Here is a 57,671-nt window from a genome sequence, read left to right as displayed (position 1 = left end):
TTTCATGATGAATGGGTACCCCAAGCTGGCGTCCCACCACCGGGATGACGAGACCAATACCGTCATTCGCCTGGTCGCCAACATTTTTGTGGTCATGACGTCGCTGGTCTTTGGTCTGATGATCAATTCTGCCAAAAACACCTACGAGTCCATAGATGCGAACTTCCATGGCTATGCAACCAGTCTGATTATTTTTGACCGGACGCTACGAGGCTATGGAGAGGCGACACAAGACACGCGCAACCGTCTGATCACCTATCTCGAGCGCGCTATCGAGACTCCGTATCGAGGTGATGAGGCCTTGCAGCATCGCGACAGCGAAGCGGCTAAATACCTGGATGACATAGGCAAGTCGTTGACCGGCATAAAGCCACCGGATCGCTTCCATGAAACGATGCTTCAGGATATTCGTCAGCAATATCATTCGATCATCGAGCAACGCTGGAGGATCGTCGAGCAGTCAGAGGGGGCGATTCCGGGCCCTTTGATTGGGATGCTGGTTGCCTGGTTGACACTCATCTTCGCCAGTTTCGGATACCGCGCTCCCCGGAACTCGATGGTGATTGGAATGTTCATTGTCTCGTCATTGCTCATCGCGGCCTCTGTTTACCTCGTTCTGGACATGGATGTGCCATTTCACGGCCCTATCCAGATATCCGATGAGCCCCTGCGCAGGGCGCTCGCCGAAATGCAGCTCTAAGCGGCTCGTTGGGCATTCGCATTTTGAGTGGCAGCTTTCGGCCACTCGTTACTACTCTGGCCCGGATGCCAATGCTCCAGCCGTTGCAGGTGGTGCGGCAGGAAGTAGCTGATCAGCGTCCCCAGCGTTTTAACGGTAATGGAACAACGACCCTGTAACTTCTCAATAAATCGAAATACGCTATCGTTGCTCGACTATTCAAGAAGGAACGCGGGTACATGGCCGACTCTTGTACGACTGAACGAAACAGTGCCTGGTCGGTGTTTCTGATCTTTCTGCGGCTCGGATTGACTTCATTCGGTGGTCCCATTGCTCACTTGGGCTACTTCCACCATGAGTTCGTCAGCCGGCGGCAATGGCTGACCGAGCGCAGCTATGCCGATTTGGTCGCGTTGTGTCAGTTTCTGCCAGGACCGGCGAGCAGTCAGGTCGGCATCGCTTTGGGCCTGTCCCGCGCAGGATATCGCGGTGCGCTCGCTGCTTGGGCCGGGTTCACGTTGCCGTCGGCGATGCTGATGATTTTGTTTGCACTGGGCCTTTCCCGTTATGGCGCTGTTCTTTCGCCCGGCGCGCTGCATGGCCTCAAAATCGTGGCTGTTGCGGTGGTTGCTCAAGCCGTGTGGGGAATGGCTCGAAACCTGTGCACGGACGTACCGCGAATTACCCTCATGGTGATTGCCGCGTGCGTCGCGCTGCTTGTGCCGTCTGCCTGGGGGCAGTTCAGCGTGATTGTCGTGGCTGGATGGGTGGGGCTGATGCTGTTCAAACCCGCGCAACGTGTCGAGCACGACGTGCTGTCTTTACCGGTCAGCCGCAGAGCCGGGGTGATGTGGCTGGCCTTGTTTCTTCTGTTGTTGGTGGGGCTACCGTTGTTGGCCGAACGGGTAACCGATCAAAGCCTTGCAATGGTCGATGCTTTCTACCGTTCCGGCTCCCTGGTATTCGGCGGCGGCCACGTGGTTCTGCCTCTTCTGCAAGCAGAAGTAGTGCCCTCCGGTTGGGTCAACAACGAAACATTCCTCGCAGGATACGGTGCTGCGCAGGCTGTGCCGGGCCCATTGTTTACGTTCGCCGCGTTTCTCGGCGCCTCCATGAGCGTCCCACCTTCAGGTTGGGCGGGCGCCATGATCTGTTTGCTGGCGATCTTTGCCCCAGCGTTTTTGTTGGTCGTCGGCGCCTTGCCTTTCTGGGAACATTTACGTAGCAGCGTGCGTGCACAAGCCGCTTTGGCCGGGGTGAACGCGGCCGTCGTTGGCCTATTGCTGGCCGCGCTTTATCAACCTGTGTGGACCAGCGCGATTCTGAAGCCGCAAGACTTCGGCCTCGCACTGGTTGCCCTGATGGCGCTGATGGTGTGGAAGTTGCCGGCGTGGCTGGTTGTAATCGGCACGGGGGTGGCGGGGTGGGTGTTGAGTGTCTTGGTATGAATCAGGTCACCTGCCAAGTAAACGGTGCATCCCTCAAAGCCGATCTCAACGCATAAAAATTTTGAACCGCTCTTGGGCTCGCTCACCTAATGATTAGCTTGTGAATAATCACACAGGCATTGTGCCAATATCGGCACCCTCCGAGAGGTGATCAACGTGGCTAAAGACGAGAAGAAAAGCAAAGGTGACGCTTCGAAAGCCAGCAAGGACTTGAAAGACAAAAAGTCATCACCGGCAAAAAAATCAGCGGCGGCTTCGACGCTTTCCAAATCCTCCGACAAGAAGGACAAAAAGAAAGACGTCGAACCCAAGAAGTCTGCAAAGAAGGCTGATAGCAAGCCAGAAAAGGCCAAGAAATCAGAGAAGTCTGATAAGCCTGCAAAGAAGAAAAAGTGACACCTGCCATCTGCTAGGGCTTTACGCCCTAGCTTTCCTCAAGCCGATGGCTTCACTTCAGGCCAGCTCCTCAACCCTGTGCACATCACCCAAGGAATCACGCTGCATCGACTGCAGGTTTTTCTCGATGGTTTCGCACAGCGCTTCCATCTGAATCTGGTGTTCACTGAGACGAAACGGGCTCTGTAGATCGGTGCCGATACGTTCGATGGCCAGTAGCATGAAGCCCACCACGGTCGAGGCGAGCGGGGTGTACCAGCCCAGGGATTCCACCAGCCCCACTGGCACGATCAGGCAGAACAGCGAAATAAACAGCCGTGGGAAATACACATAAGGGTACGGCAGCGGCGTATTGGCGATCCGCTCCATCCCGCCCTGGCTGTTGGACAGATCGACCATGGTCGATTCCAGCCGCGCAAGGCGAATGCTGTCCAGTCGCCCGGCCTTGTATTCTTTCGCCAGCAGGGCGGCGGAACCGGTGAGGATGTCGTTGGCGAAGTTATTGGTGGTGCCGCTGCGGGCGAACTCGTCGGCAGGGATAAACGCGCGAATTTCTTCGGGGCAAGGCTCGCCTTGAAGATGCGCCGCGAGGCAATTCACATAGGCCACATGACGGCGCAGCAGGGTTGATTTGACCGGATTCACCTCACTGCCGGTGTCGTCCAGCAGCGTCAGCACTTGCCGGGCGTAGCTGCGGGAACTGTTGATCATCATGCCCCACAGCGTTCGTGCCTCCCACCAACGGTTATAGGCACTGCTGTTGCGAAAACTGATCAACACCACCAATGCTGAACCGAGCAATGTCAGGGGCATCAGCGGCAGGTTTATCTTGGCGTTGAGAAACAACATGAAATCTACTGTGACGGCGATATCCCAGAGCAATAGCCAAAACAGGGCCCAGCCGACATAGCCCATGGTTTTGATGATCAGACGGTATTTTTTGATGATGGCAGCTTTCAAACGGAAACCTCGAGGCGAGCGGTAAGCATTTACGCCCTAGCTCGGACGGTGTTTTCGGGGTAAAGGTTCGCTGATTGAAATACCTGTCGTCCATTCGTCCAGAACGCGGCACTCCTCAGAGCGGATCGCTTCTGAACTTCAAGCACGGACTTCCCGCGCCCCGGTTGGAGAGCCAGCATGGAAATTGATGAAAACGCGCCAGGCAACAAGTCTCAGCAGGAAGTGACTCGCACCACAGACAACGAGACCGGACACGATCCGCGGCGCGATGAACCTGAGGTCCCGTTGCCAGCAGACGACGAAGCGCCGCTCGAGGAAGACATGAGCGATGTGGATGCGAATAACTCGGTATCAAGCGAGCATCCTTGATCAACATAATCGAGCCATAAAAAAACCGGCATTCCGCCGGTTTTTTTTGGTCTGCAATCGACCAATCAGAGCGCAGCTTTCACCTGCAAGCCAAACACCAGCGCATTGTCGATGTCTTGGCCGGAAAAAGCGCCCGGCTCGATGATGTACTGCATGTTCGGCCGCAAGGTCAGCCAGGGCGTGGCCTGATAACCGTAACCGAGTTCGATCAACTGTTCAGCGCTGTCCAGGTTCGGGAACGCTGTGCCGTTGTTCAGTGCGGCGTCTTGTTGCACATCGCGACTGCGCGGGTTGGGCACAGCGCGGCCGTACCCGAGGGCGACGGTGTCACGCGGCCGGCCTTCGAACGGTTTGTACAGAACCACGCCCGTGCCATACCACTTGCTGAACGGCGAGGCGGCGGTGCTGGCTGCCGAATATTGGCCGAAGGCGTGCAGGCTGCGACCTTCGGACGCCTGCGAGCGCCACACCGCCTGATCGACCAGCAAGTAATGACCACCGCGACCGGACAATTCCTTGTCGCTGTCGATGCGTTTTACATCGGAGCTGTCGTAGTAGTAACCAACCTTGTATTCACCCGGCAAGTCACCTGCGCGCTTGTACACCAACTCGATCGGCACCACGGTGCCCGTCGTGTGTTTCGGGCCAAGATGCCAGGCACGGCTGGCGTTACCGTTGCTTTCGGGGTCGACATTGAATGCGGCCACACGCAGCTGCCACGATGGCGACAGGTCGTATTTCACCCGTATTCCCAACCGGGCGTTGGGGTAGTTGGTCCAGCCGCTGCCGCCGGACATGTTCAGCGGGTGGCCGCAGAAACCGGCGTTCATGAAGTTGCAGAGAATGCCACTGTCCAGCCCGCCGAGGTCGTTACCCATGGCCATGTAGCCGAGTTTGACGTTCAGCGCCGGGGTAAACAGTGAGCGTTCGTAGCTCAACTCGGTCAGGCGGGTGTAGAGGCCACCGTAGTTTTCCTGAATTGGCAGACGGTTGCCGACCAGATCTTCAGAGGCACTGTTGCCGCGACGGTCGTTGATGGTCAGTTGGACCTTGCCGGCGTTGTCCACGCCGTACAGTTTGCTCAGGTCGAACTGCACACCCAACTTGATGTTCTGCGAGTAACGCGCCGAACGATGCAGCCCACCGTCGGCGTTGTAGGCCGTCTCGCCGCTGTAATCGCCGGTGAACTTGATGCCGTCTTCGTCCATCTGGTGGCGCAGGCCGCCCCAATCGCCAGTCAGGGTGTTGCGGGTCAAGAGGTTCGAACCGGTATCGGCGAAGGCGGGCAGGGCGGTGCTGCAGGTCAGCCCCAACAGCACGCCGTTAAGCCAGCCGATATGAGAAAAACGAAACATGGAAATCTTCCTGGTGAAATCTTCAGCGATAGGCATAAAGCGGCGCGGCACCCGAAGGTGCCGCGCACAAGTGCAATGAAGTGGCTCGCAGATGTTTACGGCAGCGCGTAAGCCATCACGTAGTCGCCACGATCGGTCGACTGACGAGCACCACCGGCGGTGACAACGATGAACTGCTTGCCGGTCTTCGGCGAAACGTAAGTCATCGGACCGCCCTGGCTGCCCACAGGCAGACGCGCCTTCCAGATTTCTTCACCGTTGCCACTGTTGAAGGCGCGCAGGTAGAAGTCCTGAGTACCGGCGATAAAGATCAGGCCACCTTGAGTCGACAGCGTGCCGCCGAGGGTTGGCAGACCGACCTTGATCGGCAGGTGCATGCGGATACCCAACGGGCCCGTGTCTTCAACAGTGCCGACCGGCACTTGCCAGGCAACTTTCTGGGTTTTCATATCGATGGCGGTCAGCGTACCGAACGGCGGCGCCTGGCAAGGAATACCGGCGACCGACAGGAAGCGGTTTTTGTTCACCGCGTAAGGCGTGCCCTTGAGCGGTACGGCGCCCATGCCGGTGTTCAGTGATTCGCCACCGGAAGCGGCCTGAGCCTTGTTCTGCGACGGGATCATCTGAATCCACAGACCCAGGCGCATGTCGTTGACGAAGATGAAGCCATGCACCGGATCGGTGGAGATGCTGCCCCAGTTCATGCCGCCCAGCGAACCCGGGAAGCTCAGTGACTTGTCGGTGCCCGGCGCGGTGTACAAACCGTCATAACGCATCGACTTGAAATCGATACGGCACAACAGTTGGTCGTACGGCGTCGCGCCCCACATGTCCGATTCGGTCAGGTGCTTCGCACCGATCTGCGGCATGCCTACCGATTTTGGCTGGGTTGGCGAGTACGGCTCGTTAGGGATGTTGGCCGCTTTGACCGGCACTTCTTCAACATCGGTCAGTGGTTTGCCGGTGGCGCGATCCAACACATAAATCTGACCAGCCTTGGTACCGATGACCAGCGCCGGAATAGTTTTGCCGTCCTTGGTGAAGTCGATCAGGCTCGGCTGCATCGGCAAGTCGAAGTCCCAGAGATCGTTGTGAACGGTCTGGAACACCCACTTTTCTTCACCACTGTTGGCGTCCAGCGCGAGGATCGATGCACCGTAGGTGTGATCCAGTTTGCTGCGCTCGACACCGTAGATGTCGGTGGAAGAACTGCCCATCGGCAGGAATACGGTGTTGGTCGCCGCGTCGTAAGACATCGGCGCCCAGCTGTTCGGCGTGCTGCGCACATAGGTGCTGCCTTCGGCTGGTGCGTTGCGATCCTGCGGGTTGCCCGGATCGAATGCCCAGCGCATGGCGCCCGTCATCACATCGAAACCACGGATCACGCCGCCCGGCATGTCGGTTTGCACGTTGTCGGCCACTCGACCGCCAACGACGACGGTGGTCCCGGCCATCAGCGGTGCGGAGGACAGCTGATAGTAGCTATCCGGGACATTGCCCAGACCGGCCTTCAGATCAACCTGGCCGTTGTTGCCAAAACCCCGGCAGAACTCGCCGGTGTCGGCATCCACGGCAATCAGGCGTGCGTCGATGGTGTTGGTCAGCAAACGGCGCTGGCAGTGGGCAGGGAGGGCGGCGGCTGTGTCCTGAGCGACCGGCGAGTTTTCTGGCTTGGCGACTGCCGCCGTGGCGTCGAAGTAAGCCATGCCACGGCAACGCTGCCAGACTTTCGACTGGGCGTTGATCGAGTTTTTCCAGATTTCCTTGCCAGTGTCGGCATCCAGCGCGATCAGGTTGTTGTGCGGGGTGCAGATGAACACCTTGTTGCCGACCTGCAGCGGGGTGAGCTGATCTTCGGCACCGTTGCCATCGCTCTCGGCGACGTCACCGGTGTGGTAAGTCCATGCGACCTGCAATTTGTCGACGTTGGTACGGTTGATCTGATCGAGCGCGGCGAAGCGGCTGCCGCCTTCGGTATTGCCGTAGTGAGCCCAGTCTTTCTGTGCTTTTTCTGGCTCGACGGGGGTGAGCCCAGGACCAGTGCCGGTCGCTGCGACGGTAGGGTGGGCGACGAACATGTTGCCGGCGGCAACGGCCAGTGCAACCGCCAATACGGCGGCAACGCCATAAGCGCCACGACCAGGCACGCCACCGTTGGCACGCGTCAGCAGGGGGTAGACCAACGTAACGGCCAGGCCGACCGCGCCGAACATGAACAGACGCGAGAACAACGGCCAAAACACCAGGCCCACGTCGCTGACCGCCCAGATAGCGGTTGCGAGCAGGAACGCTGCGAACAACCAGGCACCGGCCGGCTTGTAGCGCGCGATAAGAACACCGGCGATGGCCATCGCCAGACCGCCGACCAGGAAGTACCACGAACCACCGAGGCCGACCAACTTCACGCCCCCGGCCGCCAGCGCCAGACCGAGCAGGGCGATGATCACACCCAGCCCGATCAGAATGAATTTTGATACGCCAGAGACGCGTTGACTTTGCTTCACGTTGAGAGCCCCGTTGAAATGAGGCGCCCATTATATAGTTAGGTAACTACCTAGTTAAAACACAATTTCACGCTTCAAGCGTAGTTCGTCCTTGAATCAAGCGCTCCATCGGAAGGTTCGGACCTCGTTAAGCGTTTGTTCCGTTTGGCCAAATGCTGTCGACAGGCGCAGAATCGGCGGTGAGCGCCGCCCGTCGCAGGCGCGCCATGAAAATTGCAATTATTCCTTTCGACCGCGTTTCAGATCATTGTGGAATGCCTGCACCGGTGCCGATCCTGGCGCAGGCGTGGGGTGTTCCAACTTGGAAAAATCAGGAGGATCAATGTCACAACCTGTTGCGTCTGCAAGGCCGACTCAACCGTCAAACCGACGCTGGATGGGCATGATGTTTTGGCTGGTACTGGCAGGAGTGGCGGTGCTGTTGCTGGTCAGCGGCTACGGTGCTTTGGTGAATGCCAACCGCGATAACTTGCAACTCGCCGTACTGGGCGGACTTTCCGGATTTGGTGCAACCGCACTGGGCGCCGTAGCGGCCATTGCGCTGCGCGACATCGCCGCTCGCACGCAGGACATCATGCTCGGCTTCGCCGCCGGCATGATGCTCGCCGCCAGTTCGTTTTCATTGATTCTTCCCGGTATCGAAGCTGCTCGGGAGCTTAGCGGCAGCCCATTGCTGGCTGCCGGCATCGTCGTGCTGGGATTGGGCCTGGGGGTGGCGTTGATGATCGGACTCGACCGATTCGTCCCTCACGAACATACCGAGAGTGGACGGCGCGGGCCTCAAGTCGAGCGCATCAATCGGGTCTGGTTGTTCGTCTTGGCGATTACCTTGCACAACTTGCCGGAAGGCATGGCCATCGGCGTCAGTTTCGCCAATGGCGACATGCAGGTCGGCCTGCCCCTGACAACAGCCATTGCCATTCAGGACATTCCCGAAGGCCTGGCGGTGGCTCTGGCCTTGCGGGTGACCGGTATTTCAGCGCTGCGCGCGGCGATGATTGCCATCGCATCGGGCTTGATGGAGCCGATCGGCGCGGTCGTCGGTCTGGGCATTTCCAGCAGCTTTGCCCTCGGTTATCCGATTGCGCTGGGACTTGCCGCTGGCGCGATGATTTTCGTGGTGTCCCATGAAGTGATTCCCGAAACGCACCGCAATGGCCACGAAACACCGGCGACGCTGGGTCTGATGCTCGGGTTCGGCGTGATGATGTTTCTCGACACGGCGCTGGGCTAATCGCTCATCGTCTTGTCAAAACGATGGTCAACAAAGGAGGGCATGTGTCCACATTCCACATCGAGGCCGTGGCCCGGTCAGAAATGGCCGAGGTCATCGACTTTGTCATGCAGGCTCGCGCTGAGCTTTTTCCGAAGCTGAGCGCCACAGGAATCCCGCCAGATCTGGCGAATTTTGAAGAGACTTACATAAGTGGCGCCGGACGTTTTCTGCTCGCCCGTCATGAGGGTCGCATCGTCGCCACGATCGGCTATCTACCCTATGACGATCGCTTCGAACACCTCGACTATCAGCAACTCGAGGTCGTGGAAGTGGTGCGGCTGTTTGTCGTTCCCGAGTTCAGACGCTCAGGATTGGCCAGTGAGCTTTACCAAGAACTGAAGTCGTCAGCCGAACGTGCAGGGGTTCATGTGATCTATCTGCACACGCACCCCTTCTTGCCGGGCGCGATCAATTTCTGGCTCAAGCGTGGCTTTGAGGTGATTGCTGTGGATGCCGACCCGGTTTGGCAGACGACTCATATGGATTGCCGGATTCAAAACTGACCCATCAGGAAGAGCGCAATCGCAGGATCTGCGCGCCGTCGAACGGATCAGTCAGGTAGTGCGCGTGGACACCAAACGTTTCCAGCAGGCGTTGCGCAGTCAGCACTTCAAGGGGTTTGCCGAGGGCGACGAGTCGGCCCTTTTCCAGTACGGCCAAACGATCACAAGTCAGTGCCTGATTGAGGTCGTGCAGGGCAATCACCGTGGTCACCGGCAACGCTTGAACCACATGCAAAATAGACAGTTGATGCTGGATATCCAGGTGGTTGGTGGGTTCGTCCAGCAACAGAATTTGCGGGCGCTGGGCGAGGGCGCGAGCGATGTGCACACGCTGGCGCTCGCCACCGGAAAGGCTGCGCCAGGAGCGATTGCGCAGATGCGCCGCGTCAACATCGCGCAAGGCCTGATCGACGATGCCGTCGTCCTCGGCAGACCACGGACTGAGCGCCGACAGCCATGGCGTTCGACCCAGCGCTACTGCGTCAAACACGCTGATCGCGTCGAGGGTGTCCGCCTGTTGCTCAACCACTGCCAGCGTTTGCGCGACGGTTCGGCGCGATAGCGTCTTCAAGCGCTGGCCGTGGAGATGGATGTCGCCACGACTGGGCGCGCGTACGCCGCAGAGTAATTTCAGCAAAGTGGATTTGCCGGAACCGTTGGGGCCGACAAGGCCAAGGGTTTCGCCGCGGCGGATGTCCAGATCGATCTCGTGCAGCAACCGTGCATCGCGGATATCAAAGCCGAGGCCGCAGCACTGCAGTACCGATTCGCCGACAGCTGGGGACAGCGTATTCATCGGGCATTCCTCCGGCCGATCAGGATCAGCGCGAACACCGGCGCACCGACCAGCGCGGTAATCACGCCGACCGGGATCACCTGGCCTTTAATGAGCGTGCGCGACAGCACATCAGCAGCAATCAGAAACACCGCGCCACCCAGTGCACTCGCTGGCAGCAGACGCGTGTGTCGAGTGCCGAGCAACAGCCTTACAGCATGGGGAATGACCAGACCCACGAAACCGATCGAGCCGACAATCGATACCATCACAGCCGTCACCAATGCGGCACAACTGATCAACAGTAATTGCACGCGACGCACCGGAATCCCGAGCGAGGCAGCTGAATCTACACCGAAGGTAAACGCGTCCAGCGCACGCCGATGCCACAGGCACACAACGAGCCCGATGACCGCCACCGGCACCGCCAGCCACACCGATGGCCAGCGCACGCCGCTGAGATTGCCGAGCATCCAGAACATGATGCCGCGAGCCTGTTCGGAACTGGCCGACTTGGTGATCAGAAATGCCGTGAGCGCATTGAACAGCTGCGAGCCGGCGATCCCCGCCAAAATGATCTGGCCGGTATTACCCGGTGAGCCAGCGGCGCGGCCGAGCAAAACCACCACGGCGAACGCCACAACAGCGCCGCCGAACGCGCCAACTGACATGGAAATCGCCCCCGCGCCGAAACCGAGCAACGCGACCATCACCGCGCCCGTCGAAGCACCAGCGGAAATGCCCAGCAGATACGGATCGGCCAACGGGTTGCGCAGCAGCGATTGCAGAATCACCCCGCAAGTCGCCAGGCCAGCGCCGCAAGCGGCAGCCACCAGCGCGCGAGTCAGGCGATAGTTCCAGACGATGCCTTCGTCGATCGGATCAAGAACATACCCGGCCGCCCACAGTTTGTTGGCCAGCACCTGAAACACCACGATGGGATCAATGGTTGTCTCACCAATGGCCACACCCGCAATCACCGCTAAAAGCAGGATCGTCAGTGCAAGCAAAGTGCGTATCAACGTCGCGGTCATTTGGACAGGTCGTATCCGTTGATGGCGCTCGCCAGTGCGGCGATACCGTCGAATGTGCGCATGCTGGCCTGCATGGCCATGGCGTCGAGAATAATGATGCGGTTGTTTTTCACCGCGTCCATGTTGCGGGTCACGGGATCGTTGCGCAGGAATTCCAGCTTCTTCAGGTAGTCATCAGCCGGGAAGCGCCGGCGATCCATGCGTGCGATGACCAGGAACGTCGGGTTGGCTTTGGCGATGGTTTCCCAGCCGACGGTTGGCCATTCCTCATCGGACTCCACGACGTTGCGCACGCCCAGCGTGTTGAGCATGAAGTCTGGAACGCCTTTGTGCCCGGCGACGTACGGGTCGATATCCAGACTGGCACTGGAAAACCAGACCAACGCGCTGATGTCTTTCGAGTTCTTTCCACTCGCCATGGCAATGGACTTGGCGAGGCTTGCCTTGAGGTCTGTGTTCAGCTGCTGCGCACGCGCCTGGACATCAAACATCTCACCGAACTGGGTGATGCTTTTATAGATGCTGTCGATGCGAAACGGCGCCAGACGCGTGCCGTCGGAACCGACCAGATTGTCCTTGGCCTCGCAGTCAGACGGCATCAGATAAGTCGGAATCTTCAGTTCGTGAAACTGTTCGCGGGTGCCGACCGCGCCTTGTGGCCCGACCATCCATTCCAGTTCGACAGCCACCAGTTGCGGGCGCTTGGCAATCACCGATTCGAAACTTGGTTCGTTATCGGCCAAGCGCTCGATGTTGTCGTTTTTCGCCTTGTACTGCGGCAGCACATCGTTGAACCACAGCGATGTGCCGACCATTTTGTCAGCCAGCCCGAGCGCAAAAAGCATTTCCGTGCCGGCCTGGCCGATGGTCACCGCACGGGCAGGAGCCTGCGCGAAGGTCAGCGTGCTGCCGCAGTTTTCAATCGTCAGGGGGTACTGCGTCGGTACAGCATGGGCTAGGGCGCCAACACCCAGGCCAACGACGAGGGCGACAAAACGAGGCAACAGCATGATGCAATCTCCATTTGAACCGTACACGGAGCCAGGGTGCAGGTTCTGGAAACACATCGCTCACGCTGCCTTAAAAGCAGTGCCAGGCCGATCACCGAAGTGACGCGCGCAAAAGGATGTCCTTCCCGGACACCCCGCCGGTTAGTGATTGTTGCTTGGCCGGCAGGTCTCCTGACTGATGCGTCGTCGCCTGCGTCAGCCTTCCCGGGAGCAATCCCAGTGGCAGTTCGGACTAAGGCTCAGCATCTACAGTTGCGGGGGCAGTTCCGTTTGATGCGTTGGGCGCATCACGGATTCCCTATTAATCCCAATTGGAAACCGGCGGGCGGCATGGTATCCGATCGTGGCGGTTGAGGCGAACGGGCGTGCTCGTTTAAGGGGTCGGGCGGCGTCAGCAGGAGGGCTGGTGAGGACAACAGACCATTAAAGTACTTTTATGCGCAGCACCTTTTTCTCCCACTATTCAGTTACTGCAACGATTTAGCGCAACTTGTATCCTTGCGTTACACGAGGACGAATGGCCCCAGCTATTGCCCTGACCCAATAGTCACGGGAACGGAAAACCGGACTTTTCTGAAGGTAATGACGTGAAGCGTGATTCGCACCTGGTTGTGCTTTTGCTGTTCGTGATCGGTTGCTCTCTGGCGTCATTGACGGTCTGGAAAGTATTGGCCTCGCGAGATCGAGCACTGGAGGAAGTGGATGTCCACGGCTTGAACCTGACCCAGGCGCTTTCTACCTACTCCGAGGGGATTGTTCGCCAGAGCTCGCTGCTTTTACTCGGGCTTGTCGAGCGCCTGGAAATCGAAGGTAGCGGCCCCGCGCAGATTCAGCGGCTGAGTGCATTGATCATCCGCCAGGAATCGTTGATGCCACAGCTCAGTGGTATCACGATTTACGACAATCAGGGACGCTGGCTGATGTCCTCCAACCGACCGATTCCGGCCGGGGCGAATAGCAGCGATCGGGCCTATTTCATTCATCATCGCGACGATCCCAGCCGTGAGACCTTTATCGGTCCGCCTATCCAGAGCCGCTCCAATCAGGAATGGGTGATCACCCTCAGCCGCCGCTTCAATGATGCGCGCGGAGAGTTTGCCGGAGTGGTGGCGGTCACGTTGGGCGTCGAAAACTTTCTTCGGTTGTTCGGAAAGATCGACGTGGGGCAGGAGGGCGCCATCGGGTTGTCCTACACCGATGGTACGTTGCTGGTTCGTTATCCATTCCGCGAGCAGGACATGGGTCGCAACTTTTCCCAATCGCCCATCTATGCCAAGTATCTGGTGGATCGATCAGTCGGCACCGCGTCGTTTACATCCAGCCTGGATGGTGTGGAGCGGCTCTACGCTTTCCGCAAGAGTGACCGGCTGCCGCTGATAACAACGGTGGCACTCGGCAAGCGCGAAGCCCTCGCCGCGTGGCGCACGGAGGCATTGTTGTCGGCGGTGGTGGTAACCGGGCTGCTGGGGCTCACGGGCCTCATCGGCTGGTTCCTGATTGTGGATATCCGTCGGCGTACCAGGGCAGAAGATCAGTTGCGAGGAACCCAGCAGCAGTTGCTCTCAACCAATCGGCAACTGGAGTTGCTGGCGATGAAAGATGCCCTGACCGGTCTGGCCAATCGACGCTGCTTTGATCAAAGCCTCGCCATGGAAGCCCGGCGCGCACGACGTGACGGTACGACGTTGGCGTTGCTGATGATCGATATCGACCACTTCAAGCTGTTCAATGACTCACTCGGGCATGTTGCCGGAGACGCCTGTCTGCAAACCGTTGGCAGAATCCTGGACGAATGTGTGCGGCGTCCGTCGGACCTGGTGGCCCGATATGGCGGTGAAGAGATGGCCGTGATCATGCCTGACACCGACAGCGACGGCGCCGCAATAGTGGCGCAACTGATCATCGACCGCTTGCAGCAAGCAAACATCCCCCACACCGCCAGCCCGCTCGGACGCGTCAGTGTCAGCATCGGGATTGCGACCGCCACGGTGTCGGAACTGGATCACCTGCAAGGTTTGATCGAGGTGGCCGATCAGGCGTTGTACACCGCTAAGGCACGGGGTCGAAATCAGTATGTGAGGGGTGGGCTGTAAGTGTCATTTGCTGCAGATGCCAGGAATCGTTGTGCTTGCGATGAAGCTTTGGAACCGTGACGACGAAGGTAGTACCGCTTTGCGAATCCGAAGTGACCTCGATGACGCCGCCGTGCGATGTAACGATCTCTGAAGCAATAAACAACCCCAGTCCCAAGCCTTCACTTGGGTCATGGTCGATGATCGAGTGCTGAGAAAAACGGCCCATCGGGTTGAAGATGAACGGCATCACATCATCTGGAATGGGCTCACCGCTGTTATGCACGGTGAAAATCACATACTCCTCATCGGTATCCAGAGTAACGGTCACTGGCCGTTGGTTATCGCCATGCTGCACGGCATTGCCGATCAGGTTGGAAAGAACCTGCTCCATCCGTGCGCCATCGAATTCACCATGACAGGATCTTTTTGGCTCGAAGAGGATCGCGGCACTCGGGTAGAACGCCCGCAGTTCATCAACGATGCGCTCGCACAAGGGCAACAAATCCAGGCGCTCTGTTTTAACAGGTATGCCGGGGCCCATCTGGCAACGTGTCAAATCCAGCAGGTCACCGACAATCTGACTGGCGCGCTTGACGCTGGTGTAAATTTGCGTGGAAATCTTCGTGGCCTTGGTGCCGATGTCTTCTGAGCGCCGCAACATGTCGGCGCCGAGCAAGATCGCGCCCAGCGGGGTTCTCAGATCATGGCCAAGGATGCCCAGAAATAGATTCCGTGACGCTTCAACGGCTCGCGAATAGCTTGCAATTGACTCGGCGAGGGCTTGGTCGATTGCCTCATGAAATCTCGTCATGTCATCGATGTCGAGTGGCGTGCCGGCCTTGATCTGTTTAGACCACTGGTTGAGTACGCTGGCTCTGAGCGCGCGATATTCGGAGACCATCTGATCGATCGTGAAGCCTGCCATGAGCCGCGTGACCGCGTGGGTTTCAGCGGGTGTTTCCAGATCGTTGGACGGGGCATTGCCATGCGCCTTCGCCAGTTGTTCTTTTGCAGTCTGTTTAGTCCGTAGATCGAGCACTATGGCGTCGAGCATCTGTTCGGCATGATCACGCAGGGCTTCTGTGTCCAGCGGTGCACCGGGCGTCTCAATCGTTCGCGCAAAATCGTCCCAGTCCTGCAGAATCGGCTCGAGGTTGGCGGTGATGAAGTCGGACAGTCGCATTTGCATGGATCCTGGTCAGGAGGGCGAGTTCCAGACAGGAGTGACGGGGAAGCCGCAACGTGAAGTAGAACACGGATTTGCTGTTTTGCTGCGCTGTCCTATGAAACGCTGCGCCCTGAACGCTGATTGCGTTATGCGTATAAGGGCGCTCGCCTTACAACTTCCTGCGACCAGCATTCACTTTGCCGCTAGTGCTTCTCTACGCCCGGCACGTCCATGTTTATTTTGCGCCAGGCGCCTTCGGAGAAACTGTAAACCGAGAAGGCGATCAACCCCAACGCCATCACCATCAGAATCAAACCGCCAAAAGGCATACTTTGCAGAGCATCAAGGGCTTCCTTCATGCCCGGGGGATTCGTGGCTTTGTAAAGAGAGCCGCTGATCGCCATTAGCACTGCAATCTCGATAAACACCACGCCTCGTGCAATCAGTCCGAATCGCGACACCGGGCGGATATAGCGCATAACGTCTTCGTCAGCTTCAAAGTACTTCTCGAACGACGCTTTCCAGCCTTTGATGATGTGCGCAATGCCGACACCAAACGGAACTAGCGCAACAAGGTAGATCAGCAGGTTCGAATGCTCGAACGACAAAAGATGCGCTAACAAATCCTTCGTCTTGCCATCCCCGGCGTTACCCGAGCTTCCAGCACCACTGACGAGCAGGCCCAATGCAAAAAACGCCAGCGCGCCATTGACCAGACCTCCCGCGAACAAACCTGCACGAATGACGAGCCCCTTGAATTCGGTACCGTGATGATCAACGTCGCGAATAGCTTGCAGCACGCGCCACGCCGCGAAGGCGAGTAGACCTGCCACCACCAGTCCAATCAAAACATACCCAAATGGCTGGCTCAGCAGTGCCTCGAGGCTTTTATGACTGTCTTTTGGTTTCGTAGCGTCTTGAGCCGCCAGCAGCGCGAATATCCCAATGATCAGATACATAACGCCCCGAGCGGCGTAACCGCAACGCGCGAGCAGAACAAGGGTGTGTTGGGCGAGCATTTAAATGTTTCCGAGCAGAGAAGTTGTATACGAGCAGACCCGCCGCGGCTGCAGGGGTTCGATAAAGCGCTGTGCGGCGACCTGAAGGGTTGTGAGTCGTTACTGGCAATGGGCAACACCCAGCTTTTTGCATTGTCACCATGCGTGGATGCATTGGTTACGCAAGTTGAGTTGTCTGGAAGGATCGATCTTCAACACGGCCATTCAAGTAGTGTTGATAAATACAAATGCGAATACGTATCAAATGCTGAAAATGTCAGATATTATTTCCCGCGAATTATTGGCACGTATGCCGTCCCATTTGGCTATTTCCTCAAGGTCTCCTCGATGCGTCGTACTCTGCTTTCCATCTGCGTGCTTCAGGCGTTTTCCGCTTCCTCCTGGGCGGAGCAGGCGACATCCGATACAACCATTCTGGAGTTGGAGGCGACCGACATCGTCGGTACTGCGCAGTACGAAGCCGCCCAAGGGCCGGTGAAGGGCTACCGAGCAACGCGCTCTGCCAGCGCAACACGAACCGACACGTCGATTCACGAGACCCCGCAGTCAATGAGCGTGGTGACCAAAGACGCTGTCGAAGACATCGGCGCTACCCGGCTTCAGGACGCGCTTGATTACGCCGGAGGAGTAGGGCGGGCCAATAACTTCGGAGGCCAGGGACTGACTACTTTCACGGTGCGTGGATTTACCACGGGCGAGTTCTATCGCAACGGTTTCCCGATCAACCGTGGTTATCCGAACATGCCCGATGCGAACACCATCGAGCGTCTTGAAGTACTGCGAGGCCCCGCTACTACTCTCTATGGCCGAGGTGATCCAGGTGGCACGTTCAACGTGGTCTCCAAACAGCCTTTGATGGAGCGCACCGTGACCCTGGGCAGCCAACTCGATGATCAGGGAATGAAGCGTGGCACGCTGGATGCTTCCGGCCCGATCGACGAAGAAGGCCGACTGGCCTATCGCTTGAATGTGGTGGGTGAGGGCGGTGATACCTTCCGCGATCATGTTGAAACCGAGCGCTATGGCGTGACGCCGGTTATTTCCTGGCAGGCCAACGACGATACCAAGGTGATCTTCGAGGGTGATTTCATGCGCAATAATCACCCGCTGGATCGTGGTGTCACGCGTTATCCGAATCAGATCGGTACCGCGTCTCGCGATACCTTCTTTGGCGAAAAAGATGTTGGCAAATTGCACAACGACAACAACATGGCGCAGCTGCGTTTCGAACATCTACTGAGCGATACCTGGACGTTGGGCGGTGGTTTCCAATGGCTCGATGGGACACTGCAGGGCAACGCCATTGAAGCGAATGGCGTCGCTGCCGACGGGCGCACGCTGGGGCGTAACTTCAACTATCGCAAACTGGAGTGGACGGACAAGGATACCCAACTGAACCTCACCGGACATTTCTCAACCGGGGGCTTCGATCACACGCTGTTGACCGGAATCGAGTACGAGGATTACGACTACAAGTCCATCATCCAGCGTTCCAGTGGCGCGGTAGGTGCCTACCCGATTGATATCTTCAATCCGGTATATGGTCAGGCGCGTCCCGCCCTGACCCGTACGCCGACCCACGACAAGGAAAATCTCAAGACCTACGCCGCCTTCATCCAGGATCAAGTGGCATTGACCGAGCGCCTGAAAGTTCTGGCGGGCGCCCGTTTCGAACGTTTCGAGCATGACTACGAAACCTATGTACCGGGCGGCAAAAGCTGGGAGGCAAGCGACAATGCGGTGACTCCGCGTCTTGGCTTACTTTATGACCTTACCGATACCGTCGCGGTGTATGCCAATACCGCGCGCTCATTCAAACCCAATACGGGAGCAAGTCGGCAGGGCGGCGGTTTTGAACCGGAAAAGGGTAAGTCTTATGAGATGGGGATCAAATGGGAGGCGCTGGATCGCCAGTTAAGCGTCGACGCAGCGATCTACCAGATTGAAAAACGAAACGTCCTCACCACCGATCCCGTGGACTCTACTTTCAGCGTGGCCGCTGGAGAGGTGTGCAGCCGTGGCTTTGATCTCAACGTCGCTGGCAACGTAACCCCAGAGTGGCGGGTGATTGGCGGTTATGCCTATGTGGACGCTGAAGTCACCAAGGACAATGTAATCCAGTCGGGCACACGACTGATGAACATTCCGAAGAACAGCTTCAGCCTGCTCAACGTTTATGAATTTCAGGATGGCAATCTGAAGGGATTGGGTTTGGGTATGGGCGGCAAGTACGTTGACGAACGTGCCGGTCAGACTGCTAACACGGCGTTTTCAATGGGCAGTTACACCGTTGTCGATTTGCTCAGCTTCTACAAGATCAACGACAAGGTCAGGCTTAATCTTGATGTGAAGAATGTTTTCGACCGCGACTATGAAGAAGGCGCCTTCGGCAATGTCTACGCATACCCTGGTGAACCGCGAACCGTTCAAGTGGGTGTTTCTTACACCTTGTAGATGATCCGGACGCACCGACGACCTGACGCTAAGCAAATAGACACGCTCGCTCTGCTTTTCTGACAATTTCCCAACCAGCACCAGCAGATAGGGCTGGTTGTCTCTGTCAGCGGGGTGTCTTTGCTCGGCGTACGAAAACGCCTTGCGACTCGGCCCAGCACTGCTACGGTGAATGGCAGTGTGGAGTTCCGTCGCAGAGAGGTCCCCCGTGGATAACCGCAAGCAGGTAAGTGCCGACGAATCCGCGGCAGTTCAGCTTTTCCGTTGGCTGGAGTACCCCGACGACGACTTCCCGTACTACAACGGCAAGCCCATGGGCCTTTCAGGCAAACAATGGCTGCTGTTAATGCTTGGGGTGGTGGCCGGGTTCCTGGTGCTAATAGCGCCGTTGCCATTGTTTGCAGGAAGCGTTGGGCAATTCATTCCCGCAATCCTGTTCTTCGCCATCCCGCTGGCGGTGCTGGCATGGGTCACGCGGCAACATGGCTGGGCATTGTTCCGCAGGGTCACGATCCGCGACATCAAGTGGATGATACTGTTCGCGCTGCTCAACATCGTGGTGACCATGGTCATCGGCCTGGTGGTCATGAAGACCATAGGCATGCACTCGAACCCGGTTTTCGCCGGGCTGGCGACGCAAACATCCGTCGAGCACTTGCTCTTCTTTCTCAAGACGCTGCCGCAGCTATTGGGCGAGGAGGTGCTGACGATTTTGCCATTCCTCGCAATCATGACGTTCCTGTTTGCGCGGCTACACTGGTCACGCAAGGGGGCGATCATCGGTGCCTGGCTCTTGTCGGCCCTGCTATTCGGCGCGGCGCACTTGCCGACCTACGATTGGAACATGGTGCAGGCGTTCGTTGTCATCGGCAGCGCGCGGCTGATTCTGCTGCTGCCCTACATCATGACGAAGAACATCTGGGTCTCCACGGGCGCTCATATACTCAACGACTGGACGCTTTTCATTATCGCCCTGTTGGTTGCGCTACCCTCTGGGCATTAAGGCGTCGCTGAATTGCGCGATCGGCAGGGCGAAGCCCTGTTGGGATGCCGATCGCGCAAGCAGAAGGCGCTTGGCTAGAACTCAGAGTTTGCCTTCAGATCCGGTATAACTTGCACCTTGGACTTTGCCACTGGCATCAGACAGGCACGACCAAGGAGCGTCCGCGTCAGGTACCTTGATCGTCACGCCAACTCCCGCTTCGGCGGTCATGACGTCGGTCACCGAAAGTTTGCTGACGGCCACACCGGTTTTCTTCGCCACCTCGGCCAGGCAGGCTTTCTCTGCCTTGCTGGTGGCAGATGTGCCACTGGCGCTACCGGCAGCACTCGAAGCGCCCGATGTCGCTGGCTTGCACACCCCATTGGCCCCGCCTTTACCGGTATAGGATACGTCCCATGACTCATCTGGATTGCGCGTGAGAGAAATCGTCACGCCAGAGCCTTTGGCTTCATAGGCGTTGTTATTGAATTTCTTCAGTTTGGCCTCCTTGCCATTGATGTACACCGGCCCGCCCTGATCCGCATGCACGGCGATATTGGTCGGGCAGTCGTAGTTAAGTAGCGGAATATCAGCACTGGCTACGGTGGCAAACAGTAAAGTGGTGGCTCCCAGCAAAAACCTGTTCATATTCATGCGACATTCTCCTTCTGTTTGAGAGTGGTTGTACGTACTGCACGAGCGTCATGGTCATACGACAGCACGCGCAGCGCCGAGGCCGGGCGAAACGACTTGTCACCGCCTCGACGACAGTGCTTCGGCAGTATAGGTCGTGGTGGCCAGTTTGAACGGCCAATCGCCCTTGCTCGGATCTGATTGTCGGGTAGTCAGACAGTTGCTCTCATCCACCCGTTCATACGAGTTCCAGCACACGGTTCAAGCCTCTGCCAAGGCACCATTATCTGGACGCACGCGGCCGGGTATCTAAATAACCTCATCCACTGCCTGCTCAAGCATATTGATCGTACGCTCGATATTCTGCAGTTTCTCGAGGCCGAACAGCCCGATGCGGAAGGTCTGGAAGTCGGCCGGTTCGTCGCATTGCAACGGCACGCCGGCAGCGATTTGCAGGCCATGGTGGGCAAATTTCTTGCCGTTCTTGATGTCGGCATCATCGGTGTAGCTGACCACGACGCCAGGGGCCTGAAAGCCGGCAGCCGCCACGCTTTTGAAGCCTTTACCGGTCAACAGGGCCCGAGCCCGATCACCCAGCGCCTGTTGCTCGTCGCGAACTTTGTCGAAACCGTAGGCTTGCGTCTCTTTCATCACGTCGTTGAACCGCGCGAGGGCATCGCTGGGCATGGTCGCATGGTAGGCATGTCCGCCCTGTTCGTAGGCTTGCATGATCTGCAGCCACTTTTTCAGGTCGCAGGCAAAGCTGCTGCTTTGCGTCTGTTCGATGCGCTCGAGAGCCCGAGCGCTGAGCATTACCAGGGCGCAGCAAGGGGAGGCGCTCCAGCCTTTCTGCGGTGCGCTGATCAGCAGGTCGACGGCGCATTTGTGCATATCCACCCAAATCGTGCCTGAAGCGATGCAGTCCAGCACGAACAGGCCGCCCACCGCATGCACGGCGTCGCCGACTGCCCGCAAGTACTCGTCGGGCAGGAAGATCCCGGATGAAGTTTCAACATGGGGCGCGAAGACTACTTGCGGCTTCTGCGCCGCAATGGCTGCCAGCACTTCGTCCAGAGGCGGCGGGGCATAGGCCGCTTGGTGACCCGTTTCCACTGGCCGGGCTTTGAGTACCGTAGTGGCGGCCGGAATGTTGCCCATCTCAAGGATCTGGCTCCAGCGATAGCTGAACCAGCCGTTGCGAATCACCAGACATTGCTGGCCGGTGGCGAACTGCCGCGCCACCGCCTCCATGCCGAATGTGCCGCTGCCCGGAACCACCGCAACAGCCTCGGCGTTGTAGACCTGTTTAAGGGTTGCGGAAATGTTCTTCATCACCCCTTGAAAGGACTGCGACATGTGGTTTAGCGAGCGGTCGGTGTAGACCACTGAGTACTCGACCAGCCCCTCGGGATCGACACTGGGGTAGAGCTTGGACATAAGGTGACTCCTTGGGCACAGAGGTGAACATCAATGCCAAGGAGTGTAGGCAAAAGGCGCTAATGGGCTCATCGAATTACGCAAATGAGCTTAGCGTGCTTCACATTGCGGCGAAGGCTCGCCGCTCAGCGCGTCAACCATCGGCGGGTGATCCTGCACCGCCTGACGCAGATCTTCGGTCACCCGCAACTCCGCACCTGTCGGCGAGAAGGTCGCCGCCGCCGCGAAAGGCGCGGGATTGGCCGGAACCGGGCGTTTGCCACGTCGCCACAGGAAGAAGGTGACCATGCACAGATTGACCAGCGCAAATACCCAGAACAAGCCATTGGCACCGAACGAATTCATCACCGGCGAGATCATCATCGGACTGATCGCCGAGCCCAGCGAGTTGATCAGCAGCAAGCCCTGAATCATCGGCACCAACGCTTCGGCGGGGGCGCGGTCGGCGGCGTGGCTGACGGCAACCGGGTAAAGTGCGAACACGCCGCCGCCGAGCAGAAACAACATCGCGGCGAGCATGGTCGAGGACAACGGCAGTACGACGATCACCAGCGACAATGCGCTGCACGCCACGGTCAGAAGGGTCAGCACCTGCAAGCGGTCCTTGCGGTCGGACCAGCGTCCGACCGGGTATTGCAGGAGCATCGCACCGAGGATGGTCCAGGCCATCATGCTACCGACTTCGCCGACATTCAGGCCGCTGCGTTGCAGGTACAGCGGCAGCAAGGTGTAAATCGCCGCGATGGTGATACCCGAGCCGAAACAACCGACCAGCCCGGTCGGCGTCACGCCCAACAATTGCCGTGGCTTGAGTGGCTCCACTTGATCGAGCAGAGGCGAGACTCGCGGCAGGATCACGATCGGCAGCACCGACAACGAGGCGAGCATGCCAGCGACCATGAACGGTGCGCTGTCGCTCAATCCGGTAATTCTCCCCAGCGTTGCCTGGCCCAGCACGCCGGCGCCGTACAAGACGATCATGTACAACGCGAGCAAGCGCCCGCGAATCTTCGCGTCACCCGCCAGCAGCAGCCAGCTCTCGATCACCAGAAACACGCCGACCGTGGCCCAGCCATTGATCAGGCGCAGGGCAAACCAGCCCCACGTGTCATAGAACAACCCTTGCAGCAGGATGGTCACCGCGATCAGCGAGGCAAAGCTACCGTAGGCGCGGATATGACCGATGCGCAAAATCAAACGGTCATTGAACACGGCGCCCAGGGTCAAACCAATGAAGTACGCCGAAGAGACGATACCGATCATCGTGGTCGAGGCACCGGCAGCGTCCAGTCGAAGAGTGGTCAGCGATGACATGAAACCGTTGCCCAGCGCAACAATAAACAGCCCAAGCAAGGGCGCCAGCGCCATGGCCAGCAAACGCGCAGACATAAAAACCTCTAGAAAACGAACAGCAGAACGTGCGCCTCTGCGCATGCGATTGCCAAGCCGAAGTGTGTGGGGTGCAAGTGCTCGCCGAACGGGAGGGGCGATTGAGTCCGAGGTGGGGCCAGCCCGTCAGGTATGCCTCGGGCGCCAAATCTGGCGACTGCAAGAGCGCGCGGATTCTAAGGCTTGTGCAGAATTTTCCAATGCCTGTTTGCTGCGGCAGTTGGACGCAGGCCAATCAAGACTGAGACACGACGACAGGTCATCGTTTTGCATTGCACAAATGTAACAAAGCCTCACACCTGGCTTTGCCCTCAGCCTTGACGACTGTCTTGCGATACGTCAGCAAAACGATGCCCGTGACCACACTCATCGCGGCTCAACGGCGTCCGGTGCGTGTACTCACATCCACCCACACGGCCAGCACCAGAATGCTGCCCTTGACGATCATCTGCCAATAGCTGTCGACGTCGAGCATGGACATGCCGTTGTCCAGACTGGTGATGACCAGCGCGCCGAGGAGGGCACCGTAGACTGTCCCCGAACCGCCGCGCATGGAGGTGCCGCCGATGAAGCAGGCGGCGATGGCGTCGAGTTCACCCATGCTGCCGGCCGAAGGTGAACCGGCGGCCAGGCGCGCGGTGTTGACCACGCCGGCGAGGGCGCACATCACGCCCATGATCCCGAAAATCCACAGTTTCACGGCCTGCACATTGATACCGGACAGGCGCGTCGCTTCCATATTGCTGCCCACGGCATAGACGCGGCGGCCGAAAACGGTCTGACTGGTCACATAGCTGAATACACCCAGCAAAACCAGCAGCAACAAAACCGGCACTGGAATGCCGTCATAGCTGTTTAGCGTCTGCACGAAGCCGGCGAGTACGGCACCGATTACCAACACGCGGATGACGTCACGAACCAATGAGTGCGCCGCCAAGCCATGAAGGGCGCGATTGCGCCGTTGTTTCCAGGTCAGGAACACGGTCAGCGCAAACAACAGAACTCCCAGGCCGGTGCCGATCGCGTGGGGCAAGTAACCCTGGCCAATGTAAACCAGCTCCGGCGACACCGGCGCAATGGTCGTGCCGCCGGTAATCCCCAGTAGAATCCCGCGAAAAGCCAGCATGCCGCCCAGGCCGACGATGAACGAGGGAATGCGCAAGTAAGCTGCCATGTAGCCGTTGGCGAGGCCGATCATCAGGCCACACAGGGCGACCAGGCTCAGGTTGGCCAGTAGCGGAATGTGGTAGACCACATCGAGAATCGCCGCGAGGCCACCGAGCAGGCCCAGCAATGAACCGACCGACAAATCGATCTCGCCGCTGATGATCACCAGCACCATGCCGCAGGCGAGAATGCCGGTAATCGACATTTGCCGTAGCAGATTGGAGAGGTTGCGCGGAGTCAGGAATCCACCCTCGGTCTGCCAGCTGAAGAACAGCCAGATCAACACCACGGCAAACACCAGCGCGAGCATTTTGTAGCGGGTGAACAGTTGTTTGACCTGATTCATTTACGCGGATTTCCGATCGTTATTGTTATGGCTGCCAGGCTGGCTGAGGGCGGCGGCGAGCACCTGCTCCTGGGTGAGTTCATGGTTGATGAAGTCGCCACGCAACTGACCTTCGCCGATCACCAGCACGCGATCGGAAACGCCGAGCACTTCGGCCAGCTCCGACGAGACCATGATGATCGACACGCCTGCGGCCGCCAGCGCGCACATCAACTTGTAGATTTCGTATTTGGCACCGACGTCCACGCCTCGGGTCGGCTCATCGAGAATCAGCACCCGGGGTTGGGTGAGTAGCATCTTCGCCAGAACGGCTTTTTGTTGATTGCCACCCGACAGGCTGGTGATCGGCAGATTCGGGCTGGCGGTCTTGAGGTGCAGGCGGGCGATTTCATGATCAATGCTGCCCAACTCGGCTTCGGCATCGATACGGGTGAGTTTCGAGTAGTTGTCCAGCACGGCGAGGGTGATGTTCTGGCCGACGCCCAGGTCCGGAATGATCCCCTGGCGCTTGCGGTCCTCCGGCACCAGGCAGAGGCCGGCACGAATCGATTTGAGCGGTGTACGCGTATCGATGGGTTGACCGTCGAGCCAGACTTCGCCCTCATGACGACCCGGGTAAGCGCCGAATAGCGCGGTCACCAGTTCGGTACGGCCGGCGCCGACCAGCCCGGCGATGCCGAGGATCTCGCCACGCTTGAGGACGAACGAGATATCGTCGACCCGTTTGCGCTTGGGGTTGTCGACGTCGTAGCAGGTGATGTGGCGGGCTTCGAAAATCACCTCGCCAATATCGTGCGGTTCGCAGGGGTAGAGGTTGCTCATTTCCCGGCCGACCATTTGGGTGATGATCTGTGGAATGTCCATGTCGGCCATGGCGGTGGTGGCGATATGTTTGCCGTCGCGGATCACTGAAATGGTGTCGCACACGGCAGCCACTTCATCGAGCTTGTGCGAGATATAGACGCAGGCAACCCCCTTGGCTTTGAGGTCGCGGATGATGTCCAGCAGCACCTCGATTTCCGAGCGGCTCAAGGCTGATGAAGGTTCGTCGAGGATCAGCAGGCGGGCCTTTTTGTTCAGGGCTTTGGCGATTTCCACCAGTTGCTGATAGCCACCGCCATACTGCGATACCGGCAGCGCTACGTTCATGTCGGGCACTTTCAACTCGCGCATCAAAACTTCAGCGCGGTGAATCATCGCCGGGTAGTTCATCCGCCCGCCAGGCAGCGTCAGTTCATGGCCCATGAAAATGTTTTCGGCCACCGACAGGTCGGGCACCAGTGTCAGTTCCTGGTGAATGATGACGATTCCGGCTGCTTCCGTCTCGCTGATCGATTGCGCCGTGAGCGGTTGCCCGTCCCAGAGGATTTCACCGTCCCAGGTGCCGTGGGGATAGACCGCCGAAAGGATCTTCATCAGTGTGGACTTGCCGGCGCCATTCTCGCCGCACAGGCCTACGCATTCCCCCGGTTTGACCTTGATGTCGATACCGTTGAGCGCTTTGACACCGCCGAAGGTTTTGACGATGCCGTTCATTTGCAGCAAATAGTCGGACATAACGAGGGCTCGTATTCCAAAAGGCTCAGACACTTAACTCTGTGGGAGCGTGCCTGCTCGCGAAGGCGCCTTTTCAGACAGAGCTTTATTGACTCACACTCCGCCTTCGCGAGCAGGCTCGCTCCCACAAGGTTTAACCAGAGATTTGCGATCCGGTCACTTCCCGGCAATTTGCGCCTTGGTGTAGAAGCCGTCCTGTTCCAGCAAATCGATGTTGTCCTTGGTCAACGACGTTGGCGTGAGCAGGATGGTGTCGACTTTTTTGCTGCCGTTGTCGTACTGCGAGCTGTAGGTGGGTTTCTCGTTGCGCGCCAGTTGCACCGAGAGCTTGGCCGCTTCGGTGGCGATGAGTTTGAGCGGCTTGTACACGGTCATGGTTTGGGTGCCGGCGATCACTCGCTTGACCGCTGCAAGGTCGGCGTCCTGCCCGGAAATCGGCACTTTGCCCGCCATTTGCTGCGCAGCCAGGGCCTGGATGGCGCCGCCCGCCGTGGCGTCGTTGGAGGCGACGATGCCGTCGATTTTGTTGTCGTTGCGGGTCAGGGCGTTTTCAACAATGCTCAGCGCTTCGGTCGGGTTCCATTCCTTCACCCACTGTTGGCCGACAATCTTGATATCACCCTTGTCGATGGCCGGTTGCAGGACTTTCATCTGGCCTTCACGCAGGATTTTTGCGTTGTTGTCGGTGGGCGCCCCACCGAGCAAAAAGTAATTGCCCTTGGGCGCCGCTTTCAGCACGCCGCTGGCCTGCATCTCGCCGACCTTTTCGTTATCGAAGGAAATGTAGGCGTCGACATCGGCATTGAGGATCAGACGATCATAGGACACGACTTTGATCCCGGCTTTCTTCGCTTCGGCCACCGCGTTGGTCAGCACCGTGGCGTTGAACGGCACAATGACAATGACATCGACGCCACGGGAAATGAGGTTTTCGATTTGCGAAATCTGCTTTTGCTCGTTGGCATCAGCCGACTGTACGAAGACCTTGGCATCCATTTTTTCTGCCGCCGCGACGAAATAGTCACGGTCACGCGACCAGCGTTCCAATCGCAGGTCATCAATGGAGAAGCCGATTTTGGGGTGGGTAGCGTCAGCCATCACCGGCAGTGACAGCAGCGCCAGGGCGGTGGCCAACAGCGTGCGTTTTACGTTCTTCATGTGGGGCGTCCTTTTATTTTTGTTGGAAAGACACGGCCTGACGATGAGTTATCGGGCTGGTAAAACTGTAGAGAATCCGCAAGCGCCGCAGGCACAGATTTGTCGTTGAAATGTCACCGCGCGGCGCGCCCGCAGACTCTGTGGTTGATCAGCGATAGATAAACCGGTTGACGATGTTCTCGAGCATTTCCTGGCGACCGCTCACGGCTTGCGGGTTCAACTCGTTGGTGAACGCATGCTCGGCCAAGGACTCAAGATTGAAGTCACCCGCCATCACCGCCTGCCCGAACGGCTGCTTCCAGCCGGCGTAGCGTTGATCCTTGAGCCGTTGTAGTTCGTCGTTCTGCACCATGGCCGCTGCGCGTTCCAGGGACAGGGCAAGCACATCCATGGCACCGACATGACCATGGAACAGATCGACCTGATCGAGGCTTTGCCGGCGAACCTTGGAGTCGAAGTTGAATCCGCCATTCGTGAACCCGCCGGCCTTGAGGATTTCGTAGGTGGCCAAGGTCATTTCTTCGACGCTGTTGGGGAATTGATCGGTGTCCCAGCCGTTCTGCGGATCACCCCGGTTGGCATCGATGCTGCCGAAAATCCCCAGCGAGACGGCTGTCGCAATCTCGTGATGAAAACTATGGCCGGCCAGGGTGGCGTGGTTGGCCTCGATGTTGACCTTGATTTCGTGCTCCAGCCCGAACTGCTGGAGGAAGCCGAACACGGTGGCGCTGTCGTAATCGTATTGGTGCTTGGTCGGTTCCTGCGGCTTGGGTTCGATCAGCAGGTCACCAGTGAAACCGATCTTGTGCTTGTGCTCGACCACCATGCGCATGAAGCGGCCCAGTTGTTCGCGTTCACGTTTCAGGTCAGTGTTGAGCAGGGTTTCGTAGCCTTCGCGACCGCCCCACAACACGTAGTTGGCGCCTTTGAGGCGATGGGTCGCGTTCATGGCGCTGAACACCTGGGCAGCAGCGCAGGCGAACACTTCGGGGTCTGGGTTGCTTGCGGCACCCGCGGCAAAGCGTGGGTTACTGAAGCAGTTGGCGGTGCCCCACAGCAGTTTGATCCCGCTTTCTTCCTGATGCCGCTCCAGGTGATCAATCATTTGCGCGAAGTAGTTGCGGTACTCCTTCAACGACTGGCCTTCCGGGGCGACATCCGTGTCATGGAAGCAGTAATAGTCGATACCCAGTTTGGTGAAGAATTCGAAGGCGGCTGCCGCCTTGCCAATGGCCAGTTCCATCGGATCGCCGGCGTGTTGCCATGGGCGCTTGAACGTCCCCGCGCCGAACACATCGGAACCCGGCCAGACAAACGTGTGCCAGTAACAGGCGGCCATGCGCAGGTGTTCGCGCATGGGTTTGCCGAGGATGAGTTTGTCGGCGTCGTAATGACGAAAGGAGAGGGGGGACTCGCTGTCCGGACCTTCGTAGCGAATCGGCTCGACATCGGGGAAATACTGCATTGACCTTGTCCTTGTTGTTCTTGGCGGTGTCTCGATACTAACAACGGCCCAGTGCCCGCTGATTATGAAAAACACCAACACGGGGTGCGATTTTGCGTATTGAGGTTCGTCGCCCACGCGCCTAGTCTGTCTGCATCGCCTCCGGAGCAAGGGGCTCAGAACAAGCATAAAAACAATGAAAACCGTACCGCCTGTTCACCGTATCGCCCTGTTGTTCAACGGCAGCAAGATCTACGACCGTGGCATCATCAGCGGCATCGGCAACTACCTGAGCAGCACTCGCGCTTCATGGGATCTTTTTCTGGAAGAGGATTTTCTCTGTCGCTTGAAAGGGATCGAGCGCTGGCAGGGTGACGGCATCATTGCCGACTTCGACGATCCGCTGATTGGCGAAGCGCTGGCCGACATCCAGTTGCCGGTGGTAGCGGTGGGGGGCTCGTATGAGGACAAACGTGCCTATCCGAAAGCGATTCCGTATGTCGCCACCGATAACAACGCGTTGATGACGCTGGCCTACAACCATTTGATTGAGGCGGGACTGCAGCGTTTCGCCTGCTTCAGCCTGCCTGAAGCGCAGGCCAATCGTTGGGCTCAGGAGCGGGAAAAAGCCTTTCGCAGACTGATGCAGCGCGACGGCCTGCACGCCGAAATCTATCGCGGTATGGGCACGAGTGCGCCGCTCTGGGACAGCGCCGTCGAACAGCTGATTGCCTGGCTGCAAGGCCTGCCCAAGCCCATCGGCATCATCGCCGTCAGCGACGCTCGTGCCCGCCAGTTGCTGCAGGCCTGCCTGACCGCCGGCATTGCCGTGCCAGAGCAGGTGGCTTTGATCGGCATCGACAACGACCCGCTCACCCGCAGCCTGACTCGAGTACCGTTGAGCTCGGTCATCCAGGGCACCGAAACCATGGGCCGTACCGCCGCGCAATTACTCCACCAGATGCTGCACGGCCTGCCGTCCACCGGCACGCAGATTCTGATTCCTCCCGATGCGGTCAATGTGCAGGTGTCGAGCTTGCACCAACCCTTGGGCAATCCGTACGTCATGCAAGCGCTGCTGTTCATCCGCCAATACGCTTGCCAGGGCATCAAAACGGCGCAGGTAGCGGCTTATGTCGGTGTATCGCGCTCGTCACTAGAAGCGCACTTCCGCGCTGAACGAGGCTGCAGCGTGCATGACGAGATCCTGCGTTTCAAACTGGCGGCGGCCACCAGCGGGCTGAAAAATACCGACTCGGTGATTGCCGACGTTGCACGCAGTTGTGGCTTCAAGTCGGCGCAGTATCTGCACACGGTGTTCCGACGGGAGTTTGGCTGTACGCCTCGTGAGTATCAGCAAGGGGCAGGGGTGAGCTAATGGAATACCCGCAAATGAGGTTACAGTGGTCATCAATGTCTCAGTTGTTGTGTGAACAATGAATCGTCCGCTGTTCGTTTCTCTGGATGGGCCCAAGGGCACCGGCAAAACCACACTGTTGGAAGCCATTACGCAGGTACTGCGCGCGGGCAATCAGAAAGTCATCCGGCTTTGCGAGAGAAAAAGCGATCCTTTCAGGGGTGAAACCATGGCCCTGGTTAACAATCTCGCCCGAAATCCCTCCACGGATCTGGAGTGGGCTGTATGCCAGGGTTTTGCTGAAAGTCGTAGCTGGATTTCCCGTCACGTACTGACGAAACAGCCGCCAGACAGCATCATCCTGATTGATCGCTGGTATCCATCTGACGCCGCGTTTCGGCAAACAGTCCCGTTTTCCGACATTCTCCAGTTGAACATGGATCGAGACGTACAAGTGCCAGACCTGCATGTCGGCGTCGTTACCGACCCGGAAATTTCATGGGCAAGGGCCGCGACACGTTCGCGAGGACTGGGCGGCACTGTGATTCAGAAATATGCAGAGCACGTTGCGTGTACCGAGTCGTTCGAAAAAGCGGTAGCCGACCACGGTTGGGTGCTCTGTCGTAATGAAGGAACAATCGAAGAGGCGACGACGCAGGTGGTAACTCAGATCTATCAGGTGATGTTGGCACGGAACAGGGGGGCGCGATAAGCGCGTGAAGCGCAATCGGCCAGCCTTCCACCTTTAGCTGAGGTCCGCACCCGTTGCAGACCGCTGCTACACGCCAGGTAAGCTGACATTTCGAACGGGGATATTCTCGAGACGGGTCACGAGCCGTAATGTTTTTCTATCCGGGATGAAAATCCGTTTTAAATTGCCGGAGAAAACTTATGCGCTGCTCCCGACGTTAACTGACGTAGTCATTGAAGGATTGCACATGATCGCTCGCTGGCGCTGGATAATAAGCCAACTGACAAAGAGGCTGTGGTTCAGAGCTTCCTTGTTTTCAGTTCTCGGAGTAGCGACCGCACTGCTCGCGGTGGTGCTCAAAGACTTCATCCCTGAATCATTGTCGGCGCGCATCGGCGCGGATGCCGTGGACAATATTCTGGGGATCATTGCCTCTAGCATGCTGGCCGTCACAACCTTCTCGTTAAGCACGATGGTCACCGCTTACGGGGCCGCGAGCAGCGGAGTGACACCGCGCGCTACCACCTTGGTGATGGAGGACACCACGACCCAAAATGCACTTGCCACATTCATAGGCTCATTCCTTTTCAGCCTGGTGGGGATCATCGCGTTGAGCACGGGCGCCTATGGCACACAAGGTCGAGTATTGCTGTTCGCTGTGACGATAATTGTGGTCATCTTGATTGTTTACACTCTCCTGCGCTGGATTGATCACCTGTCAAAACTTGGAAGGGTGGGAGAAACCATCGATCGCGTCGAAAAGGCTGCAATAAAGGCAATCACTCAACGCGTTCAGTGGCCCTACTTAGGCGGCTCAGCTTACCCAGCCGATCTGTCGCTACCTCCAAGCGCAATCACAGTTAAAAGTGAGCTAACAGGCTATGTGCAACATATCGATGTGAGCGCACTTGGAGCTATTGCTCAGCATGATGAAATACAGATTTATCTGGATGTGCTCCCGGGGACATTTGTATACGAGGGAATGCCACTCCTACACATCGTGAGTTTGGGGAACTCGATGGCCGGGGATACCGATATTGCAAGAGAGAAGGTTCTAGCGACGCTGACCATAGGCGTGCGGCGAACCTTTGAAAATGATCCCCGCTTCGGACTCTGCGTTCTTTCGGAAATCGCTTCTCGCGCCTTGTCGCCTGCGGTGAACGACCCAGGAACAGCCATCGATGTCATTGGCCGGGGAGTGAGGACTTTGACTTGCTGGAGCAAGCCTCACGTCTCTGGCTCGCAAACAGACCAGGGCTGTAAACAGGTCTTTCTCCGAGGATTGACGGTTGATGATCTGTTCGATGATTTTTTTGCCCCGATCAGCAGGGACGGTGCAGCTTTGCTAGAAGTAAACCTTCGGCTGTTAAAAGCCCTCATGAGCCTTGCTGAAATAAACCCAGCGATCTTTAAAGATGCATGCGACAGGCACGTGGATCTTCTCATCACTCGCGCAGAGATCACGCTTACGCTTCAGCACGAGAAGGATCAACTGACCTCACTAGCTGGAAGAATCACACGGCAGGCCAATTGAGTTGGACTCTTTGGCTTGGTGCAGCTTCCGCGTTTTCAAGAAAGCCTCGGGCCAATTGTTGCAGGGCCCATTCTTGAACTGACCGTGAGAGTACTAATACCTCCAAAAAACCGGTGTGAAGAGTACCAGCACGGTGAGTATCTCCAGCCGTCCCAGCAGCATGCCAATGGTAAGCAACCATTTTGCTGCGTCAGGCAGTGTTGAGAAGTTGCCAGCAGGCCCGATGATTGTGCCTAAACCTGGCCCCACGTTGCACACCGCAGTGGCAGCTCCGCTCAACGCTGTCGTCCAGTCTAGTCCGATCAGGGCGAGTCCCAAGGCGATCACTGCAATAGTGATGGTGAAGAAGAATGAGAAGGTCAACAGCGAACGCAAGATCTCTTCATCAATCGGATGACCGTTGTACTTCTTCTGAATCACTGCACGAGGATGGATCAACTGCTTCAGGCTACTCACTAATAGAGCCCCAGCAACCTGGAAGCGGAAGATTTTAAGGCCTCCTGCTGTTGAACCCGAACAGCCACCAACAAAGGTCAGATAGAAGAACAACAGAACGGCAAAACTACCCCACAAGGTGTAATCGCCTACAGCAACTCCGGTGGTGGTGACGACCGAGGTCACATTGACCGCCACGATACGAAACGCATCCCACCATCCGTAGTCGCTGTGCAAACACAGCCAGGTACCCACCGCAAGCCAGGTCACGACCAAAAAACCTACGAATCCGCGCACCTGGTGGTCCTTGAACAGCGCACGACGATTACCGCGCAGCGTCGCGACGTACAAGGTAAAGGGCAGGCTTCCCATAATCATGATGACGACCGCTATCCAGTGAATCGCGGGCTGTGTCCAGTGGCCAAGTGATGCATCTGAGGTTGAGAAACCGCCAGTGGAGATCAAGGACATCGCGTGGTTGACCGCGTCAAACGGTGTCATCCCCGCGATCCATAGTGCGAGAGTTCCGGCGCCCGTTAGCCCCAGATAGAGAAAGAGGATGTACTTAGCGGCCACATGGGAGCGGGGCGTCACTTTCTCCGACCAGTCTGAGGACTCTGTCTGAAAAAGACGCATGCCACCCACCCGCAGCAAGGGAAGGATCGCCACAGCCATGCCGATGAAGCCGATACCCCCCAGCCAGTGCAGCATCGAGCGCCAGATCAACAAACCGGGTGAGGCGGTATCCAAACCACTTAGAACGGTTGAGCCAGTTGTAGTGATGCCGGACATCGTCTCAAAGAACGCATCGGTGTAACTGATGTGACTGATGAACACCATAGGCAACGCTGCGAAGGTACACACCACCACCCAACTGCAAGTCGTCAATAGATACATATCCCTCGGACGAAGCTGAGCATTGTCCGGGCGCCCTCGCACGATCAACAGGAGGCCACAGATGAAGGTGATCAAGCTTGACCAGAGAAAGGCGGAGAGGTCGTCGTTGCGCTCGAAAGTCACCAGCGTGATCATGGGTATAGCCATGCTCACAGCCAACGTGATTAGAAAGATGCCTAAGATGAAACCGACAAGCCTGAGTGCAGCAGAGGACATGAAGTTAGCCTGCCAAAATTAACGCCGCGAAGTATCCGATAGCTAACATTCAATACGTGTAATTTTTGCGTAAAAAAATCGCGATCTCCGTGCAAAGGGACGCCAGCGTGCGACCGCAATCAAGGGAATATAGCGGCTTTTAGCTTCGTTAGAGGCTGACGATTAATCATGGATTGGCTTAAGTCCCCCACCGCATATCCGTATCCGCGTTCTTTAGTTTCAGAGGGGAACGGTGCCGTGCTTTCCTGGGGCTGATTCAGGCAGCGTTCGCCACATGATTGGAAAGCTTGTTAGGATAGGACCCTACACATCTCGTTTTACCATAGGAACAGCGGGGCTAACGGCCATTGCACGTTACAGCGTGCCACAACCAAGGAGGCTCTTATGGGCCGATCACCTAGCGATGATCTACCGGAAAAACCTCATCAAAGCAGTGAGGATGGCATTCCTGCTCCTAGCGGAGCTGCCAATCTGATCGACACCGACTATGTCATCGGGCAAGACAATATCAAGGGTGAGTTTTCGTTCTCCCTCGATATTCACGGCAAAGTGTTCATCATTTCAGCCGCAACAATCCTGTTATTCGTGATTATGACGCTCGCACTTCAAAATGAGGTTGAGCCGCTGTTTAGTTCTATCCGAAATTGGTTAACTGGCAATCTCGCCTGGCTGTTCATGAGCATCGCAAACATATTTGTGGTGCTCTGCATCGTGCTGATTTTTTCCCCGCTGGGAAAGGTTCGTTTGGGCGGTAGAGATGCTAAACCAGACCATAGCTATGTGGGCTGGTTCTCGATGCTCTTCGCCGCGGGAATGGGCATCGGCTTGATGTTCTACGGCGTGGCCGAACCTATGTCGCATTACCAGGCGTCCATGGGCGGTGTGACCGTCGATGCAAGTGGTGTGCGCACCGACTGGGCACCGTTAGGGGGAGCAGCGGGTGATGCAACGGCCTCCGCCGACTTGGCAATGGCTGCCACTATCTTCCACTGGGGACTCCATCCCTGGGCGATATACGCAATTGTTGCCTTATCCTTGGCGTTGTTCTCTTACAACAAAGGCTTACCGCTCTCCATACGGTCGATCTTCTATCCATTGCTAGGCGAGCGCGTCTGGGGATGGCCGGGGCACATGATCGATATCCTGGCGGTATTTGCCACCTTGTTTGGACTGGCGACCTCCTTGGGGATAGGAGCAGAGCAGGCAGCAGCAGGGATTGAATATCTCTTCGGTATTGAGTCGACGAATCTAAGCAAGGTGGTGCTGATCGTTGGTATCACCTTAATTGCGCTCTGGTCGGTACTTGCAGGCTTGGACAAGGGCGTCAAGTTGCTGTCTCAAATCAATATGGGCCTCGCATTGCTGTTGCTAGTGTTCATCATTGTTGTTGGGCCCACCTTGGCGATCTTCACTGGATTCTTTAAAAATCTGGTGACGTATGCTGAGTACCTCCCGGCACTTTCCAACCCTTTTGGACGCACTGACACTGAATTCACTCAAGGCTGGACTGCATTTTATTGGGCATGGTGGATTAGCTGGTCTCCCTTTGTGGGGATGTTCATTGCCCGCGTCAGCCGTGGCCGAACAGTCAGAGAGTTCCTGATCTCGGTCTTGCTGGTTCCAACCGTGGTATCGGTTTTGTGGATGACGACTTTTGGCGGGACTGCCATTGACCAGGCTACCGTACAAAACCTGGTTGGCGTCAAGGATGCTGTGTTGGAACTGAAGCTGTTCGCGATGCTGGGAGAACTACCTCTCAAGGAAATTACTTCGTTCCTGGGCATTGTTCTTGTCATTGTGTTTTTTATCACCTCCTCGGACTCTGGTTCCCTGGTCATTGATACGATCACAGCAGGGGGCAAGGTCGATGCGCCTGTTCCGCAGCGTGTATTCTGGGCTGTCATCGAGGGAGTGATTGCCATTGCGCTACTGTTGGGCGGCGGTCTTGTGGCGCTGCAGGCTATGGCTGTATCGACGGGCCTGCCTTTCGCACTCGTTCTGGCGCTGGGTTGCGTTTCCCTGGTGAAAGGGCTGATGTCCGAGCCCCGCTGAAGCTCGGGGCTGAGCGACCGTTAATCCTTCAATAACCCGCCAAGCACAACTGCTGGCGGGTTAAACCTCGGATAAATGAGGTCAGAATGTTTCAAGAAGTTGTTAACTTTTTCATCACGTACGAGTTTTTGGGGATTTCGTTAGCCAACTGGGCTTTCGCTGTTGTGTTGGCAACAATAAGCTTTGTATTCGCGAGAACCTTGATCGGTGTCTTTCTGAGGAAACTTCGAAAGATATCAGCATCATCCAATGCACCTATTAGCCGTATTGCAGTCGTAGTGCTTTCAGGAACGAGCAATACGCTTTTACTGCTTGCATCGATACTCATTGGTGTAGGTGTGCTCGACCTTCCAGAGCGTTGGCTTGTACGAGTCAGCAGCCTCTGGTTCGTTGTTGCTGCTTTGCAGGTCGGCCTCTGGGCAAATCGCGCTTCTGCGTTGGCTTTAGCCCAATACTTCAAACGGCACAGTGCCTCTGAAACATTTCAGGGGAGCGCGTTGGCGACGTTAAGCTTGTGGGGAGCAAAGGTCTTCTTATGGGTCGTGGTTGTGCTGGCGATGCTTTCAAACGTCGGCGTAAACATTACAGCTTTCGTCGCCAGTTTAGGGGTAGGCGGCATCGCTATAGCCTTGGCAATGCAGAATATTCTAGGGGACGTATTCGCTTCGCTATCCATTGCGGTAGATAAACCGTTTGAGGTAGGCGATTTCATCGTTGTGGGCTCATTGTCTGGCACCGTCGAGCATGTAGGATTGAAGACAACGCGGATTCGTAGCCTTGGCGGTGAACAAATCGTTATGGCTAACGCGGACATGATCGGAAGTACCATACAGAATTACAAACGGCTTCTAGAGCGCAGGATCGTTTTTGAGATAGCCTTGAATTATGGTTGTTCCGCGCAGCAGGTAAGGGAAGTACCGCAACGAATCGAGCATATTATCAGGCAGCAAAAGAAAGCCCGATTTGACCGATGCCATTTTCGTAGTTTTGGGGAGAGCGCTCTAGAATTTGAGGTGGTCTACATTGTTTTAGACCCAAGTTATAACGTCTACATGGATATTCAGCAGGACATAAACTTAGAAATAATGGACGCCTTTAACGAGATAGGTGTCAGCTTTGCACTGCCATCGCGCACCGTTTACGTTGCATCGATTCCCGGTGGCGAGATGCCTGTGGGGCGTAGCAAAGAAGTGGCTATGAGGACTTCCGAGCACTCGACATAAAAGCCTGCTCAGACGTATGGAATCATGCATACCATCTGACAGAATTTCGAGGCTTTGAGAAGCCTGCCGCCACGGCATTTCTGGCGACCCCGCTTGGTGCCGGGTCGTCAGTCCCATAGCGCGCCAATAGGTGACGCTGATGAATAATGGGTAGCTATCTGCGCTTGTAGCAGTTCAGCGGTAGCGAGGGCATCGGTTAACGCATGATGCCCTTGATAGGCTGGAAGGTTATAGCGCGTGCGGCTGTCGGCCAATCGTATGGATGTCTTCGGACGGCGCAAGAGCCTGGCAATCCAACCCTGCTTTTGCCGATGCATCCTGGCTTCCAATTGCATCGTGTCTACGACCGGAAACCTCAGGCCTTCTCCGAGGTGCCTACGCAGTGCTGCATCAAGAAACTCACGCTCGATATTGCGGTAATGGACGACAATCACCTTGCCGGCCATGGCCTGCAGAAGCGGTTCCAGCACCTCAGGGAGCGAGGGAGCATTCAAAATCTCAGCGTGGGTAATGTGGTGGAAGGTGACTGACTTTTCATTCAGTTCTGATGATGGATTTAGCACCCAGTACGCTGCCCTGCTGCAATAGATGCGCTTCAAGGTGAACGGTACCAAACCGATGCTGACAATACTGTGAGCCTGGGCATTGAGCCCGGTTGTCTCCACGTCCATTGCAAGAAATTCCACGCTTTCAATCAGGGTTTGTGGTGAAACGACGCCCCTCTGATAAAACGTTCTCAAGCAAGAATTAGCCGACTTCTGCGCCAATTCCCGGAACACATCTGGCCAGTCCGCCGGGTAATCCGATTGCACCTTGGCCTCATTCATTTTGAGGTGCGGCCCTTTGCCGGGTAGCGAAAGCGCAAAAAGTTCTGGCCGTTACTCAAGACTTGGAAGGCCTCTTTGAGATTGTGTCGCTCGCTATTAGAGAAGCGTTCAGGCTCGATATAGTTATTGGGCGTTTCTCCTTGCTCCAGGGCCTCTACCTGATGCCGGATCCGCACCATGGAGAGGAATTCCAGCGCATAACGCAGGTGCTTCAGTGCTTCGGGCGGCATGATATTAGCGCTAGTGATTTCATCAATACGATCAAACGAGTTCTGCGCGGTACTGCCGCAAGCTAGCGAATGGATGCGAATGAGGTCGGTGAGCGGGGCGGTACCGCGACCTTTGAGGTTGATGATTCTCTTCTGTTGCCCATCTGTTTCGACGACAAAGGTACGAAAGAATCCCAAGGGGGGTGTCCGGTTGAGCGCAATCCTGGCCATGGCATTGAGAAATCCGGGATGTCGACTGGATTTTTGAGCACACAGGACTTTGAGTTCTTGCACCAGCGAGAGCTCGCCAAATACGCCATCCAGATCGAAAAAAATGCAGCTATTGAGTAAGGTTGTCGGGTTTGGCTTCTCGATCCACTGATCAAAATAGCTGCGCCAAACTTTCAAAGGCTGGCGCCATTGATCGTTGGTCGCCATGATCCCGCCCTTACAGTAACTGTACCCACACGCGGCGAGGCCATCGCACACAAACGATGCAAGGCTGCGGAAATATGCATCATGCGAGGAGGGGTCGAATCGATCGTCCAGCACCAAAGCGTTATCTTGATCGCTTATCAGCAGTTGCTCATCGCGCGCCATCGAGCCGAGTACCATGAAGCAATAAGGTACTGGTGGAGGGCCCAGTTTTTTTTCCGCAAGTTCCAGCAGGCGTTGCGTGAAAGCTCTGCCGACTCCAGAGATAGCGCTGCCGATCATGTGCGCGGTCGCGCCATCTCGCACCATGCGGATGTACGTTCCTCGTAGGTCTCGTAAGAGCGACTTCAGACCGTCGACCGACGTCTGGTTAGATATTCTGTTGACCAGGTACAAGCTACTGTGGGACTCGTACCGAATAATATCTGACAGGTTGATTACGCCAATCGGGCGGCCCTGGTTGAGAACCGGCAGGTGATGGATATTGCGGCGTAGCATCACAAGCATGGCTTCAAACCCTGAATCATCAGCATTTATGGCCACTGGATCTGTAGTCATAATGTCGCTGATGAGTGTTTCCCCGGCATTCTTTCCGGCAGCGACGACCCGCGTGCGAAGATCCCTGTCGGTCACAATGCCCTGGGTGTCTCCTGCCTGCAGTCCCGCTGGCGACATGACCACGACGCAAGCAACGCGTTGTTCGGTCATTAGCCTTGCAGCCTCGCGAACAGTGGTATCCGATGTAACCCACACTAGCGAGCGTGACAGCAAGGCTCGGCATTTGAGCTGGATCAGTTCGCTCGACCGCCCTTGCGCCTCGACAGCAGACTTGAGCCTGGAGTGCCCTTCAGCTTCAACGAAATCCGCAAAGGCGTCATGCTGTGCGCATAGATCGGCAAAGACGTCTGCGGGGATATAGTAAATCAGACTGTCTTCAAGTGCTCTCGCAGGAAAACGTACTTTGTTGCTGCGTAAAAGCCCTGCCTGGCCAAAGATATCGCCTTCGACAAGCCGGTTGTAGAGTTCACCGTTGCGTCGATAAATCTCTACGGCTCCGCTGCGAACATAGTGCAAATCCTGGATAACTTCGCCAGCTTCCAGGATGTCGCTGCCGGCTTTGAAATAGCGCACATCCACTCGCCGTGCCGTAGCGTCTACTGACTCTCTAGGCAGTTTGTCAAATGGAGCAAAACGGTAGAGATGGTCGCTAATCTCCTGCATCTCGGCTTGCATGGAACCTCGGTATGTTAGGCGAAGGTAAGATCGCCAGTAGGTGTATGTCGAAAGTTTAGGATGGCCGAAAGGGTATCAGATACGTCCTTAAGGATCATAAGATTAAGGCAGTCGTGCCCATGGATATGGCAGCTGATATTAGGCTTTCATGCCTTGCACACGCCGGAGCAATCGCTGGTGGAGTCCACTCTAGAACACGTATTGAGCTGAAAGGTCTATATGGCCAGATGGTGGGCGAAGCCGCGAAGGTAAGAATGCTGGCACTAGACCAGCCACCCTTGCGGGTGCCCGACGCGACCCCCGCCCATAACACTTGAACCGAGGAGGGTATTCTCGTAGAAGCCAATGTGAATGACTTGTGGACTGCTTAACAACAGCCTGAGATTAGCCCTGATTTTCGGACTGTCGACAAGGAATTTGATACAAAAATTATCATGACCTATTGGCTAATCACGTTTCTCAGTAACCCGTTTTTGGATAAAAAACGCGGTGCGCGCCAACCAGGGATCATGCGCTGTTTACCTTGGATTTTTTGCCCTTGATTAATCGCCGCATCCAAATCCAGCTCAGGCCTAATACTGCGGCGGCACCGGAAGCGCACAAGACGCTCAACTTTGATGCGGCTAGCAGGGCCGGATCGTCAAATGCCAGAGATGCGATGAAAATCGACATGGTGAAGCCAATCCCCGCAAGCAGGCCTACCAAAACGATTCCAGCCCAGCCTACGTCAGAAGGAAGCTCACACCACTTCAGTTTCAAAAGAACGTAGGACGAGAGAATAACGCCTAATGGTTTTCCGACAACCAATGCCAGTATCACTGCTATAAATACATTTTGTGATAGCGAGCTTTCAAGGTCGGCTCCTGCGAAACTAACGCCGGCATTTGCTAATGCGAAAAGCGGCATGATACCGAAGGCGACCCATGGATGGAGTGTTGCTTGAATACGCTGCACAGGCGAAAGGATCTCCCTTTGGGCCTGCTGTATTTCTTTCAGAGGCTTAGTGACCGAGTGATCTGACGTATCATTTGAAGAGAATCGGTCTAACAATTCGTGAAAGTTTCGCTGAATAATATCTAGCGGTCGTTCTGTCATTGGCATGGAGCGCACCGGACTCAAGAGCCCAAGAATCACGCCCGCCAGTGTTGGATGAACGCCTGTTTTCAGCAAGCCGTACCAAATGATGGCGCCCGGCAATACATAGGGGATCATCATGCCAACGCCCATCCGCTGGAACATGAAAATCATCAACAATCCGCCCGCAGCAATTGCCACCCCATCAAGATTCAAATTAGAAGTATAAAATACTGCGATTATAAGAATGGCGACAATGTCATCAATGATTGCTAACGCTAAGAGCAATACCCTTACACCTCCGGGTATAGACTTCCCCAGTAAGGCAAGTACACCTACAGCGAAAGCGATATCTGTTGCAGTTGGCACAGCCCAGCCATCACTGGCTTCTGTGCCATGATTGATGGCAATGTAGATCAACGCTGGAACCAGTATGCCGCCTAATGCCGCACCCAGTGGAAGCAAAGCCATTCTAATATTCGCTAAGGCTCCATCATGGATTTCATGACGTATCTCAGCACCGACGACTAGAAAAAAAATTGTCATCAACCCATCATTCACGAGGAAATGAAGTGATTGGGATAAGCTGACGTCACCAAAACTAATAGTGAGCCTGGTATGCCAAAAGTGTTCGTAGCTCGCAGAGAAAGAACTGTTTGCCCAGGCTAAAGCCGCTATAGCTGCAATTAAGAGAGCAATCCCGCTGACCGCTTCAATGTGCGAAAAACGCTGAAGAGCAGCAAGTGCTTTTTCTGTGAGTACTTGAGGGCGGGGGATAGACGGAGAAGGGGAGTTATTTTCGGGCACTGAAATTCTCCGATGGCGGCCCGACCAACGTTACGATTAACCTGCCCTGCGCGTAATACAGCAGGACACCCGCTGTGATGGTATGAATCTATGCGCCTCGGCGCAAATCTTTTGCATTAGTGTTCAGCCGTTAAGCGCTTCGATTACTCACATCCATTTTCGAGCCTAAGGCGCTTATGTCTCGTTCGCACGAGCGGTTCACCACCCTCCGATACACGTTTTGTAAGGCTGCTCACTCTCAGTGAGGCGAGGAAAGGGTGGGGCGTCACGCTAGGGGTAGAGCCAAGACTCCCTGCCATTGAGCTTGTTCACCAACCATTTCTTGTTTCGTCACCATTTACTGTCGCATTTGTAATGTTGCATCCAAGGGACTCAATAGTTCGCTTGAGGGTGTACCATCAGACTCTGCTCATCAGATATCAGTCAGCCATGTCCACGCTTAGCGAAGAGAGCCGCCGGATCGTAGCTTCTCTGGCGCAGGGTGTCGGTCTCAATGCTGACACTGCAAGCATCGCCGAGGCGATTGTTGCGAAATTGCAGGCTATGGACGCAGCCCTCACGCCGATTATTGGCCAGCAAGGGGTTGTCGCCCTGTACCGGCGCAGTTTACATCTGTGTGTTTCTGCTCATCCGCATCTCGCCGGCACTTATGACAGTCTGCCGGCCGCGATGGATCTTATTGCCCTTAAATCCGTACTCGTCGAGCAGCAGGACACCGAAGCACTGTTTTGTGGTGAAGTGTTGCTGACTACTTTCTACGAGCTTCTGACCACACTGATCGGACCCTCGCTCACCGCTAGTTTGCTTCGTGGCGTGTGGGAACCTTCTTTGAGCGACACCCCCTCGCAGGAAAATTCGCCATGAGCACCAAAGTGACTATCAACCGTCTGGCCACCGGCGTGCCTGGACTGGACGAGGTGCTGGGTGGAGGATTGCCGGAATTTTCGTTCAATCTGATTGCCGGCCCTCCTGGTTGCGGCAAGACCACACTTGCCCACCAGATGATGTTTGCCCTGGCAACGCCCGAACGCCCGGCGCTGTTCTTTACCGTCCTGGGTGAACCGCCATTGAAGATGCTGCGTTATCAGCAGCAATTCGACTTTTTCGACAGCGAAGCGATCAACCAGTCGATCCGTTACATCAACCTGGCCGACGATACCCTGGCCGGGGATCTGGACGAGGTGCTGCGGCGCATCGTCAGCGAAGTCGAAGCGCATTCGCCGGCGCTGGTGTTTGTCGATTCGTTCCGCTCCGTGGTGCTGGCCAGCCAGACCCAGGACAACCCCAACAACAACCTTCCGCAGTTCGTTCAGCAACTGGGCATGCTGATGACGACGTGGCAAGCGACGACGTTCCTCATCGGCGAGTATTTCACTGAAACCGACACCAACCCGATTTTCACCGTGGCCGATGGCCTGATCTGGCTTCGACAAAGCGTTCAGCGCAACTCCATGGTACGCAAGCTGGAAATCATGAAGATGCGCGGCCAACCGACGTTGCCGGGCCTGCACACCTTCCGCATTGCAACTTCCGGGATCAAGGTTTTTGCACCCGTAATCGCCAGCCCGTTTGATACGCCGCCGCAATCACCGATCAAGCGCTTGAGCATGGGGGTAGCGCAGCTCGACGAGATGCTCGGGGGAGGTCTGCCTCGGGGCTATTCGTTGCTGGTGGCCGGCCCATCGGGGTCAGGCAAAAGCATTCTCGCGGCGACCTTCCTCGCCGAAGGCGCGCGCAATGGCGAAACCGGCGTGATCGCAGTATTCGAACAACGGCCCAATCACTCGCAGAATGCGACCCTGTCGGGTTTGATTGCGAGCGGGCAGGTCGGCCTGGTGGATAGTCGCGCTCCCGATCTCTCGATTGACGAAATTGTCCAGCTGTTGCTCGGCGAGATCACTCGGCTGTAAGCCACTCGCGTGGTCATCGACTCGCTGTCGGGCTTCGAACTGGCAGTGGCGCCGACCTTTCGCGAGGATTTTCGCGAGTCGCTTTCGCGCATGGTCACGGCGCTGACCAATTCCGGGGTCAGTGTCTTGATGACCTCGGAGTTGGAAGATCGTTACACCGATCTGCGTTTCAGCCCTTACGGCACAGCGTTTTTGACGGATGCAATCATCGTCCAGCGCTATATTGAGGTGCAGAGCCGGTTGCTGCGCATCATGGCCGTGGTCAAGGTTCGCGCCAGTGCGCACTCTGATGAGTTACGTCAGTACTTCATTGATGATAGCGGCCTACACATCGGTGACATGTTGCCGGAGCAGGAAGGTTTGCTCGGTGGGCGACCGACAAGGCAGGTTTTGAGCAAGGTCGATAGATGAGCGAAGAATGATGAGTGAGGCCAGCGGCAAGAATGAACGGGCTTTAGCCACTGCTGCACGCGAGCTGTTCCTACTGGGCCGGAAAACGGTCGCGGCTCGTGCGGCACTCGCGGCGCTGCAAAAGCAACTCAGCGAAGCCAACAGCCAGCTTGTCGATACCTTGCAAGTCGAGCAACTCATTGAGGCCAATCAGCAGTTAGTGCTGGCCATTTTATCGGCGCAGTCGGATGTTGAAGATCAGAAAAATGCTCAGGCAGAACAGCATCTGTATTTGGAAATGCGTGAAGCCAACGAGCGATTGGTTATCGCAGCGCTTAGTGCCCAAGACCTGCAAATTGCAGCTGAACAGGCACTGGAGCAGCAGCGCAATGTCCTCTCTGTAGTGGCCCACGAGCTGCGAAATCCACTGACGCCCATCAGCATGATTGCTGGCCGGCTGGTGCGAATGCCTCGCGAAGAATTGCCACGCATGCAGCTATTGATTGAAGGCCAAGTACAGCGGATGTCCCGGCTGGTGGAAGATTTGCTCGACATTGCTCGTGCTTCCACCGGTAAATTTCGCCTGAACTTCCAGGTTACTAATATGGCTGACATCATTAGTGACGCAATAGCAATCTATACTCCGGTCATGCTCGCCCACGGCTTGAGTTTCAGCTCAGAACGCCTGGAATCTCGTTTAGCGGTGAACGGCGATCCTGTAAGGCTGGCGCAGATTCTTGATAATTTGCTGGGTAACGCAGCCAAGTACACGCCCAAAGGTGGCACTGTCACACTCGCCGTTTCCGTTGAAGCCAATCTGCTGGAAATTCGCATTCGGGATTCCGGCATTGGTATCTCAGCCAAAGCGCTGCCTTTCATCTTTGAGCCGTTTGTCCAGGATGATCATGCAGTGGGTTTCAATGGCGCAGGCTTAGGCATTGGGCTGACGGTGGTGCGAGAGTTGGTTGAAGCCCATAGTGGAACAGTGACCGGCACAAGTGCGGGGGAAGGCAAGGGAAGCGAATTCGTAGTGAAAATACCGCTGTTAAATCCCTAGCTTTTCTTTTGCGTCAGCCGGTAAAAAACTGATGGTCACTGACGCTCCCCGTACCACTGGGCGCTTTTCAGCGAGCGCGTATAGGGCGATGGTAAATCGCCAACGAACGTCCGGAATTACACCGCGGACGCAACCACTCTAGACGGCCTAAGCGACGGGATTCCACTTCCACCAAGATTCCTCGCAGTCCACCCTGTAAATCGGGATATGATCGCGCTCAACGACTCAGACCCACATGACTTATGGCCATCGATCTTCAAGCGCTCTACCCCAAACTGATCCACTTAATGTTGGATACTGTTTTTGTGGTTGATGAAAGCGACCACATTGTTTTTGTGAGTGATGCCTGTAAGGCCCTGTTGGGCTATCTCCCTGATGAGCTGATCGGCACCAGTATCACCAGCTATATGCATCCTGATGATTTGGATGCGACGCGAGCTTCGATTTCCCGGGTCATGAATGGTCAACCTCATTTCGATTTCCGGAACCGTTACATCCGCAAGGATGGGGCAGTCGTGTACATCCTGTGGGCTGCATTCTGGTCTGAGGAGGTCGGTGCCAGGATCGGGGTCGCAAGAAACGTTACAGCTTTAGCTAAAGCCGAGGAGGAGTTACGCTTCCTCGCTCATCACGACCCGCTGACGAAATTAACCAATCGGTCGCTCTTTAGTGATCGACTGATATCTGCACTGCAGACTGCGCAGCGCCATGGTAATGAGCTAGCTCTGCTTTTTTTGGATATAAATGATTTCAAGAGTATCAATGATGTCCATGGTCACGCAGCGGGAGATAGTGTTCTGTGCATTGTTGCCCAGCGTCTGAAAAGCTGTGTGCGTGAGACAGACACCGTGGCTCGCATTGGCGGCGATGAATTCACGGTGCTGCTAACAGACGTCCAGTCGAGGGACACGATTTCCGAAAAGCTAGAGCAGATTCACAACGTCATGGCTGAGCCACTCGGCCCTGAGTTCGGCACACTCAAGATGCCATTGTGCAGTATTGGCGTTGCCTATTATCCCGAGCACGGAAATGATGCCGATACACTGCTCACCCATTCGGATAGTGAAATGTACCGAATGAAGAGATATCGCTCCTTGGAGAGTTAAGCGTGGGGCTGAATGTAGCTGTCCGGTATGTCCAAACCCTTCAATTCCAGTGCAGAGCGTGGCGCCGCGTAACTCCATCTCTATAGCCTTATCGACGATCCATTCGCAGCGCCTACCGATGATTCAAGCTGCTCCAAGCAATCAAACCGAGGTAGGCGTCCAGCATGTTGTAAGTAAACGCATGCCACCAATTAGTGCATTGGCCCAGAGCGAAAATGGCGTTAGCATTCCCCCATTCGGCTTAAACAGCCTGTTTTTCAGATCAGGGTCGCATTGTGGAAAAGCTAAAACGCCTCGAAAGTGGAATCGAAGGGCTCGACGCTCTGCTTAAGGGCGGGCTGGTAGCGGGCTCTTCATACATAATCCAAGGGCGCCCAGGGTCTGGAAAAACGATCTTGGCCAACCAGCTTGGGTTCCATCACGCGCAAAAGGGTGGGCGGGTTCTAGTCGCAACGCTGCTGGCCGAGTCACACGATCGCCTTTTTCAATTTCTTTCGACTCTGAGCTTCTTCGACTCTTCCAAAGTCGGGGCTGAAATCCAGTTCGTCAGCGCATTCGATACTTTGGAAAACGAAGGTTTGGATGAAGTAGTGAAGCTGCTTCGGCGTGAGATAAGCCGTCAGAAAGCCACCGTGATGGTGGTCGACGGCTTGCTAAATGCGCGTTCAAAAGCTGATTCCCATATCGACACCAAGAAATTCATCTCTGAGTTGCAAGGGCACGCCGCGTTCGCTGGTTGCACGGTGCTGTTTCTAACCAGTTCTCGCCTTGACGATGGCAGTCCTGAGCACACGATGGTTGATGGCGTGATCGAGATGGGCGAAGAGTTGTATGGCACTCGCTCGGTGCGTCGAATTCAGCTGCGTAAAACTCGCGGCAGCGGAGCAATGACCGGCCTTCACGAGTGTGAAATTACCGACAATGGCCTGGTTGTTTATCCACGGCTCGAAAGTCTCTACAGCCATCCGTCCTCTCCCGACAGCGCCGACATGACGCGTATCGCCAGTGGCATTGAATCACTGGACGACATCTTGGGCGGAGGCCTGCACAGTTCCAGTGTGTCTCTGGTCATAGGCCCCTCCGGGATTGGTAAAACGACGCTGGGCCTCAAATTCCTGGCCGAGTCGACCGTGGAAGCGCCGGGTCTGCATTTCGGCTTCTACGAAAGTCCCCAACGGCTGCGACTCAAGGGCCAATCACTGGGCATCGATTTAAAAAGCATGGAAGACAGCGGCGCACTGACCATCGCATGGCAACCCACCACAGAGGGCCTCCTGGATGGTTTGGGCGCACGCCTACTGAATCTCGTTGAAGAAAAGGGCATCAAGCGCCTGTTTATCGATAGCCTGAGCGGTATGACGCGAGTCTCGACAAATCCGGCGCGGATTACTGATTTCTTCAGTGCACTGATGAACGAGCTGCGATCCAGAGGCGTTACCGTATTTGCCTCTTGGGAAATGCGCGATCTTTTCGGCTCCGAGGTCAGCGCGCCGAACTCGGACCTGTCCAGCATCGTCGACAATCTCATGCTCATGCGGTTCTCTGAGAATCAATCTGAACTTAGCAGGACGCTTTCCATTCTTAAAATACGAGACAGCTCCTACGATCCTTCGCGATTTGTGGTCGTGATCCGTAATCAAGATGTTTTCCTGGAAAAGGCTTCAAGACGTGAACCATCAGTTCCCGCTGAGTCATCGCCCGGTTCAATTTCTTAAGCTTTTGAGTGGGTTGAATTAACATGTCCACCATCCTGGTCGTCGACGACGAGTATTTGATCGCTGACATTCTCAGCTTTGCGCTAGAGGATGAGGGGTTCATGGTGGTGACGGCCAGCAACGGTCGAAAAGGGCTCGAGATACTGGATAGAGAGCGACCCGCCTTGATCATTACCGACTTCATGATGCCGGTCATGGACGGGCTGGAATTCGCCACAGCCGTTCGAGCTCTCCCTTCAGCTAGTCAATTGCCGATCATCTTGATGAGCGGTGCTCAGGCACATATCGGTATGCAGAGATCAGATTTGTTTGATGCCGTGTTGGCAAAACCATTCGACATCGACTTGATCATCGCCGAAGTTAAAAAGCTCTTGGCTGCTGATTAGTCAGCTGTCTCGAACATGCATACCTTCATGAGTCTCAAGCTTGGTTGCCTTCAGGTGGGTGGCAGCATCTTATTGACGTTGGTTCTGCTTGGTTTGGCCGCGATTCAGAGGCAACTGGGCGGCTTATTGCTGGCTATTGAGATGGCCGCCGAAGTAGGGCAGAGTCAGTAGTTAACTGGCCGAGAACAGGAGTTTACGGATGCCATTTACCCTGAAGGAACAGCAAGCCCTTTTGGCATTGAAGGGCGTAGGACCAACCGTTATCGCTCGCCTTGAACAGATGGGGTTTGACTCCCTGGCAATGCTCAGCAAAGCGGATGTTTGTGACATTTTGGCCCAGGCATCGGCTGCAGTGGGATCTACTTGTTGGAAGAACAGCCCCCAGGCTCGAGCCGCCATTAACGCTGCCATTGAGCTCGCAAAGAGCTCCACGCCAAGATTATCGGTGACAGAGTGACTTTTGGCCGTATGTGAACGGACTTGTTTTTGCCGTTTTCTATGGCTCTTTAAATCGATGAAGCGTTTCGTTGTAATTCCGTCAACTGGGCTTTCAGATTCTCGACTTCAGCCTCCAGTTGACGGACACGCTCGCTCGCCTCGACCTGAACAGTAACGTCCTTCTGAATGCCGATGTAATAAGTGAGTTGATCTGCGTCGTTGAACACTGGGGTAATCGACAGCTCATTCCAGAAAGCACTGCCGTCTTGGCGATAGTTTCGAATGATTTGCCGGCAAGGCTGAAAGTTCTTTATTGCCTCGCGGATAGCCACAATGCCTGGTTGGTCTCGGTCATCGCCCTGCAGGAACCGGCAATCCTGATACAAGGTGTCATCAGAGTTGTAGCCCGTCAGGCGCTGGAAGGCTTGGTTGGCGTAGATAAGAACGTTCTCATCGCCTTCCTGCTCTGCCACAACGATGCCATCGTTGGATGCCTCGATCATCAGTTTCAGCAATTCTGCATTGATCATTTTCAGAGTCCCTGTGACTTTCACGCAAGTCTATACCAACCTTTGCGATCTGACTTTTAGAGGTGATTTGCGCCGGCAACGCTCCGAGCAGTAGCGGACATCCTGCCAGCAGCGTGCCCACTTTTTCCTCCATGCGAAGGGAAGGCCGCAGGTCATGCAGGTTTTAACTGGAAGCTCACTCTTTTTCAAAATGCCCCTCCATGTATCAAGTCACGCGAGTAGTTTCTGGCCGCGTTCCCAGAGCGATCTTTACGCTCGCTAGCCTCGACCTGAACAGTAACATCCTCCCCTGCACATCGGACAACGAGTATTCGCCTGCCATTTTTTCTCCTTTCCTTGGATCATCGGCATATCCGTTGTGGAACGACCTAGGGTATCAAGCGCATCTCGCGTAGTTTGTCGAACACGTCGAAAAATGCTTGATCACTCGCCTGGTACGCAGTGAAGCCCATTGCGCGGCTTTTTGACATATCCGTGACGACTTCGATTGGTCGACCGAGGTCAGCATCGGTGTGCCATGGGGACACCAGGCGACCAATATCCGACTCTTTCAAACCGTGTTCCGCGACGATTCGCGTCCATACGGCTTGGTCGTCAGCCATCTGCTTCTCAAGAGGTGACACTGAAGCGGGATAATCGGCAGCAGGCAAGTCGAAGTAGTCGGCGATCCTGCTCCACATCCACTTCCAGCGAAACACATCGCCATTAGTGACGTTGAATGCCTGGTTCGCCGCAGCCGGCGTGGTGGCCGCCCACAGCTGTTGTTTCGCCAACTGCCGTGCGTCCGTCATATCGGTAAGGCTGTCCCATTGCACTCTTGAACCTGGAAACACAAAAGGGCGATTGGTTTGTTTGCAAATCGAGGCATAGACGGCGAGGGTGGTTGCCATATTCATCGCATTGCCTACAGCCACTCCAGTAACGGTATGCGGGCGATGAACGCTCCAGGTGAAGCCGTCCTTTTCAGCAGCGGCGAAAAGTTCATCCTCCTGGGCGTAATAGAAATTCTCGACATCCAGACGACCTTGCTCTTCGCGAAACGGCGTTTGCGGAAGGCTGCCTTTACCATAGGCTTCGAATGGGCCGAGATAGTGTTTTAGCCCAGTAACCAGCGCTACGTGTTCAACGCTATTGGCTGGGCGAATGGCGGTGAGTACGTTGCGTACCATGGCGGCATTAACGCGAATGTTCTCGGCTTCTGTGGCTTGCCGTGACCATGTGGTAATGAACACATGAGTGGGTTTCAAATCAGCCAGCGCATGTTCCAGCGAAGCAGGATCCTGAAGGTCTGCCGCGACAGGTATCACGCCTTGCACTTGTGACGGCTGCCTCGAGAGCGCGGCGACCTGCCACTTGTTATCGATGAGTAATTGAGTGATTGCACTGCCGACGATGCCGCTGGCACCCACGACCAAAGCTGTATGGGTCATACGTTTCTCCTGGATATAGGTTTGGGAGTCCGCTTGAGCAGCAGAGGTTCAACCTAAACCGGACTCGCATTGGCGTTCGTTTTGCGTGGCTTGATTTACAACAGCCGACTCACTGCTCCATCAAAAACCGCTCAATTTCCTCAACGGTACTGCGCGCCGTTCGGGTCACGCCGATCAGTGTCGCCGAAGCGGCGCCTGTCCAGTCGCCATAACCCACCAACCACAAACGCGATTCCTGAATCGAATGCTTACCTTTTACGGCCACGCGCCCGTCGGCGGTACACACGCCCAGGGATTCCAAATAGCCGAGGGCAGGGCGGAAGCCGGTGCACCAGATCACTGCGTCGACTGGCGTTTGCGAGCCATCAGCCCACGTCACGCCGGTCTCGGTGAAACGCAGGAACGGCCGAACCGCGTGCAGCACGCCGCGCTCCCTAGCCTCGACGACTGGCGGCACCATCACGATATCGCCCAAGCCGCCAACCGGCTTTTCAATGACGATGCCGGCCAGCTGCGCTTTCCAGCGTTCGGTGGCGCGTTCGAAGAGCACCCGTCCATCAACGTCATCGGCAAGAAACTCTGGCGACTGCGGAGTGACCCAGGTGGCATCGGCGACTTGCGAGACTTCAGCGAGGATCTGTGCGCCGGAGTAGCCACCGCCCACCACCAGGACTTTTTTCCCGGCAAACGGCTTGGCGTTAACGTAGTGGGCCGAATGCAATTGCTGGCCGGTAAAGGTTTCGCTGCCGGGGTAATGCGGCAGGTAGGGATGGCGCCAGGTGCCGGTCGCGCTGACCACGGTGCGGGCCAGCCAACTGCGGCCCTGGGCTTTTACGTGGAGGTGATTGCCCCGACGCTCAATAGCGTTGACCCAGTAGGGCCGCTCGACAGGAAATTGGTAGCGTTGCTCATACTGGCGCAGGTAATCGAGTACGTTGTCGCGACTTGGGTAGCCGTCAATGACCGGAGGCATCATCCAACCGGCGATGGAGCTCCAGGTCGACGGTGAAAACAGTCGCAGGGAATCCCAGCCATGCCGCCAGGCGCCACCCGGTGCCGCTTCGGCATCAATAATCACAAAGGAACGCCCGGTACGGCGCAGGAAGTAAGCCACGGCGAGTGCGGACTGGCCACCGCCAATAATCGCAACATCCACTTCGGCAGGCATGGGGATTCCTTGGGTTGGCGAAGGTCAGGTCAAGTTAATCCATTCGAAGCGGACGTTTGTTGATGTTGCTCAAGGCGCACGCTGTCTGTTGGCGCGATGACGGTCACTGCCAGCGGCAACGCTGCGCCGACCGCGAAACGGGTGTGACCGTTGCGAACTGCGGAATAAATCCTGACCTACTGTTTTAAGTAGATATTTTTTTCCACTCACAATGAAAGCGTCATGCAGCGCCAGGAATCTTCGATGGGGCAGTCCATTCAGCGCGATACTTTCATGCTGAAAAAAGTCGCATCCGAGTTGTTGGTACCGATCCGCCGTTAAAGGGATATCTCGGTAGCTCTCGGCCACAGATTTCAATCAGGGAGAAATTCTGTGGCCGGCTCGCTTTCGATTAACTGGAAATCGTGGCGGGCGCAGCGCGGCGTCGCAAAATCAGGACGCCACCGATTGCAGCCAGGGTCGAACCGATCAACACACCGACTTTTACCTCGTCAATCAAGTGAGCTGATCCAGCAAACGCCAGGTTTCCGATGAATAGACTCATGGTGAAGCCGATGCCACACAAGAGCGCAACGCCGTAAAGCTGTGCCCAATTGCTGCCTTCCGGCAGTTTGGCCAAGCCCATACGAATGGCCAGTGCAGCCAACAGGAAAATGCCAATCTGCTTGCCCACCAACAAGCCGAGCGCTACACCCAGCGGAACCGGATCGACTAGGTTCTCCATAGAAATTCCGGCCAGTGAAACACCCGCATTGGCGAAGCCGAAAATCGGCACCACAGCGAAAGCTACCCACATGTGCAGCTTTTCTTCTAGGAACAGCAATGGAGACCGGGCTTCCTCTTCAGGCTTACCCATTGGAACACACAGCGCTACAGCAACGCCCGCAAGGGTGGCATGCACCCCGGATTGCAGTACGAAGAACCACAGAACACCACCGACCAGCAAATATGGGAACAATCGTCTGACGCCCAATCGATTCATTGCTATCAGAATGACCAGGGTCGCGAGCGATGCCAGCAACATCGGCATGGAAAGACCAGTGGTGTAGAAAAAGGCGATGATGACCACAGCACCCAGGTCGTCAATGATCGCCAAGGCGGCTAGGAAGACCTTCAGCGAAGTCGGAACTCGCTTACCCAGCAGCGACAAGACACCCAGGGCGAACGCGATGTCGGTAGCGGCTGGGATAGCCCAGCCCTTCAAGGTCTCAGAATTACCCCAGTTGATAGCGATGTAGATCAGCGCAGGCACAACCATGCCGCCTATAGCACCAAATCCCGGCAAGGCACGCTGGCCCCAAGTGGAGAGCCCGCCTGCTAGAACCTCTCTTTTGATCTCTAGTCCGACCATCAGGAAGAAGATCGCCATCAGGCCATCATTGACCCAATGCTCGACAGACATGCCCAACCAGACACTGTGCAAGGCTGCAAAATAACCTTGCGAGAGAGGCGAGTTGGCCACAATTAGGGCCGCGAGTGCCGCACCCATCAGTACAAGACCGCCAGCGGATTCCGACGATATGAAGCGAGCCAGAATCGCGGCTGCTCTAGGAGTTTCGGCTTTAGCTTGATGATTGGTCATCAACGTCCTTTGGATCACTTAAAAGGTAATATATTAACACTTGGCGCACGCAGGCGTGGCGGGGTTAAACAGCATGAAACAGTTAATCCTGAAGGGCAGTAAAGCGTTCTCGTTCCACCCGCTTGGCTAAGGGCTAGGCGCCGTTGAGGTGAGCGACTTCAGCGTAATTACCGAGCTGCCAGGATCACCAGAAGCGCTGGAAGAGCCTCAGGTTGATAACACAGCTAAATCAAGCTAGGGCAATCCGGATGGTTGGAACTAATTGAGTGCGCAAATGTGCGAGGTTTAACAAGGTAATATATAAGTATTGCAGAAGCTTCATGTCATATATCGAGTAAACTTGGCCTTCGCATTGATCCGCAATATTTATTTGTTTTTGCTACGCCATGTGTTTTGGTGTCTGCGCCATTTTATAAAAAACCTAGAAGATTAGATTCTCCAGAAAAACATTTTGATACACTGCTTTGCACTGATAATTTGATTTATATCAACAATCTCCAACCTATTGTTTGCGCTACATCTATAGTTCCTGTCAGCTAGATGGAAGATAGGGTGTAAGCGCTGAAAAATATTTTTTAGCCTTATATCCCCCTCGCTCGCTCATAAATACCTCAGCTCGTTTCAGTTGAGCTGTGTGCACAGGAGATAATTATTGATGGCGCAGGTGGTCGGTGCAGCAGCAGAGCAAACACCAATCCCCCCGCATTCCGTGGCCTGGCACTCCTTGCCTGCAGAGGAGGTGACGAACCTGCTTGAGGTTAATGAGCATGTCGGGCTGGAGGCCGCCGAAGTCCAAGTTCGTCTTGACCGCACTGGTTTCAACAGGCTACCAGAAGCAGCACGTCGACCTGCATGGCTCAAATTCCTGCTGCAATTTCACAACATTCTGATTTACGTACTTCTAGGATCCGCTGCGATTACCGCGGTGCTGCAACATCTTTGGGATACGGTAGTGATTCTGGCTGTGGTCATTGCAAACGCAATTATTGGCTACGTCCAAGAAGGCAAAGCGGAAAAAGCCATGGACGCTATCCGGCAAATGCTGGCGCCGCACGCCGCCGTGATTCGCGCAGGCGAACGCTTAAGTATTGTGGGTGAGGAACTGGTACCGGGCGATATCGTATTGCTGGAGGCCGGAGACAAAGTACCTGCTGATTTACGCCTGCTGCGCGCGAACAGACTACAAATTCAAGAAGCCATTCTTACCGGTGAATCCGTACCAGCAGAGAAACATACCCAGCCAGTGGGCCTCGAATCAGCCTTGGGTGATCGTACTTGCATGGCGTTCAGCGGCACACTCGTGACTTGCGGGCAAGCAACAGGGGTTGTCGTTGCTACCGCAGCAGCTGCTGAAATCGGACGCATCAGCACTCTACTTGCAGGTGTAGAAACGCTGACCACGCCGCTGGTGCAGCAAATGAACGTATTTGCCCGTTGGCTGACGATCTTGATCTTGTTAGTCGGCGGCCTTTTGCTCGTGTTTGGCCATTATGTTGGGCACTACGAGTTCACCGAGATCTTCATGGTCGTGGTAGGGATGTCGGTAGCGGCTATACCTGAAGGGCTGCCCGCCGTCCTTACCATTACGCTGGCTGTCGGCGTTCGGGCAATGGCTCGCCGCAACGCTATTGTACGTCGCCTGCCGGCCATCGAAACACTAGGCTCAGTATCAGTCATCTGCACTGACAAGACCGGCACACTTACCCGCAACGAAATGATGGTCGCATCGGTCGTCACGAACGATCTCATATTCATGGTCGACGGCGAAGGTTATCAGCCAGTAGGAAGCATCAGCCTTGCAGATCAGCTAGTCGACATATCGACTCACCCTGCGTTGGCAGAACTGGGGCGAGCAGCTGGCCTGTGCAATGATGCGGTGCTGCGCCTGCATGAAGATTTATGGAAGGTAGAGGGTGACCCGATGGAGGGTGCCTTGCTGGCATTTTCCGGAAAGACCGGTATTGATAGCGATGAATATCATCAGGCCTGGCCCCGCACCGATGCCATTCCGTTTGACGCGAAACACCGCTTCATGGCGACCCTGCATCACAATCATGATCGACGTGCCTCTATCTATGTGAAGGGCGCGCCAGAGCAAATACTGGCCATGAGCACACAGCAGCTCGTCAATGCTGGCGGGACTGAACCGCTCAATGCGCACTACTGGCACGAACAGGCAAACGCCATTGCTGCCAAGGGGCAGCGTGTATTGGCGTTTGCAGTTAGATCAGTTCCTCCCGAGCACACCGTGTTGGAGTTTGGGGACGTAGAAGGAAGGTTAACCCTGCTGGGCATGGTCGGACTGATTGACCCGCCTAGACCCGAGACGATAAAAGCAGTTCAACAATGCCAAGCAGCAGGTATTGTCGTAAAAATGATCACTGGCGATCACGGCGGTACCGCAGCCGCTATCGGTCGGCAGATTGGACTGCAAAATCCCGAAAGTGTGTTGACCGGCGTAGACCTTGACGTCATGAACGATGCCGCTCTGAAGGAGGCGGTAAAGCACGTCAATATTTTTGCGCGCACCAGCCCTGAACATAAGCTCAGGTTGGTAATGCTGCTGCAATCCAATGGCATGACGGTGGCCATGACCGGCGATGGCGTAAACGATGCACCAGCGCTAAAGCGCGCCGATGCCGGTATCGCCATGGGTGGAAAAGGCAGTGAAGCCGCCAAGGAAGCCGCAGACCTGGTGCTGGCCGATGACAACTTTGCGTCCATCGTCGCTGCGGTTCGCGAAGGCCGGACGGTCTACGACAACATCAAGAAAGTGCTGAGTTGGACGCTACCTACCAACGCGGGCGAGACCATGACCATCATCGTGGCCCTGTTACTCGGCATTACGCTGCCAGTGACGCCAATACAGATTCTGTGGATCAATCTGATTACCGCCGTGACACTTGGCATCGCGCTGGCGTTCGAGCCTACTGAAGAAAACACAATGCGCAGACCGCCCCGTTCCCGCAAGGAGCCACTCATAAGCGGCGCGTTGGTTTGGCATATGGTGCTTGTTTCTATTCTGTTCCTCTGCGGTGTTTACGGCATTTTTTCGTATGCGCTCGACCGTGGCTACTCCGTGGAGTTGGCCCGAACCATGGCGGTGAATACGCTAGTCGTGATGGAAATATTCCATCTGTTCTTCATTCGTAATCTCTACAGCACATCGCTGACCTGGAGGGGCATTCGTGGCACCAAGGTCGTGTGGATGACCGTCGCGGTGGTGACCTTGGCCCAGTTCGCCATCACCTACGCGCCACCTCTGCAAAAGGTGTTTGCCACAGAGACGATCCCTTTCCTTGATGGCCTACTGATCATCGGAGTGGGTGTTGCGCTCTTTGCGATCATCGAGATTGAAAAACAGATTCGAATCCGCCTGTCCGAGTAGAACTGATTGCAAGCTGGCAATCCCCTAAAGACAAGCATCTTCATGCCACTGAAAGAGGATTTAGAAAATGCATAAAATACTTGTAGCTGTCGATGGCTCCGAGCATTCGGAGCGCGCGGTGCGGTACCTTATCGGGTTGATCCAGGATGGCGGATTGCTCGGCGGCAGTGTTGAGGTGCATCTGGTGAATGTGCAACCACTATTGCCACTCAGGATCTCTAACGACATGAAAAAGGATGAGGTTGATTGTTACTACGGCGATAACAGTTCCCGAGCCTTACAAACAGTTGTGGAACTTTTGAATCGAGAAGGTATTGGGGTTTGGGGAGCAATGGAACCAAAAACCAACGTAAGCCCTACCAACGCTTTTCGGTGTCTTCTTCCCAGGCGCCCATCTCGACAAAACAGTTGCGCATGTCGGCCTCCTGGCTGATCTCGGTCAG

The 57,671-nt window shown here is 56.0% G+C and carries 45 protein-coding genes, 4 pseudogenes and 1 riboswitch (1 of these 50 running past the window's edge); of the genes and pseudogenes, 24 read left to right on the top strand and 25 right to left on the bottom strand.

Translation table 11 applies throughout. The features are described from left to right. From JJD74_RS12650 to JJD74_RS12640, 3 genes are all read left to right on the top strand, one after another. Positions 1-700, top strand: the 3' portion of a protein-coding gene (locus JJD74_RS12650; RefSeq protein ID WP_042559092.1) for a bestrophin-like domain. The gene continues 56 nt to the left of window position 1, outside the view; only the last 700 of its 756 coding nucleotides appear in the window; the start codon falls outside the window, past its left edge; the stop codon is at positions 698-700. Positions 701-918: 218 nt separating this feature from the next. After that, positions 919-2,127, top strand: a complete 1,209-nt coding sequence (chrA, locus tag JJD74_RS12645) for a chromate efflux transporter (protein WP_200614266.1) — start codon at positions 919-921, stop codon at positions 2,125-2,127. A gap of 147 nt (positions 2,128-2,274) precedes the next feature. Next, positions 2,275-2,523, top strand: coding sequence for a hypothetical protein (locus tag JJD74_RS12640; RefSeq protein ID WP_200614261.1), 249 nt, complete (start codon positions 2,275-2,277; stop codon positions 2,521-2,523). A 57-nt stretch (positions 2,524-2,580) separates the two neighbouring features. Here the strand turns inward: JJD74_RS12640 and JJD74_RS12635 are convergent, their stop codons facing one another. Further along, positions 2,581-3,483 carry a bestrophin family protein gene (locus JJD74_RS12635; protein WP_042559095.1) on the bottom strand — a complete coding sequence of 301 codons (903 nt, stop codon included), beginning with the start codon at positions 3,481-3,483 and terminating at the stop codon, positions 2,581-2,583. A 177-nt stretch (positions 3,484-3,660) separates the two neighbouring features. Here JJD74_RS12635 and JJD74_RS12630 point away from each other — a divergent pair, with 177 nt between their 5' ends. Next, entirely contained in the window at positions 3,661-3,852 is a 192-nt protein-coding gene (locus JJD74_RS12630; protein ID WP_042559096.1) for a hypothetical protein, read from the top strand. Positions 3,853-3,917: 65 nt separating this feature from the next. Here the strand turns inward: JJD74_RS12630 and JJD74_RS12625 are convergent, their stop codons facing one another. After that, a complete protein-coding gene (locus tag JJD74_RS12625; RefSeq protein WP_200614259.1) occupies positions 3,918-5,207 on the bottom strand; it encodes a carbohydrate porin in 1,290 nt (429 codons plus the stop codon). 95 nt (positions 5,208-5,302) lie between these two features. Continuing rightward, the gene (locus JJD74_RS12620; protein WP_200614257.1) at positions 5,303-7,711 is read right to left on the bottom strand and encodes a glucose/quinate/shikimate family membrane-bound PQQ-dependent dehydrogenase; all 2,409 of its coding nucleotides are present in this window, start codon (positions 7,709-7,711) and stop codon (positions 5,303-5,305) included. Between the two features lie 206 nt (positions 7,712-7,917). On the opposite strand from JJD74_RS12620, the gene JJD74_RS12615 reads away from it, so the two are divergent. The 3 genes from JJD74_RS12615 (at position 7,918) to JJD74_RS12605 (ending at position 9,490) form a co-directional block, all read left to right on the top strand. Then, entirely contained in the window at positions 7,918-8,097 is a 180-nt protein-coding gene (locus JJD74_RS12615; RefSeq protein ID WP_162184569.1) for a hypothetical protein, read from the top strand. Next, positions 8,034-8,945: a ZIP family metal transporter gene (locus tag JJD74_RS12610; protein ID WP_042559099.1), complete on the top strand. Its 912-nt coding sequence runs from the start codon at positions 8,034-8,036 to the stop codon at positions 8,943-8,945. Before JJD74_RS12615 ends, JJD74_RS12610 begins: the two co-directional genes overlap by 64 nt. A gap of 83 nt (positions 8,946-9,028) precedes the next feature. After that, complete coding sequence (locus JJD74_RS12605; protein ID WP_234451733.1) at positions 9,029-9,490, top strand: GNAT family N-acetyltransferase; 462 nt, start codon at positions 9,029-9,031, stop codon at positions 9,488-9,490. A 4-nt stretch (positions 9,491-9,494) separates the two neighbouring features. Here the strand turns inward: JJD74_RS12605 and JJD74_RS12600 are convergent, their stop codons facing one another. The 3 genes from JJD74_RS12600 to JJD74_RS12590 are packed head-to-tail and all read right to left on the bottom strand — an operon-like array spanning position 9,495 to position 12,309. After that, positions 9,495-10,286, bottom strand: a complete 792-nt coding sequence (locus JJD74_RS12600) for an ABC transporter ATP-binding protein (RefSeq protein ID WP_200614253.1) — start codon at positions 10,284-10,286, stop codon at positions 9,495-9,497. Then, a complete protein-coding gene (locus JJD74_RS12595) occupies positions 10,283-11,299 on the bottom strand; it encodes a FecCD family ABC transporter permease (protein WP_042559102.1) in 1,017 nt (338 codons plus the stop codon). The genes JJD74_RS12600 and JJD74_RS12595 overlap by 4 nt, the downstream gene beginning before the upstream one ends. Further along, a complete protein-coding gene (locus JJD74_RS12590) occupies positions 11,296-12,309 on the bottom strand; it encodes an ABC transporter substrate-binding protein (RefSeq protein WP_200614250.1) in 1,014 nt (337 codons plus the stop codon). The genes JJD74_RS12595 and JJD74_RS12590 overlap by 4 nt, the downstream gene beginning before the upstream one ends. Before the next feature lie 144 nt (positions 12,310-12,453). Next, a riboswitch (cobalamin riboswitch) is annotated at positions 12,454-12,646 on the bottom strand. Between the two features lie 250 nt (positions 12,647-12,896). Between JJD74_RS12590 and JJD74_RS12585 the strand changes: the two genes are divergently transcribed. Continuing rightward, positions 12,897-14,402, top strand: a complete 1,506-nt coding sequence (locus JJD74_RS12585) for a GGDEF domain-containing protein (protein WP_200614247.1) — start codon at positions 12,897-12,899, stop codon at positions 14,400-14,402. Here JJD74_RS12585 and JJD74_RS12580 read toward each other — a convergent pair. Both JJD74_RS12580 and JJD74_RS12575 read right to left on the bottom strand, forming a co-directional pair. Further along, positions 14,359-15,567, bottom strand: coding sequence for a sensor histidine kinase (locus JJD74_RS12580; protein ID WP_200614245.1), 1,209 nt, complete (start codon positions 15,565-15,567; stop codon positions 14,359-14,361). The two genes, JJD74_RS12585 and JJD74_RS12580, sit on opposite strands and share 44 nt — an antisense overlap. Positions 15,568-15,755: 188 nt before the next feature. Further along, on the bottom strand, positions 15,756-16,571 hold the full coding sequence (locus JJD74_RS12575) for a DUF1206 domain-containing protein (protein WP_200614237.1): 816 nt from the start codon (positions 16,569-16,571) through the stop codon (positions 15,756-15,758). 327 nt (positions 16,572-16,898) lie between these two features. Here JJD74_RS12575 and JJD74_RS12570 point away from each other — a divergent pair, with 327 nt between their 5' ends. Together JJD74_RS12570 and JJD74_RS31265 are read left to right on the top strand one after the other, a co-directional pair. Then, entirely contained in the window at positions 16,899-19,025 is a 2,127-nt protein-coding gene (locus JJD74_RS12570) for a TonB-dependent siderophore receptor (RefSeq protein ID WP_200614537.1), read from the top strand. Between the two features lie 208 nt (positions 19,026-19,233). Beyond that, positions 19,234-20,028, top strand: coding sequence for a CPBP family intramembrane glutamic endopeptidase (locus JJD74_RS31265; RefSeq protein WP_200614235.1), 795 nt, complete (start codon positions 19,234-19,236; stop codon positions 20,026-20,028). Positions 20,029-20,370: 342 nt separating this feature from the next. Here JJD74_RS31265 and JJD74_RS12560 read toward each other — a convergent pair. The 7 genes and pseudogenes from JJD74_RS12560 to xylA all read right to left on the bottom strand — a co-directional run. Beyond that, positions 20,371-20,655 (bottom strand): annotated as a pseudogene (locus tag JJD74_RS12560) (hypothetical protein); the annotation flags it as partial. Between the two features lie 294 nt (positions 20,656-20,949). Further along, positions 20,950-22,077, bottom strand: a complete 1,128-nt coding sequence (locus tag JJD74_RS12555) for an aminotransferase class V-fold PLP-dependent enzyme (protein ID WP_200614233.1) — start codon at positions 22,075-22,077, stop codon at positions 20,950-20,952. Positions 22,078-22,167: 90 nt separating this feature from the next. Beyond that, the gene (locus JJD74_RS12550; RefSeq protein WP_042559108.1) at positions 22,168-23,466 is read right to left on the bottom strand and encodes an MFS transporter; all 1,299 of its coding nucleotides are present in this window, start codon (positions 23,464-23,466) and stop codon (positions 22,168-22,170) included. Between the two features lie 376 nt (positions 23,467-23,842). Then, positions 23,843-24,979: a sugar ABC transporter permease gene (locus JJD74_RS12545; RefSeq protein ID WP_200614231.1), complete on the bottom strand. Its 1,137-nt coding sequence runs from the start codon at positions 24,977-24,979 to the stop codon at positions 23,843-23,845. Further along, a complete protein-coding gene (xylG, locus tag JJD74_RS12540) occupies positions 24,980-26,536 on the bottom strand; it encodes a D-xylose ABC transporter ATP-binding protein (RefSeq protein WP_200614229.1) in 1,557 nt (518 codons plus the stop codon). A 156-nt stretch (positions 26,537-26,692) separates the two neighbouring features. Continuing rightward, positions 26,693-27,694 (bottom strand): D-xylose ABC transporter substrate-binding protein, encoded by a 1,002-nt coding sequence (gene xylF / locus JJD74_RS12535; protein WP_200614227.1) that lies wholly within the window; start codon positions 27,692-27,694, stop codon positions 26,693-26,695. Between the two features lie 148 nt (positions 27,695-27,842). Beyond that, on the bottom strand, positions 27,843-29,159 hold the full coding sequence (xylA, locus tag JJD74_RS12530) for a xylose isomerase (RefSeq protein ID WP_200614217.1): 1,317 nt from the start codon (positions 29,157-29,159) through the stop codon (positions 27,843-27,845). 175 nt (positions 29,160-29,334) lie between these two features. On the opposite strand from xylA, the gene JJD74_RS12525 reads away from it, so the two are divergent. The 3 genes from JJD74_RS12525 (at position 29,335) to JJD74_RS12515 (ending at position 32,720) form a co-directional block, all read left to right on the top strand. Then, positions 29,335-30,516: a XylR family transcriptional regulator gene (locus tag JJD74_RS12525; protein WP_200614215.1), complete on the top strand. Its 1,182-nt coding sequence runs from the start codon at positions 29,335-29,337 to the stop codon at positions 30,514-30,516. Positions 30,517-30,574: 58 nt separating this feature from the next. Further along, positions 30,575-31,207, top strand: coding sequence for a dTMP kinase (locus tag JJD74_RS12520; RefSeq protein ID WP_200614213.1), 633 nt, complete (start codon positions 30,575-30,577; stop codon positions 31,205-31,207). Positions 31,208-31,433: 226 nt separating this feature from the next. Then, a complete protein-coding gene (locus JJD74_RS12515) occupies positions 31,434-32,720 on the top strand; it encodes a DUF2254 domain-containing protein (RefSeq protein ID WP_200614535.1) in 1,287 nt (428 codons plus the stop codon). Positions 32,721-32,813: 93 nt separating this feature from the next. Here the strand turns inward: JJD74_RS12515 and JJD74_RS12510 are convergent, their stop codons facing one another. Continuing rightward, positions 32,814-34,268 (bottom strand): TrkH family potassium uptake protein, encoded by a 1,455-nt coding sequence (locus tag JJD74_RS12510; protein WP_200614211.1) that lies wholly within the window; start codon positions 34,266-34,268, stop codon positions 32,814-32,816. A 384-nt stretch (positions 34,269-34,652) separates the two neighbouring features. Between JJD74_RS12510 and JJD74_RS12505 the strand changes: the two genes are divergently transcribed. Together JJD74_RS12505 and JJD74_RS12500 are read left to right on the top strand one after the other, a co-directional pair. Next, a complete protein-coding gene (locus tag JJD74_RS12505; RefSeq protein WP_200614209.1) occupies positions 34,653-36,320 on the top strand; it encodes a BCCT family transporter in 1,668 nt (555 codons plus the stop codon). 86 nt (positions 36,321-36,406) lie between these two features. Further along, positions 36,407-37,543, top strand: coding sequence for a mechanosensitive ion channel family protein (locus tag JJD74_RS12500; RefSeq protein ID WP_200614207.1), 1,137 nt, complete (start codon positions 36,407-36,409; stop codon positions 37,541-37,543). Positions 37,544-37,650: 107 nt separating this feature from the next. On the opposite strand, the gene JJD74_RS12495 is transcribed toward JJD74_RS12500, so the two are convergent. The 3 genes from JJD74_RS12495 to nhaA (JJD74_RS12485) all read right to left on the bottom strand — a co-directional run bounded on the left by JJD74_RS12495 (position 37,651) and on the right by nhaA (JJD74_RS12485) (position 42,128). Continuing rightward, positions 37,651-38,370, bottom strand: coding sequence for a 3'-5' exonuclease (locus JJD74_RS12495; protein WP_200614205.1), 720 nt, complete (start codon positions 38,368-38,370; stop codon positions 37,651-37,653). Then, the gene (locus JJD74_RS12490) at positions 38,367-40,247 is read right to left on the bottom strand and encodes a DUF294 nucleotidyltransferase-like domain-containing protein (protein ID WP_200614203.1); all 1,881 of its coding nucleotides are present in this window, start codon (positions 40,245-40,247) and stop codon (positions 38,367-38,369) included. The genes JJD74_RS12495 and JJD74_RS12490 overlap by 4 nt, the downstream gene beginning before the upstream one ends. A gap of 507 nt (positions 40,248-40,754) precedes the next feature. Continuing rightward, on the bottom strand, positions 40,755-42,128 hold the full coding sequence (gene nhaA, locus JJD74_RS12485; RefSeq protein ID WP_200614201.1) for a Na+/H+ antiporter NhaA: 1,374 nt from the start codon (positions 42,126-42,128) through the stop codon (positions 40,755-40,757). A gap of 429 nt (positions 42,129-42,557) precedes the next feature. Between nhaA (JJD74_RS12485) and JJD74_RS12480 the strand changes: the two genes are divergently transcribed. The 4 genes and pseudogenes from JJD74_RS12480 (at position 42,558) to JJD74_RS12465 (ending at position 46,591) form a co-directional block, all read left to right on the top strand. Further along, positions 42,558-42,992, top strand: coding sequence for a hypothetical protein (locus JJD74_RS12480; RefSeq protein WP_228732718.1), 435 nt, complete (start codon positions 42,558-42,560; stop codon positions 42,990-42,992). After that, positions 42,989-44,449: pseudogene (locus JJD74_RS12475) on the top strand (RAD55 family ATPase). The gene JJD74_RS12480 and the pseudogene JJD74_RS12475 overlap by 4 nt, the downstream one beginning before the upstream one ends. 10 nt (positions 44,450-44,459) lie before the next feature. Next, entirely contained in the window at positions 44,460-45,485 is a 1,026-nt protein-coding gene (locus JJD74_RS12470) for a sensor histidine kinase (protein WP_200614199.1), read from the top strand. Between the two features lie 242 nt (positions 45,486-45,727). Continuing rightward, positions 45,728-46,591: a sensor domain-containing diguanylate cyclase gene (locus tag JJD74_RS12465; RefSeq protein ID WP_200614196.1), complete on the top strand. Its 864-nt coding sequence runs from the start codon at positions 45,728-45,730 to the stop codon at positions 46,589-46,591. A 6-nt stretch (positions 46,592-46,597) separates the two neighbouring features. Here the strand turns inward: JJD74_RS12465 and JJD74_RS12460 are convergent. Next, a pseudogene (locus JJD74_RS12460) lies at positions 46,598-46,696 on the bottom strand (DUF190 domain-containing protein); the annotation flags it as partial. Between the two features lie 167 nt (positions 46,697-46,863). Here JJD74_RS12460 and JJD74_RS12455 point away from each other — a divergent pair. From JJD74_RS12455 to JJD74_RS12445, 3 genes are all read left to right on the top strand, one after another. Then, entirely contained in the window at positions 46,864-48,306 is a 1,443-nt protein-coding gene (locus JJD74_RS12455) for an ATPase domain-containing protein (protein ID WP_200614533.1), read from the top strand. A gap of 23 nt (positions 48,307-48,329) precedes the next feature. After that, positions 48,330-48,692, top strand: coding sequence for a response regulator (locus JJD74_RS12450; RefSeq protein ID WP_042559113.1), 363 nt, complete (start codon positions 48,330-48,332; stop codon positions 48,690-48,692). Positions 48,693-48,891: 199 nt separating this feature from the next. Next, on the top strand, positions 48,892-49,149 hold the full coding sequence (locus tag JJD74_RS12445; RefSeq protein WP_200614194.1) for a helix-hairpin-helix domain-containing protein: 258 nt from the start codon (positions 48,892-48,894) through the stop codon (positions 49,147-49,149). Positions 49,150-49,198: 49 nt separating this feature from the next. Here the strand turns inward: JJD74_RS12445 and JJD74_RS12440 are convergent, their stop codons facing one another. From JJD74_RS12440 to JJD74_RS12425, 4 genes are all read right to left on the bottom strand, one after another. Continuing rightward, positions 49,199-49,660: a PAS domain-containing protein gene (locus JJD74_RS12440; RefSeq protein WP_200614192.1), complete on the bottom strand. Its 462-nt coding sequence runs from the start codon at positions 49,658-49,660 to the stop codon at positions 49,199-49,201. Between the two features lie 30 nt (positions 49,661-49,690). After that, positions 49,691-49,849 (bottom strand): DUF2256 domain-containing protein, encoded by a 159-nt coding sequence (locus tag JJD74_RS12435; protein WP_200614189.1) that lies wholly within the window; start codon positions 49,847-49,849, stop codon positions 49,691-49,693. 179 nt (positions 49,850-50,028) lie between these two features. Next, complete coding sequence (locus tag JJD74_RS12430) at positions 50,029-51,090, bottom strand: SDR family oxidoreductase (protein ID WP_200614187.1); 1,062 nt, start codon at positions 51,088-51,090, stop codon at positions 50,029-50,031. A 109-nt stretch (positions 51,091-51,199) separates the two neighbouring features. Beyond that, a complete protein-coding gene (locus tag JJD74_RS12425) occupies positions 51,200-52,258 on the bottom strand; it encodes an ArsO family NAD(P)H-dependent flavin-containing monooxygenase (RefSeq protein ID WP_200614185.1) in 1,059 nt (352 codons plus the stop codon). A gap of 204 nt (positions 52,259-52,462) precedes the next feature. Here JJD74_RS12425 and JJD74_RS30785 point away from each other — a divergent pair. Further along, positions 52,463-52,579 (top strand): annotated as a pseudogene (locus JJD74_RS30785) (DNA mismatch repair protein MutT); the annotation flags it as partial. A gap of 70 nt (positions 52,580-52,649) precedes the next feature. On the opposite strand, the gene nhaA (JJD74_RS12420) reads toward JJD74_RS30785, so the two are convergent. Continuing rightward, positions 52,650-53,840, bottom strand: a complete 1,191-nt coding sequence (gene nhaA / locus JJD74_RS12420) for a Na+/H+ antiporter NhaA (RefSeq protein ID WP_200614177.1) — start codon at positions 53,838-53,840, stop codon at positions 52,650-52,652. A gap of 655 nt (positions 53,841-54,495) precedes the next feature. Between nhaA (JJD74_RS12420) and JJD74_RS12415 the strand changes: the two genes are divergently transcribed. Beyond that, on the top strand, positions 54,496-57,228 hold the full coding sequence (locus JJD74_RS12415; RefSeq protein ID WP_200614175.1) for a cation-transporting P-type ATPase: 2,733 nt from the start codon (positions 54,496-54,498) through the stop codon (positions 57,226-57,228). The last annotated feature ends 443 nt before the right edge of the window (positions 57,229-57,671 follow it).

Source organism: Pseudomonas sp. MF6776 (genome assembly GCF_016613125.1).
Taxonomy (GTDB): Bacteria; Pseudomonadota; Gammaproteobacteria; order Pseudomonadales; family Pseudomonadaceae; genus Aquipseudomonas; species Aquipseudomonas iridis.
This window is presented reverse-complemented; position numbering and strand designations above follow the sequence as displayed.

Bases quoted from the DNA above. Each gene is read 5' to 3' on its own strand.
- chrA (WP_200614266.1), top strand. From the start codon at position 919: ATGGCCGACTCTTGTACGACTGAACGAAACAGTGCCTGGTCGGTGTTT.
- JJD74_RS12630 (WP_042559096.1), top strand. From the start codon at position 3,661: ATGGAAATTGATGAAAACGCGCCAGGCAACAAGTCTCAGCAGGAAGTG.
- JJD74_RS12625 (WP_200614259.1), bottom strand. From the start codon at position 5,207: ATGTTTCGTTTTTCTCATATCGGCTGGCTTAACGGCGTGCTGTTGGGG.
- JJD74_RS12615 (WP_162184569.1), top strand. From the start codon at position 7,918: ATGAAAATTGCAATTATTCCTTTCGACCGCGTTTCAGATCATTGTGGA.
- JJD74_RS12610 (WP_042559099.1), top strand. From the start codon at position 8,034: ATGTCACAACCTGTTGCGTCTGCAAGGCCGACTCAACCGTCAAACCGA.
- JJD74_RS12605 (WP_234451733.1), top strand. From the start codon at position 9,029: ATGGCCGAGGTCATCGACTTTGTCATGCAGGCTCGCGCTGAGCTTTTT.
- JJD74_RS12600 (WP_200614253.1), bottom strand. From the start codon at position 10,286: ATGAATACGCTGTCCCCAGCTGTCGGCGAATCGGTACTGCAGTGCTGC.
- JJD74_RS12595 (WP_042559102.1), bottom strand. From the start codon at position 11,299: ATGACCGCGACGTTGATACGCACTTTGCTTGCACTGACGATCCTGCTT.
- JJD74_RS12590 (WP_200614250.1), bottom strand. From the start codon at position 12,309: ATGCTGTTGCCTCGTTTTGTCGCCCTCGTCGTTGGCCTGGGTGTTGGC.
- JJD74_RS12580 (WP_200614245.1), bottom strand. From the start codon at position 15,567: ATGCGACTGTCCGACTTCATCACCGCCAACCTCGAGCCGATTCTGCAG.
- JJD74_RS12575 (WP_200614237.1), bottom strand. From the start codon at position 16,571: ATGCTCGCCCAACACACCCTTGTTCTGCTCGCGCGTTGCGGTTACGCC.
- JJD74_RS12570 (WP_200614537.1), top strand. From the start codon at position 16,899: ATGCGTCGTACTCTGCTTTCCATCTGCGTGCTTCAGGCGTTTTCCGCT.
- JJD74_RS12555 (WP_200614233.1), bottom strand. From the start codon at position 22,077: ATGTCCAAGCTCTACCCCAGTGTCGATCCCGAGGGGCTGGTCGAGTAC.
- JJD74_RS12550 (WP_042559108.1), bottom strand. From the start codon at position 23,466: ATGTCTGCGCGTTTGCTGGCCATGGCGCTGGCGCCCTTGCTTGGGCTG.
- JJD74_RS12545 (WP_200614231.1), bottom strand. From the start codon at position 24,979: ATGAATCAGGTCAAACAACTGTTCACCCGCTACAAAATGCTCGCGCTG.
- xylG (WP_200614229.1), bottom strand. From the start codon at position 26,536: ATGTCCGACTATTTGCTGCAAATGAACGGCATCGTCAAAACCTTCGGC.
- xylF (WP_200614227.1), bottom strand. From the start codon at position 27,694: ATGAAGAACGTAAAACGCACGCTGTTGGCCACCGCCCTGGCGCTGCTG.
- xylA (WP_200614217.1), bottom strand. From the start codon at position 29,159: ATGCAGTATTTCCCCGATGTCGAGCCGATTCGCTACGAAGGTCCGGAC.
- JJD74_RS12525 (WP_200614215.1), top strand. From the start codon at position 29,335: ATGAAAACCGTACCGCCTGTTCACCGTATCGCCCTGTTGTTCAACGGC.
- JJD74_RS12520 (WP_200614213.1), top strand. From the start codon at position 30,575: ATGAATCGTCCGCTGTTCGTTTCTCTGGATGGGCCCAAGGGCACCGGC.
- JJD74_RS12515 (WP_200614535.1), top strand. From the start codon at position 31,434: ATGATCGCTCGCTGGCGCTGGATAATAAGCCAACTGACAAAGAGGCTG.
- JJD74_RS12510 (WP_200614211.1), bottom strand. From the start codon at position 34,268: ATGTCCTCTGCTGCACTCAGGCTTGTCGGTTTCATCTTAGGCATCTTT.
- JJD74_RS12505 (WP_200614209.1), top strand. From the start codon at position 34,653: ATGGGCCGATCACCTAGCGATGATCTACCGGAAAAACCTCATCAAAGC.
- JJD74_RS12500 (WP_200614207.1), top strand. From the start codon at position 36,407: ATGTTTCAAGAAGTTGTTAACTTTTTCATCACGTACGAGTTTTTGGGG.
- JJD74_RS12495 (WP_200614205.1), bottom strand. From the start codon at position 38,370: ATGAATGAGGCCAAGGTGCAATCGGATTACCCGGCGGACTGGCCAGAT.
- JJD74_RS12490 (WP_200614203.1), bottom strand. From the start codon at position 40,247: ATGCAAGCCGAGATGCAGGAGATTAGCGACCATCTCTACCGTTTTGCT.
- JJD74_RS12480 (WP_228732718.1), top strand. From the start codon at position 42,558: ATGTCCACGCTTAGCGAAGAGAGCCGCCGGATCGTAGCTTCTCTGGCG.
- JJD74_RS12470 (WP_200614199.1), top strand. From the start codon at position 44,460: ATGAGTGAGGCCAGCGGCAAGAATGAACGGGCTTTAGCCACTGCTGCA.
- JJD74_RS12465 (WP_200614196.1), top strand. From the start codon at position 45,728: ATGGCCATCGATCTTCAAGCGCTCTACCCCAAACTGATCCACTTAATG.
- JJD74_RS12450 (WP_042559113.1), top strand. From the start codon at position 48,330: ATGTCCACCATCCTGGTCGTCGACGACGAGTATTTGATCGCTGACATT.
- JJD74_RS12445 (WP_200614194.1), top strand. From the start codon at position 48,892: ATGCCATTTACCCTGAAGGAACAGCAAGCCCTTTTGGCATTGAAGGGC.
- JJD74_RS12440 (WP_200614192.1), bottom strand. From the start codon at position 49,660: ATGATCAATGCAGAATTGCTGAAACTGATGATCGAGGCATCCAACGAT.
- JJD74_RS12430 (WP_200614187.1), bottom strand. From the start codon at position 51,090: ATGACCCATACAGCTTTGGTCGTGGGTGCCAGCGGCATCGTCGGCAGT.
- JJD74_RS12425 (WP_200614185.1), bottom strand. From the start codon at position 52,258: ATGCCTGCCGAAGTGGATGTTGCGATTATTGGCGGTGGCCAGTCCGCA.
- nhaA (WP_200614177.1), bottom strand. From the start codon at position 53,840: ATGACCAATCATCAAGCTAAAGCCGAAACTCCTAGAGCAGCCGCGATT.
- JJD74_RS12415 (WP_200614175.1), top strand. From the start codon at position 54,496: ATGGCGCAGGTGGTCGGTGCAGCAGCAGAGCAAACACCAATCCCCCCG.